Source organism: Streptomyces sp. NPDC047108 (assembly GCF_040643575.1).
Taxonomy (GTDB): Bacteria; Actinomycetota; Actinomycetes; order Streptomycetales; family Streptomycetaceae; genus Streptomyces.
On record NZ_JBEYUP010000003.1, the window covers coordinates 115,344 to 170,609 of the forward strand.

The window sequence follows — 55,266 nt, forward strand, 5'->3', positions numbered from 1 at the left end:
TCAGGGTGATGGGTATCGAGTCGCACGAGCCTCTCGGCTTCGGGGCCGCCCTGCGCCGCTGGCTGCTCTACAGCGTCCTCGGGCTGCTCGGGGTCGGGATCCTCAACGTGCTGTGGTGCCTGTTCGACCGGCCGTGGCGCCAGTGCTGGCACGACAAGGCGGCCGGCAGCTTCGTGGCGAGCACGGGCGGAAGCGCCGCGGCCGGCTGAGCGACGGTCGCCCGAACGGCTCCTGCCGGGCTGCGCTCGCGGTCCGGCAGAGGTCGACTGGTGCGCATGAGCACCGATCAGCCGCCACCGGGATCCGGCGAACCGCCGGAGGAGGACCCGTTCCGCAAGCGCCCGCAGGACGGCCCCGGATCCGGTGCCGGAGGGGGATCGCCCTACGACAAGGCGCCGCCGCCCCCGCCCGGCGAGGGCGCCCCGCCGCCTCCGGGCCAGGGTCCGGGACAGGGACAGTGGAGCGCGCCGCCGCCGCCTCCCGGCGCGGGCGGACCGTACGGTCAGCAGCCGTACGGCGGTTCACCGTACGGCGCCGATCCGCTCGCCGGGATGCCGCCGCTGGCGAACCGAGGCAAGCGTCTGGTGGCCCGCATCATCGACGCCCTGATCATCTTCGTCCCGGTCGGGCTCATCATGTACTTCAGCGTGGGCGGGTACGACCCCACGGACGCCGACGACTCGGGCCGGCAGGCCGCGGTCCAGGGCGTGTGCCTGCTGGCCTACCTCATCTACGAGGGGCTGATGCTGTCCACCTACGGGCAGACCGTCGGCAAGAAGCTGATGAACATCCGGGTCGCCATGCTGCAGGACGGCTCGATCCCCCGGGGTTCACCGGGCTGGGTCCGCGCCTGCGTCTACACCGTGCCGCAGATCGTGCCGTGCTGCGGCTTGATCTTCTGGCTGGTCAACGTGTTGTGGTGCACCTGGGACCGGCCGTACCACCAGTGCGTGCACGACAAGGCCGCCAAGACCGTCGTCGTGGAAGTGCAGTAGCGGACGGGAGGTCAGCGGTGCAGCGAGTGCTCCTCGACGCGGGCGCCCGAGCCGGAACGGGTGCGCGCCCGGGGAACCGAGGAGCCGAGCCGCTCACTTCGCTGCCCGGCGGGCTCGCGGCGGGAACGCGTGGTGCCGGTGCGTGGAGCGGGCACGGTCAGCGCGACGAGGAGTCCGAGGGCCAGTCCCGTACAGGCGATCACCGTCACTCCGAACCCCGAACGGGTCTGGGAGAGCAGGAGCATGGCCAGGGTCGAGAAGACGACGGTGGCCGAACCGTAGGCGAGCTGTGCGGCGGTCGGACGCGGCATGGCGGGTTCCGTCCTCGGGGCTGATGCAGGGGTATGAGTGCTGTCTGCCCGAGGCTAACCGGCGGTAAGCGTGACCTTACCCACGCCACCGGAGCACAAGGGGCGCACGGAGTCATTCCGCATTCCAACTGCCGAGACGGACGCGCCTGTTGGGCGGGGGAACTGCTGTGACGAGCCCGCGCGTCCCAGGCCCTCCGGATAGCGGAAGGCATAAGCCAGATAACGTACTCGCGTGGCGTGTTCAAGTCAAGATCTGTTTTTTCTGGCGAGAGCACGGTGCAATGCCCCCTGACCACGCAGCAATCGGGGAGGGCAACAACAAGTGAAGAAAGCCACAAGCGGACGGCGGGCCATAAGATCCGCCGCCATGGTGACAGCGGTCGCCGCTCTCGGTGCGGCCGCGCTGACGGCCGGGGCCGCGCAGGCCGAGGACCGGCCCGCCGACGTCGAGCGCCGTGACCCGGCCGCCGCGCAGGAGAACGTCGAGCACGATCTGAAGGGCCCGTTCAGCGAGCGCCAGGAGGCGCAGCGCGAAGAGGCGCTCCAGCGGGTGCTCGCGGGGGATGCGAAGGCGACCAAGCGCGGGGCCTCGCAGGTCGTGAAGCTCGGCAAGAACAAGTACGTCGAACTCGGGCGTGAGAAGACCGACAAGATCTTCACGATCCTCGTGGAGTTCGGCGACAAGGTCGACGACACGACGATGTTCGACCCCGACGGCTCCGGCCCCAAGCCGCCCGTCAAGAAGTACGGCGGCAAGCCCGGCCCGGCGCACAACGAGATAGCCGAGCCGGACCGTGCGGACGACAACAGCACGGCCTGGCGCAAGGACTTCAACCGCAAGCACTTCGAGGACATGTACTTCTCGGAGGCGAAGAAGAAGCAGTCGCTGAAGAAGTACTACGAGAAGCAGTCCTCGGGCCGCTACTCGGTCGACGGCGAGGTCTCCGACTGGGTCAAGGTCAAGTGGAACGAGGCCCGCTACGGCTCGAACTACTGCGGTGACACCAACTGCCCCAACGTCTGGGACGCGGTGCGTGACGGCGTCAACCAGTGGGCCGCCGACCAGAAGGCCGCCGGCCAGACGCCGGAGCAGATCAAGGCGCAGCTGAAGAAGTACGACGCCTGGGACCGCTACGACTTCGACGGCGACGGCAACTTCAACGAGTCCGACGGCTACATCGACCACTTCCAGATCGTCCACGCGGGCGAGGACGAGTCGGCGGGCGGCGGTGTCCAGGGCGAGACCGCTCTGTGGGCGCACCGCTGGTACGCGTACGGCACCGACGCCGGCAAGACGGGCCCCGCGGACAACCAGGCGGGTGGCACCCAGATCGGTGACACCGGCATCTGGGTCGGCGACTACACCATGCAGCCGGAGAACGGCGGCCTCGGTGTCTTCGCCCACGAGTACGGCCACGACCTCGGTCTTCCGGACCTCTACGACACCACCGGCAAGGGCGAGTCGTCCGTCGGCTTCTGGTCGCTGATGTCCTCGGGCTCCTGGCTCGGCACCGGCAAGAACGAGATCGGCGACCTGCCCGGCGACATGACCGCCTGGGACAAGCTGCAGCTCGGCTGGCTCAACTACGCCAAGGCGAAGGCGGGCAAGAAGTCCACCCACGCGCTGGGTGTGGCCGAGTACAACACCAAGCTCAAGCAGGCCCTGGTCGTCGACCTCCCCGCGAAGGCGAAGACCACCACCATCGCCAAGCCCGCCGAGGGCTCGAAGCAGTGGTGGAGCGACATGGGTGACGACCTCAAGAACACCCTCAGCCGTCCGGTCGACCTGACGGGCAAGTCCAAGGCCGAGCTGGCGCTCAAGGGCTGGTGGGACATCGAGGAGGGGTACGACTACCTCTACGCCGAGGTCTCCACGGACGGCGGCGCGAGCTGGACCCCGGTCGACGGCACCGCCGACGGCAAGGAGATCCCGCGCGACGGTGGCGACAAGCCCGCCCTGACCGGTGTCTCCGAGAAGTACAAGAGCCTCGTCTACCCGCTGGACGCCTACGCGGGCAAGAAGATCGACATCCGCTTCCGCTACCAGACGGACGGCGGCGCGGCCCAGAAGGGCTTCGCGGCGGACGAGATCGCGGTGACCGCGGACGGCAAGGAGCTGTTCAAGGACGGCGCCGAGGCGGACGACAACGGCTGGACGGCGAAGGGCTTCTCGCGCATCGGTGAGTCCTTCACCAAGAAGTACCCGCAGTACTACATCGCGGAGAACCGCCAGTACGTGTCGTACGACAAGACCCTCAAGACCGGTCCGTACAACTTCGGTTGGGCCACCAAGCGCCCCAACTGGGTGGAGCACTACCCGTACCAGAACGGCCTCGCCATCTGGCTGTGGGACACCTCCCAGGCGGACAACAACGTGGGCGTGCACCCGGGTGAGGGTCTGATCCTTCCGGTCGACGCGCACCCGAAGCAGGAGAAGTGGGCGGACGGCACCTTGATGCGCAACCGCATCCAGGCGTACGACTCGCCGTTCAGCCGCTACGGCACGGACGGCTTCACGCTCCACAACGACGGCAAGAAGGCCAAGATCAAGTCGAAGAAGGGCGTCTCCGTCTTCGACGACCGCAACGGCGACTACTACGACGAGTCGAACAAGACGGCGGGTGTGAAGGTTACTGACACCAACACCCGGATCAAGATCCTGAAGGAGACGCGTGACGGCTCCCTCATGATCGTCCGAGTCGGGCCTGCAGCGAAGTAAATCGTTATCTTCGCAGGCCAGAGCGTATTCGGCCGCCGCCCTCTAGCGGGCGGCGGCCGTTCGCGTTTAGATGCTCTGGCAAGCTTTCTTATTGACACGACGTCTCAACGGGGGAGATCCGAGGGCAATGGCAGGTGGAGGATTCGTCAAGCTTCCAGGCGGCAGCGTGGTCGTCGCGCTGTCGCTGCCGCGTCCCCAGAAGGCGCCCGGCGAGGGCGTACGGGACGGTGCGCGGGTCCGCGTGCTGGTGCACGCCGCGAACCGCGCACGGGCGCTGACCAGGCTCCGGAACCTCGGCCTGCGGGCGGTCTACCTGCGGGGGAACGCGGAGCCGCCGACGCCCGACGAGATCACCGCCGTGCTGCACCACCCCGACGGGCTGGTGTGGAAGGCGTCACTGGACGACGACACCGAGTCATGGCACCCGATCCGCACGCTCCTGAAGCCCCCGGCCCAGGCGCAGCCGCAGACCCGGACCACGGGTCGCCCCCAGGCGGGCCCGCTGCCGGACGACATCCCGACGGGGCCGGCCTCCACGTGGGCCTGGGAAGGCATCCTGGCCGAGTGGTCGGCGGCGCTGTAGCGGGGCGCTGAAGCCCTTCACGGGGCCCGTCGCACGGCGGGCCCGCGGCGCCCTGCGGGAGCACCCTGGACGCCCTGCGGAGGCCCGCGGTGCCCCCGCGGGGACGCGTACCGGCTCCGTGCGGGGCGCGCACCGCTGCGGCGCCGGCCGTCGGCCCACCGCCGCGCGGGCCGTCAGACCACCGGCTTGCCGCTGAGCTCCACGCCCGCCGCGCGCAGCTCCTCCAGCGTCCGCTCGGTGGTGACATCCGACACACCGGCGGTCAGGTCGAGCAGCACGTGGACGGCGAAGCCCCCCCGCACCGCGTCCAGCGCGGTGGCCCGTACGCAGTGGTCCGTCGCGATGCCGACCACGTCGATCCCGTTCACGCCGCGGGCCCGCAGCCAGTCGGCGAGCGGGGTGCCGTGCTCGTCGGTGCCCTCGAAACCGCTGTACGCCGCGTTGTACGCGCCCTTGGAGAAGACCGCCTCGACGGCCCCGGAGGCTATGGCGGGCGCGAAGTTCGGATGGAAGCCGCTGCCCTCCGTGCCCGCTATGCAGTGCGGGGGCCAGGTGTCCACATAGTCCGGTTCGCCTGAGAAGTGGTGGCCCGGTTCGATGTGGAAGTCGCGCGTCGCGACGACATGGCGGTAGCCGGCACGGGACTCCGCGACCATGTCGGTGATCGCGGCGGCGACGTCCGCGCCTCCCGCGACGGCGAGGCTGCCGCCCTCGCAGAAGTCGTTCTGCACATCGACGACGATGAGTGCCCGTTGCATGACGCATGCCTTCCGGCTGGTGAGCGGCGGGGTGCGGGGGACCCCGCCTCCCGAGGGTAGGGACTGGCGACACCGCACGGGAAAGGGTCGCCTCCCACGCCCCAAGCCTGCGGACCGCCTCTTTCTTCCCGCTCCGGGCGGGATTCGAACCGGCACGGACCGGCCGTGCCGAGCCGACATTCTTCCCGCACGGGCCCACGGATCCCAGGCGGCACGTCCGCCACGGCGGATCCCCGCCCGCGGCGGGAACGTCCCGCTGCCGCGAGGCCGTTGCGCCGGGCAGGAGCGGTTTCGCCGAGACCCGGCCGGTGTGCCGCGGCGGAGCGTGATCGCAGCCGCCGCTACACGTACTCCGTGAGCAGCACCGGCTCCCCGCGGGAGAGTTGCCTCGCCGACAGCGGCAGGTTCTCCCGCGCCGCGACGTGGCGCTCGCGCGCCGCGTCCAGCGGTTCCCGGCCCACGACCGCGCCGCCGCGGACGAGTTCCACCAGCAGCAGATCGCCGGCCAGGTCCGGCGGGACCTCGCCCGTGCCGACGACCTCCGCCTCGGCCACGCCGTCCTCGTCCTTGCGCCGCGCGGCCCACTTCCGGCCGCCGATCGACGTCTTGCCCCCCAGTGACTTCTTCGCGACCGGCGCCAGGGGCGCGTCCGGGGCGTCCGACTCCGCCCGCGCGACCAGCTTGTAGACCATGGAGCACGTCGGATGGCCGCTGCCGGTGACCAGTTGGGTGCCCACGCCGTACGCGTCCACCGGAGCCGCGGCGAGCGAGGCGATCGCGTACTCGTCGAGGTCGCTCGTCACCACGATCCGGGTGTTCTTCGCGCCCAGGTCGTCGAGCTGCTGCCGCACCCGGTGGGCCACGAGCAGCAGGTCGCCGGAGTCGATCCGTACGGCGCCCAGCTCGGGGCCGGCGATCTCCACCGCCATCCGTACGGCCTCGGCCACGTCGTAGGTGTCCACCAGGAGCGTCGTGCCCCGGCCGAGCGAGTCGACCTGTGCGGTGAACGCGTCCCGCTCGCTGTCGTGCAGCAGCGTGAAGGCGTGGGCGCTGGTCCCGACCGTCGGGATGCCGTAGCGGAAGCCCGCCGCGAGATCGGAGGTGGAGGAGAAGCCGCCGATGTACGCCGCGCGCGAGGCGGCCACCGCGGCCAGTTCGTGCGTGCGCCGCGCGCCCATCTCGATCAGCGGCCGTTTCCCCGCCGCGACGGACATGCGGGAGGCCGCCGCGGCGACCGCCGCGTCGTGATTGAGGATCGAGAGGATCACCGTCTCCAGCAGGACGGCCTCGGCGAAGCTGCCCTCGACACGCAGGAGGGGGGAGCCGGGGAAGTACACCTCGCCCTCGGGGTAGCCCCAGATGTCTCCGCGGAAGCGGTAGTCGGCGAGATAGGCGAGGGTGGGCTCGTCGACGACCCGGTGATCGCGGAGGAAGTCCAGGTGGCCGTCGTCGAAGCGGAAGTTCTCCACGGCGTCCAGGACACGTCCCGTACCGGTCACGACGCCGTAGCGGCGGCCCGTGGGCAGGCGCCGGGTGAAGACTTCGAAGACCGACCGCCGTGCCGCCGTGCCCGACCGGAGCGCGGCTTGCAGCATGGTCAGTTCGTAGTGGTCGGTGAAGAGGGCGGTCGACGGCACATCCACCGGCAGGCGCAGGTCCGCTGTGTTCATGGCAGGATCGTACCCCCATTACTCGTCACTTTGACGATTTCCCCTTCCGGGGGGTCCGAACCCCCTCCGGGCCCGGCTTTCCGGGCCCCGCGCCGGGCCGGCGGTTTAGGCGATGGCCCACCCCGGGTGGCAGCATGGAACGCGTGAGTGTCGCCCCCGTCGAGATCGAGCGCCCCGAGTCGAGCGAAGCACCTTCCGTCGTGCCGGAGCCCGACGTCCCCTGGGTCACGCTGGTCCACAACGACCCGGTCAACCTCATGAGCTACGTGACGTACGTCTTCCAGGCGTACTTCGGCTACCCCAAGGACAAGGCCCACAAGTTGATGCTCGACGTTCACCACAAGGGCCGCGCCGTCGTTTCGCAGGGCACCCGCGAGGAGATGGAGCGCGACGTTCAGGCGATGCACGGATACGGGCTGTGGGCGACCCTGCAGCAGGATCGCTGATGGCGGGACAATTCGAGGCCATCCCCGGTGGCGGTGCCGCCGTGGCCCTGGACGAGGTCGAGATCGCCATCCTGCGCAGCCTGGCCGTGCAGTTGATGGAACTGGTCGGCGCCGGTGACGAGCCCGCCGAGGGCGCGGACCCGCTGGCCGCGATCCTCTCCGAGGGCCCGAGCAAACCGCCCGCCGACCCCGCGCTGGCCCGGCTCTTCCCGGACGCGTACGGCGGCCCGGAGACCGAGCCGGACGAGCGGACGCGGGCGTACGCGTCCGAGTTCCGCCGCTACACCGAGAACGATCTGCGGGCACGCAAGCGCGAGGACGCGCTCGGGGTGGTGCGTTCCCTGGACGCCCTCACACCCGGCGGGGACGGCGGCGCGGTGCTCAAGCTGAGCCCGGAGGCCTCCCGGCGCTGGCTGGGCGCGCTCAACGACCTCCGGCTGACGATCGGAACCCGTCTCGAGGTCGCGGACGACGACGACAACAACGAGCTGTACCGGCTGCCGGACTCCGATCCGCGCAAGCCGATGGTGATGGCGTACCTCTGGCTCGGCGGCCTTCAGGAGTCCCTGGTCGAGACGTTGATGGCGTGAGCGGCGCCGAGCCGGCCGACGCGACGGTCGGCGAAAGGGTCGGTGAGACGGCGGGCGAAACGGTCGGCGCGACGGCCGGCGAGCTTGCCGTCGAGGGGCCTTTTCGCTGGTGACACAGGCCCGTTCGCCCGCGTAGGGCCTTCCGCCGGAGTCCTGTGCGCGGTGTGACGGCGTTCACTTCCCGGGCGTTCGCGCGGTGTTCGGCGCACCCCGCCGTCCCCTGGGATGTCGCGCTCATGCAAACTGATAGAAGAACGTCCACTTTGTGTTCGCTCAACGGACACTCAGATCCGGATAACGATCCAGCAACCGCCCCGGTCTTCTTGAGGGGCGGTTGTGTCGTATGTCCGCTTCTTCTTGTGATTCGCGCCACCCGAACCTCACCGAACCATCGTTCGGCCCGTGATAAACCTGCACGACGCCTGCCGGGACGCCATCCCTGTCCTTGCAGGGGTGCTGAGCCGGCTGATCGCCGGTATGCAACTCCATCCATTTCCGGGGGGTCGGGACCCGATCCGAGCCGAGAGGCCGGTCGGGCGTGGAGAAAGGCGCAGCATCATGACCTCAGTGCAGGTCGCGCGAGATGACAACAACGCTGACGGCAGCGGGGCCGCGGGCCACACCCCTGAAGAGGGCTACCAGCGGGGACTTGGCAGTCGCCAGGTCCAGATGATCGCCATCGGCGGCGCCATCGGCGTCGGTCTCTTCATGGGTGCAGGGGCGAACATCGCCAAGGCCGGCCCGAGCATCATCCTGATGTACGCCCTCGCGGGCGTCGTCATCTTCTTCATCATGAGAGCGCTCGGAGAGCTGCTCCTCTACAGGCCGGTCTCCGGCAGTTTCGCGGAATACGCCCGCGAGTTTCTCGGCCCGTTCTTCGGTTATGCGACCGGCTGGACGTATTGGCTGATGTGGGTCGTGACCGGCATGGCCGAACTCACGGCCGCCGCGATCTATATCCATTTCTGGTTCCCCGAGATCCCGCAATGGGTCAGCGCACTGGTCTTCCTGGTCGTCCTGTTCGGCGTGAACCTCATCTCCGTGAAGATCTTCGGTGAGGTCGAGTTCTGGTTCTCGATGATCAAGGTCACCGCCATCATCGGCATGATCGTGATCGGTCTCGGCGTGCTCACCCTCGGCTTCTCCGACGCCGGTGACACCGCCGCCGCCAGCAACCTCTGGGCCCACGACGGCATCTTCCCGAACGGCGTCGGCTCCAGCCTGATGACGCTGCAGGGCGTCATGTTCGCCTACCTTGCCGTCGAGCTCGTCGGCGTCACCGCGGGCGAGTCCGAGAACCCCGAGAAGACGCTCCCCAAGGCGATCAACACCCTGCCCTGGCGCATCATCGTCTTCTACGTCGGTGCCCTCGTCGTCCTGCTCTCGGTGATCAAGTGGACCGAGTTCTCCGCCGACCAGAGCCCGTTCGTGCACGGCTTCGAGAAGATGGGCATCCCGCTCGCGGCGGGCATCATCAACTTCGTCGTCCTCACCGCGGCCCTGTCGTCCTGCAACTCCGGCATGTACTCCACCGGCCGGATGCTGCGCGACCTCGCGTCCAACAGCGAGGCCCCGAAGGTCTTCGGCAAGCTCAACGCCCGTAAGACCCCGGCCGTCGGCATCACCGTCTCCGTCGCCCTGATGGGCATCGGCGTGGTCCTCAACTACCTCGTCCCCGAGAAGGCGTTCGGCTACGTCACGTCCGTGGCGACCGCTGCCGGCATCTGGACCTGGATGATGATCCTCGTCAGCCACATCCTGTACCGGCGGGCCGTCAAGGCGGGCCGGCTGCCCAGCTCCTCCTTCCCGGCGCCGGGCGGATCGCTCTTCAGCTACGTGGCGCTCGCCTCGCTGATCTTCGTGACCGGCCTCATCGCGTACGACTCGGAGGCCCGTGTCTCCCTGTACGTGGGTGCCGGCTGGGCGTTCTGCCTCGCCATCGGCTGGCTCGTGGTCAAGGCCCGCAACCCGCACGTGGCGACCCCGGTCCAGCAGCGGAAGCCCGAGCACGTCTCGAAGTAACCGCGCCGAACCGCGCGTCCCGCGAGGCGGCCTCCGGACCCCGGTCCGGAGGCCGCCTCGCGCCGTTCCGCGTCACGCGGTCACCCTCGACCGAGGCGCTTCGCGCCGCCCCTCCTGCCCGCCCGTCGCCCGCCACCACCCTCAACCGAGGCGCTTCGCGCCGCCCCTCTTATCCTTTGGCCATGCTCACCATCACCCAGGACCTCCACGACCGGATCGTGGCGCACGCCCGTGCCGACCACCCCGACGAGGCGTGCGGCGTCATCGCGGGCCCGGCCGGTTCCGGCCGTCCGGAGCGGTTCATCCCGATGCTCAACGCGGCTCGCTCTCCCACGTTCTACGAGTTCGACTCCACCGACCTGCTCAAGCTGTACCGGGAGATGGACGACCGGGACGAGGAGCCGGTGGTGATCTACCACTCGCACACGGCCACGGAGGCGTACCCGTCCCGTACGGACATCTCCTACGCCAACGAGCCGGGCGCGCACTACGTCCTCGTCTCGACCGCGGAGTGCGGCCCCGAGGAGGGACCGGTGCAGTTCCGCTCCTTCCGGATCACCGCCGGCGAGGTCACGGAGGAAGAGGTCACGGTCGTACCGGCGTACTGACCTGGCCTTCCGGTTCCGCCCGTCGACGGCGCGGCGGCCCGGAGCTGGAAACCCTGCGTCGGCCACCGGTCGACCCTGTGTCCAAGAAGACGTCCGTATCGTGGGACCGGGTCCCGGAGAGCGGACGGGGAATCGTTACGATGAGCCCATGGTTGTGGATGACGTGAGCGAGAAGACGCCGGGCACCCTGCTCGTGGCGCGGCTGCACGTCGACCTGTGCCGCCTCGCCAGCGCCATGTGTCCGCGTACCGCCGTCTGACGCACGACCGCCCGCCGCAGGCCCCCGTACGGGTCGCCGGGCCCGCACCGCTCCGCAAGCCCGCACCACCCGCACCTTTCTCCCGCCGCCGGCGCAGGACGACGCCGCGCGCCCGCCCTTCGCCTGACACCGACAGGAGCCGACACCATGGCCATCGAGGTCCGCATCCCGACCATCCTCCGCACCTACACCGACGGCCAGAAGGCGGTCGAGGGCAGCGGCGCCACCATCGATGAGCTCTTCGCCGACCTCGAGTCCCGCCACGCCGGCATCCGCGAGCGCCTGGTCGACGGCGGCGAGCTGCGCCGCTTCGTCAACGTCTACCTCAACGACGAGGACGTGCGCTTCCTCGAGGGGATCGGCACCGAGCTGAGCGACGGCGACAGCGTCACCATCCTCCCGGCCGTCGCGGGCGGCTCCGCCGCGTACACCGGCCCCGGACGGCACTGATGCGGTACGACTCCCATCTGGCGGCGGTCGGCAACACCCCGCTCGTCCGCCTGCCGAAGCTGTCCCCGTCCGACGAGGTACGGATCTGGGCCAAGCTGGAGGACCGCAACCCGACGGGCTCGGTCAAGGACCGTCCCGCGCTGCACATGATCGAGCAGGCGGAGAAGGACGGCCGGCTGACCGCGGGCTGCACCATCCTCGAACCGACGTCAGGCAACACGGGCATCTCGCTGGCGATGGCGGCCAAGCTCAAGGGCTACCGCATCGTCTGCGTCATGCCCGAGAACACCTCGGAGGAGCGGCGGCAGCTGCTCGCCATGTGGGGTGCCGAGATCATCCCCTCCCCGGCGGCAGGCGGCTCCAACACGGCCGTACGCGTCGCCAAGGAGCTGGCGGCCGAGCACCCGGACTGGGTGATGCTCTACCAGTACGGCAATCCGGACAACGCGGGCGCGCACTACGCGACCACCGGCCCGGAGATCCTCACGGACCTCCCGTCGGTCACCCACTTCGTCGCCGGCCTCGGCACCACCGGCACCCTGATGGGCGTCGGCCGCTATCTGCGCGAGCACAAGCCGGACGTCAGCATCGTCGCCGCCGAGCCGCGCTACGACGACCTGGTCTACGGGCTGCGGAACCTCGATGAGGGGTTCGTGCCCGAGCTGTACGACGCGTCGGTGCTCACCACCCGCTTCTCGGTCGGCTCCGAGGACGCGGTGCGCAGGACCCGTGAACTCCTCCAGCAGGAGGGCATCTTCGCCGGCGTCTCCACCGGTGCGGCCCTCCACGCCGCCATCGGCGTGGGCCGCAAGGCCGTCAAGGCCGGGGAGAGCGCGGACATCGTGGTCGTCGTCGCGGACGGCGGGTGGAAGTATCTGTCGACGGGCATCTACACGGCCGAATCCACCGAAGCAGCGGTGGAGGCCCTGCAGGGCCAGCTCTGGGCCTGACCCGTCCCGGGCCTGACCGTCTCGAGCGTGACCCCTCGAGCCTGACCGTCTCGGGCCGGACTCCTTGACGAGCCCGGCCTCTTGTTGGGCCTGACCCCCCTGGGGGGCGGGGGCCGGCCCGATTCCGTCGACCCCTCCGTACTGTTCCCGCCGCCGTCCGCGGCGACCGGCCCCGTCGCGGGGCCGAGTGGCGACCGCCCCTGTGGGGGCAGGGCGGTTGCCACGTCCCGGCGTCGGTGACCGCCCGGGCGGGCGGTCACCTCCGCAGGTCGTTCACCTCAGTGAGCGCTCGCGCGGTCGGCTAGCGAGCGGTCACCAGCTCGGACTTCTTCAGGCCCTTGAAGCCGCCTGCCCACAACTGGTCGACCTGGGCCGACTCGTTGGCGTCCGGGCGGTCGTTGGTGCAGGAGGGGCCGGGGCCGCCACCGGACATGAGCTCCGAGCACGGTCCCTCGTAGTGGTCGGGCAGACCGAGCACGTGCCCGGTCTCGTGGGAGGCCACGCGGTTGGAGTCGTACTCCTGGTTCTGGGCGTAGTCCATGAAGATGTAGCCGTGACCGTGGCCGTCGGTGCTGGCGTATGAGCCGCGGGGGTCGTTGCCCTCGCGGTAGTCGAAGTCGGCGTTGCTTCCCTCCTGCAACTGGATGTTGCTGACGGAGGAGTTCCAGACCGCGGTGCTGTTCGCGATCTCCGACGCGAAGGTCGGGGCCCCGCTCGCGTCGTAGGTCACGGTGACGGCCGCGGCGCCGGTGGCCTTCTGCTTTGCCTTCGCCGACTTGATCACGGCCTCGAAGAAGGCCCGGGTGTTGGCCTGGTCCTCCGCGGAGCCCTGGTACGCCGCGATCGACGCGGCGTGGCGCTCGGCGGAACGGGCGTCCGCCGTGGAGTCGGCGGCCGATGCCGGCACCACGGCCATCGAGGCGAGCAGCCCGAGCCCGAGAGCCGTCGTCCCGAATATCTTGGAGCGATTCATGGGGGGAGTCTCCAATCGAGTTCCGGACAGCCGCGTGGGGTCGCCTGGGTGAGCGACACGGGGCCGTACGGAGAACTTCTGGGTACTCAGAGTCTCGGGGCGATTCCGGCCGTGCGGGATGATGCCAACTCCCGATAGCGTCAGCCAATCCCCCTGCATTTCCAGTCGAATTGGCCATCCACCGAGACATACCGCCAGATCGCAGAATCATGGGGGCAATACCGGATTTCGCATCCTTTGTAGGTCTGGCCGGGAGAGCTGAAACGCCGTTATTCTCCGCTCGTGGAGCTCGATGTGAGGCACCTCCGAGCGCTGTGCGCGATAGCCGACGCCGGCAGCGTGCGCAAAGCCGCGGTGCAGTTGGGCATGACACAGCCCTCACTGACGACACAGCTCCGCCGCATCGAGAAGGCCGTCGGCGGCACGCTGTTCACCCGCGAGCGGACCGGCAGCCGGCCGACGCCGCTGGGCCGCTCCCTGCTGTCTCGCGCCCGCCCGATCGTCGCCGAGATGAGCGCCCTGATGAGCGCCGCCCAGGACGCCGCGGTCGGCGCCGGGGCCTCGCGCCTGCGCATCGGAAGTACCGCCAGCCGCGCGGTCGTCGGCTGGCTCCGCCGTGTACGCGACCGGCTCCCGGAGACCGACACCACCATTCACATAGAGGTGTCGTCCAACGCCCTGCTGGAGATGCTCGCCACGAACCAGCTCGACGTCGCGTTCGTGCACGAGCCGGAGTTCTTCCCGCTCCGCGTGCCCGCCGGCCTCGACCAGCGCGTCGTGGTGGAACGCGAACCGCAGTTCGTCGCCGTGTCCACGGACCACCCGCGGGCCGGCCGCTCCCTGCTGCGGCTGGCCGACCTCGTCACGGACAGCTGGATCGTCGATCCGGCCGCCGACGACGAATACGCCGCGCTGCGCCGCGCCTTCGCCACCCTGGGGTGCGAGCCGCGCACCGTCGCCGTGCGGGACATCACCACGGCCGCGGACCTGGTGGCGGCGGGCGAGACCGTGAGCCCGTGCCAGCCCACCTCGCGCTGCCGGACGGGCATGACGATCCTGCCGCTGGCCGACGACCCGCTGGCCGTACGCCTGTTGCTGATCGCCCGGCCCGGTGCCGCCGCCGTCACGGACATCGCCATGCTCCACCGCGAGCTGGAGCAGGCCTACGTCGAGGCGGCCTGGGCGAGTCCCGCGTACCGGCAGTGGCTCATGCGGCACAACAGCCCGCTCCTGCACGGCGCCGGTGACCCCGCACCCCCGCGCCCGCCGCTGGCGGCCTTCCAACTCCCGCCCCAGTCCCGCGTGGCGCGCAACTCCTGACCCCGGGCACGCAGGTCCTCCCGTACGTCTCGCGGTGCCTGACGTGCGGGTCCCGCGCAGGTGTCCGGGTCAGCGCGAGAGGTGCCGTACGCGCGCCCACACCCTCCGGTCCACCGCTCCCACATGGCGCCGGAACCCGCCGATCCGCACCTCCCGCAGCTCCTCCGTCTCCAGATAGCTGCGGCGTCCCGCCGTGTCCCCGACCGCACCGTCGGGCAGGGCGATCACCCCGGCACGGCCCTCCCGGTCCCGGCTGGTGATCTTCACGACCAGTGCGTTCTCCCCGCGCAGGGCCAGCACCAGACACGGCCGGTCCTTGGAGCCCGGCCCGTCCTCGTACGGCACGTCCGCCCACCAGATCTCGCCGGGCCGCGGCCGCTTCCCTGCCCGCTTCGCGGAAGGCTCACGCCGGCCAGGCCGCGCCGGTGGCCTGCGATCCCCGCGCCCGCGCGTCCGGCCGCCGCCCGCCCCCGGCGGCCTGCCCGCGCGCGTCCTGCCGCGCCGCGGCCCCCGGTCGCTGCGCCCCCATCCGTCCACCAGCGACGCGATCAGCGCGACCACCACGACCACCGCGCCGAGCGCCCACCACCACGTCGTGTTCACGCGCAGCACCGTACCTTCGAAACAGAGAGCGTCAGCGCCCCCCGTACCGGTGAAGCCACGGGTGAGTTCCCCCACAACACCACTCCGTGGAGGGGCGACCACCCGTTTCGCGCCTTACGCTCGACGAACCGCAAGCGCTCACCCCCTGCCCACAGCACATTCCCCGGACCATCCCCCCGGGTCTCTCGAGACGGGGACCCAGCCTCGGAGGTTTCTGCTTGATGAAGCTCACCGTCGTCGGCTGCTCGGGATCGTTCCCGTCCGCGGACTCGGCCTGCTCGAGCTACCTCGTCGAAGCCGACGGCTTCCGGCTGCTTCTCGACATGGGCAACGGAGCCCTGGGCGAGCTGCAGCGCCACTGCGGTCTCTACGACCTGGACGCCGTGATCCTCAGCCATCTGCACGCGGATCACTGCATCGACATGTGCGGCTACTTCGTCGCCCGCTACTACCGCCACGACGGCGGCCGCGCCGAGGCCCTCCCGGTCTACGGCCCCGAGGGCACCGAGCAGCGGCTGACCACCGCGTACGACGACGTGCCCTCCGAGAAGTCCATGAGCGAGGTCTTCGACTTCCGCACCCTGGAGCCTGGAGCGTTCCGGCTCGGGCCCTTCACCGTGCGCACGGACCGCGTGTGCCACCCCGTCGAGGCGTTCGGCTTCCGGGTGGAGCACGCCGGCCGCGTCCTGACGTACTCCGGGGACACCGGGCCCTGCACGGCCCTCGACTCCCTCGCCGAGGGCGCCGACCTCTACCTGTGCGAGGCGTCCTTCACCCACGGCAAGGAGGACGTGCCCGAACTGCACCTCAACGGGCGGCAGGCGGGCGAGTCCGCGCAGGCGTCGGGCGTCGGGCGGATGGTGCTCACCCACATTCCGCCGTGGACCGACCCCGAGATCAATCTGCGGGACGCCCGCGAGGTCTTCGACGGGCCGGTGGAGCTGGCCCGCGCCGGCGCGGTCTACGAGATCTAGCACCACCTCCGCCGCAGCCCCACGCCGTGGCCCCGCCTCGGCCGTACCCCCGCGCCGTACCCCTGGACCCGTACGCCGGCCGTCCCGGTGACGCCCTCTGCCCAGGGGGCCCTCACCGGCCGTGCGGGCCGTGCGGGTCCTGCCGGTCGCTCTCTCCGCCCTGCTCGCGCTCCTCGCCCCGGTCGCGCTCCTCGCGGTGCTCGTGCCGGTGGGTGGCCCGGTGCTGCAGCTCGTGCCACAGGTCCGGCAGGTCGTGCCGGCCGGACAGGAACTCCTGGAACTTGATCTTCGCTGTGATCACCGGGTGCCTCCAGCGCTGATCCCGCCGCGCCGCCCGCGCCAGCCGCTTCGGCTTGTCGCGGTAGCGCCACCGGGCCCACGGCGCGTCCGGGCGGCTCAGCCGGATCGCGCCGATGACCAGCAGCGGCAGGAAGAACAGACCGAGCAGCCCCGTCCACACCTTCCCCTTGAGCAGGGTGATCACGGCGAGAGCGAGCGCCAGCAGGACGACACCGGCGAGCAGCAGCGCATTGCCGGGCGTCGGATCGGACTGATAGCCCGACCAGTCGATCACCGCGACCGGACTGAAACCGAGCAGCACCAGACCGCACAGGGCGACGGCCACGAACACGGCGTCCACGGACGTCCGCCCGGCCTCCGTCCAGTAGACGTCCCGCAGATGCAGGATCAGCGCGAACTCGTCCAGCACCAGCGCCGCGCCCACCCCGAAGACACCGGCCAGCACGGACTTCACCGTCTCCGACGGGTCGGAGACCACGATCAGCGACACCCCGCTGACCAGCATGAAGACCACACCGAACACCACATGGTGGATGTGCAGCCCACCCGGCCGCACATTCCCCGGCCACCAGCGCACCTGCGCCCGGATCATGCGGACGCTGAAGCGGATGAAGCCGAACCCGGCGATGAACGAACAGAGGAAGACGAAGAGCGGGAGCAGTCCCGCACCCACGATCTCCCGGTGGAACCAGCCGCCCTGCGCCAAGGTGACCACACCGAAACGCTAGCCGACCCAGCGCTCGGAATCCTCGGCGAGCGCCCCGCGGGCGGCCTCCTTACAGTGGCCGCATGAGCGCCATCGGCGAGACGAGCCGGAAAGCCGCTCCGGCCCCGGGACCCGGGCCCGACGACGAACCCCACCGGCCCCGGGACCGTTTCCTCCACCGGGTTCCCGGCGGATTCGGCGCCTTCTTCGGCGGCCTCGCCCTCTACTGCGCCGTCACCGCCGTCATCCCGCCCCTGCGCGTCCTCCTGGCACCCGTGACCCGGTTCCTGGAGTTCCTCACCGTCCCCGTCAGCGCCAACCTCGCCTACGCCGCGTTCCTCTTCCTCCTCGCCGCCGCCATCGCCTCCCGCAAGAAGATCGCCCGCCGCCTGGTCATGGCGTACCTCGGGCTGGTGATCCTCGCCGACGTCGTCGCGGCGGCCACCGGGGAATGGGACGCCGTCCCGTCCTTCCTCGTGTGCGCCGCCGCCCTGGGGCTGCTGATCGTGGCACGCCGCGAGTTCTACGCCGACACCCGCCGCGGCGCCCTCTGGCGCGCCCTGCTCGTCCTCGTCGTCGGCCTGGCCGCCGCAGTCCTCCTCGGCTGGGCCCTGGTCGAGGCGTTCCCCGGCAGCCTGCCCCGCGGCCAGGCCCTGCCCTGGGCGGCCAACCGCGTCCTCGGCGGACTCGTCCCCGCCTCCGAGTTCGACGGCCGCCCCGCCCGCTGGCACTACGTCCTCCAGGGACTGTTCGGCGCCCTCGCCCTGCTCGCCGCCGCCGCGACCCTCTTCCGCTCGCAGCGCCTGGAAGCCGCGCTGCACGGCGACGAGGAACCCCGGATCCGCGCCCTCCTCGGCGCCTACGGCGACCAGGACTCTCTCGGCTACTTCGCCACCCGCCGCGACAAGGCCGTCGTCTTCTCGCCCAGCGGGAAAGCCGCCGTCACCTACCGCGTCGAAGCGGGGGTCTGCCTCGCCAGCGGCGACCCCGTCGGCGACCCCGGCGCCTGGGACCCCGCCGTCGAGGCGTGGACGCGGCTCGCCCGCCGCTACGCCTGGACCCCGGCCGTCATGGGCGCGAGCGAGGACGGCGCCAGGGCCTACGGGCGGGCCGGGCTGAGCGCCCTTCAGCTCGGCGACGAGGCCGTGCTCGACGTCGCCCGGTTCGACCTCGACGGCCGCGACATGCGCGTCACCCGGCAGGCCGTCACCCGCGTACGGCGCCTTGGCGTCACCACCCGCATCCGCCGCCACTCCGCCCTGACCGGGACGGAGATGCGGGAGGTCGTGGAGCGCGCCGACGCCTGGCGCGACACCGAGACCGAACGCGGCTTCTCCATGGCGCTCGGCCGCCTCGGCGACCCCGCCGACGGCGACTGCCTGCTCGTCGAGGCGTTCGACGCGGACGGAACGATGGTGGCGCTGCTGTCCTTCGTGCCCTGGGGGCGGCAGGGCGTCTCCCTGGACGTGATGCGCCGCGACCGCCGGGCGCCCAACGGCGTCACCGAGTTCATGGTCGCCGAACTGTGCGACCGGGCCGGACGGCTCGGCGTACGCCGCGTCTCCCTCAACTTCGCCGTCTTCCGCGCCGCGTTCGAGGAAGGCGCCCGGATCGGCGCGGGCCCCGTCCTGCGCGCCTGGCGCCGGCTGCTGCTGTTCTTCTCCAAGTGGTGGCAGCTCGAAGCCCTCTACCGCTCCAACGTGAAGTACCAGCCCGCCTGGTACCCGCGGTTCCTCTGCTACGCCGACGCAGGCTCCCTCGCCCGCATCAGCCTCGCCTCCGGCATCGCCGAGGGCTTCGTGTCCGTCCCCAGCCTGCACGCCCTGTGGGGCAAGGGCCGGCCGCGCGGCATCACCGCCCCGGCCAGCACCGCGGGACTGCCCTCGCTCGGCGAACTCGGCCTCGCCGGGCCGCAGGAGGACCACGCGGGCGAGAAGGACGACCCGCTGGCCGGGCTGCCCGAACAGGTCCGCGTACGGCGGCGGAAGCTGGACCGGCTGCGCGCCGACGGCGTGGACCCCTACCCCGTGGACGCGGCACCCCGTACCCACACCCTCGCGCAGATCCGCGCCGCGCACCGAGGCCTGGCACCCGGAGCCCGTACCGGCGAACGGGCCACCGTCGCCGGGCGGTTGCTGCTCGTCCGCGACTTCGGCGGCGTCGTCTTCGCCGTGCTCCGCGACTGGTCGGGCGACCTCCAGCTGGTCCTCAGCCGCGACCGTACGGACCCGGACGTGCTGCAGCGGTTCACCGCCGACACCGACCTCGGCGACCACCTCACCGCCACCGGCGAGATCGCCGCCAGCGACCGCGGCGAACTCTCGCTGTTCGTCACCTCCTGGCAGCTCACCGCCAAGTGCCTCCACCCGCTGCCCGAGAAGCGCCGCGGCCTGGCCGACCCCGAGGCCCGCGTCCGGCAGCGCTACGTCGACCTGGTGGTGCGACCGGAGGCCCGCGAGGTCGTCAGGGCGCGCAGCGCGGCGGTCCAGGCGCTGCGGCAGGGACTGCTCGACCGCGGATACCTGGAGGTCGAGACCCCGATGCTCCAGCAGATCCACGGAGGCGCCAACGCCCGCCCGTTCACCACCCACATCAACGCCTACGACCTGGACCTGTACCTGCGGATCGCCCCCGAGCTGTATCTGAAACGGCTGTGCGTCGGCGGAATGGAGAAGGTCTTCGAGATGGGCCGCAACTTCCGCAACGAGGGCGTCTCCTTCAAGCACAACCCGGAGTTCACGTCCCTGGAGGCGTACCAGGCGTACGCCGACTACGGCGTGATGCTCGACCTCACCCGCGAACTGATCCAGGGCGCCGCCGAGGCCGCGTTCGGGGCGCAGGTGGTGCGCACGACGGACGCCGACGGCAAGGTGACCGAGCACGACATCTCCGGCCCGTGGCCCGTGAAGTCGGTCTACGGCGCGGTGTCCGAGGCGCTGGGGGAGGAGATCGACGCCGACACCGGTATGGAGGACCTGCTGGCGCTGTGCGACCGGGTGGGCGTCCCGCACATCCCCGAGGACACCCGCGGTGACGTGGTCGAGGAGATGTACGGGAAGCTGGTGGAGGAACGCACCGGACTCCCCACCTTCTACAAGGACTTCCCCACGGAGGTCTCCCCGCTGACCCGGCAGCACCGCAGGGACCCGCGGCTCGCCGAGCGCTGGGACCTCGTGGCCTTCGGCACCGAACTGGGCACCGCCTACTCCGAGTTGACCGACCCCGTGGAGCAGAGGCGCCGCCTCACCGCGCAGTCCCTGCTGGCGGCGGGCGGCGACCCCGAGGCGATGGAGCTGGACGAGGACTTCCTGACGGCGCTGGAGTACGCCATGCCGCCGACGGGCGGGCTGGGCCTCGGCGTGGACCGCCTGGTGATGCTCCTCACCGGGCTGACGATCCGCGAGACGCTGCCCTTCCCGCTCGTACGGCAGCGCTGACTCCGGTGCCGGGCCGCCCTCTGCTGCCGGTCCGGGCGGCTCCCGGCGTTCCAGGCGGCTCCCGGCAGCTTCGGCGGCCCCGGCGGCTCAGGTCCTGGCCGGACTCTCGGTCTCCTCCTCCGGCTCCCGGCCGGGAGTGGCCAGGTCGAACCGGGTGATCGCCCACCGGAAGAGCGTGTAGTAGACCGCGGCGAAGACCAGACCGATCGGGATGATCTTCCACGGGTCGGTGGCCAGGCTCCAGTTGAGCGCGTAGTCGATGGCACCGGCCGAGAAGGTGAAGCCGGCATGGACACCGAGGGCCCAGGTCACGGCCATCGACAGAGCCGTCAGCAGTGCGTGGATCCCGAACAGCACCGGCGCGATGAACAGGAACGAGAACTCGATCGGCTCGGTGACGCCCGTGACGAACGAGGTGAGCGCGAGCGAGATCATCATGCCGAGGACGGCCTTGCGGCGCTCGGGGCGGGCGCTGTGCGCGATGGCGAGCGCGGCGGCCGGCAGGCCGAACATCATGATCGGGAAGAAGCCGGACATGTACTGGCCGGCGGCCGGGTCGCCCGCCAGGAAGCGGTTGAGGTCGCCGTGGACGACCTGGCCCGCGGCGTTGGTGAAGTCACCGAGCTGGAACCAGGAGACGGTGTTCACGAACTGGTGCATGCCGATCGGGATCAGGGCACGGTTGATCAGCCCGAACACACCCGAGCCCGCTGCGCCCAGACCCGTCATCCACTCGCCGAACGCGGTGATCGCGTCGCCGATCGGCTGCCAGCCCAGGACGACCAGGACACCCATCGCCGTACCGACGAAGGCCATGATGATCGGGACGAGGCGGCGGCCGTTGAAGAAGCCCAGCCAGTCCACCAGCTTGGTGCGGTGGAACCGCTGCCACAGGACCGCGGTCAGCAGGCCCATGACGATCCCGCCGAGGACGCCCGGGTTCTGGTACGTCGCCGCGGTGACCTCGGAGCCCTTCTGCCAGGCGCCGCTGAGGAAGCTGGTCTGCACGAACGTGGCGCCGTCGGGGCCGGGCACCGGGAACTGGTGGATCACCGAGTAGTAGACGAGGAAACCGGCCACCGCGGCCAGCGCCGTCGAGCCGTCCGCCTTCTTCGCGAACCCGATCGCGACACCGATGCAGAACAACAGCGGCAGGGCGAGCGAGGAGTCCAGCAGCGCGCTGCCCGCGCCCGCGAAGACCTTGGCCACGTTGTCCCAGCCCAGGCCCTCGGCGCCGAAGACGTCCGGCTGGCCGAGGCGGAGCAGGATGCCGGCGGCCGGAAGGACGGCGATGGGGAGCTGCAGGCTGCGGCCGACCTTCTGCAGACCCTGGAAAAGGCCGGAGCCCCGCTTCCTGGCGGGCGCCGCGGCGTTCGCGGTCGTCGTACTCATGGGGTTCCTTCGGGGACGCATGGGGCCTGCGGCCGGCCCGGGGACGGTGGCATGTCCTGAGTGGTCCGTACGGTGTCGTACCGCGGTCCGTACGGTGGTCGTACCGTGGCCGGTCGTGTCCGGGCCGGTCGTACCGTGGTCCGTACCATGTGGTCTAAACCACTCAGTGGTGTAGACCATGTTCTAGCACGGGGGAGGCGCGATGAGGAACCCGCGCTTCCCGGCGATTTCATGATCTCCGGCGACCGCCTCGCCGGCCGCGGCTACCGGGTCATGTCCCGCTCCGCCTCGGTCTCGGCCTCCTCCGGCTCCCGCCCCGGCGTCGGCAGGTCGAGCACGGTGATCAGCACGCGGAAGACCACGTAATAGACCACCGCGAAACACAGACCGATCGGAATGATCAGCCACGGCTTGGTATCCAAGTGCCAGTTGACGACGTAATCGATCAGGCCCGCCGAGAAGCTGAAACCCGCGTGCACCCCCAGCGCCCAGGTGATGGCCATCGATGCACCCGTCAGCAGCGCGTGAATGCCGTACAGCAGCGGAGCCGCGAACAGGAACGCGAACTCGATCGGCTCGGTCACGCCCGTCACGAACGACGTCAGCCCGACCGAGAACATCAGCCCCGCCACCGCCTTCCGCCGCTCGGGGCGGGCGCAGTGGGTGATGGCGAGCGCGGCGGCCGGCAGGCCGAACATCATGATCGGGAAGAAGCCCGACATGAACAGCCCGGCGTCCGGGTCCCCGGCGAAGAACCGCGCCAGATCACCCTGGACCACCTTCCCGTCCGGCGCGGTGAACTGACCCGCCTGGAACCAGAAGAAGGTGTTCAGGAACTGATGCATCCCGATCGGGATCAGAAGCCGATTGGCCACACCGAAGATGCCCGCACCCCAGGCCCCCAGATCGATGAGCTGTTTGCCGAAGGTCGTCAGCGCGCTCCCGATCGGATCCCAGAGCAGCCCGCAGACGACACCGAGGACCGCGCACACGAAAGCCATGATGATCGGGACGAGGCGGCGGCCGTTGAAGAAGCCCAGCCAGTCCACCAGCTTCGTCCGGTGGTAGCGCTGCCAGATCACCGCCGTCAGGAGGCCGATGGCGATGCCGCCGAGCACCCCCGGGTTCTGCGGAACGCCCTCCGGGTGCTCGCTGTCGACCGAGCCCGGCACCGGATAGGCCGTCAGCACCCCGTGGTAGACCAGGAACCCGGCCACCGCCGCCAGCGCCGTCGACCCGTCCGCCTTCCGCGCGAAACCGATCGCCACCCCGATCGCGAACAGCAGCGGCAGGCCCAGCTCCACGTCCAGGATCGCGGTGCCGCCGCGGGTGAGGACCTCGGCGGTCTTCGTCCAGAAATCCCCGTGCAGATAGGCGGAGAAGAGGTTGCCGAGGCTGACCAGCAGGCCCGCCGCCGGCAGTACCGCGATGGGCAGTTGCAGCGAGCGCCCCATCTTCTGCAGCCCCTGGAAGAGGCTCGACGTCCAGGGCCTGCCCGGCGGCTGCGTTCCTGCGGTGGCGGTGTCGGTGCTCATCGGACCTCCCGGAGACCGCGGGTTTGGCCGGGACGGCAAACTGGTGTAGACCAGTTCCACGGCGCGGCGGCACCGCATGCGCGGGCACGGATCAGTGGTCGTCATCATGCGTCAGATGGCGGACTATTGCCCGCGAATGTGGTCCGAACGTGCATTACGGTGAAAACGGTTGGGCGGCGGAACCGAAGCCCCGAACACGCAGGAGTGCGCTATGGCCACCAAGGCTGAGAAGATCGTCGCCGGGCTCGGCGGAATCGAGAACATCGTCGAGGTCGAAGGCTGCATCACCCGCCTCCGCGCCGAGGTCGAGGACCCCGCCCTCGTCGACGACGTCGCCCTCAAGGCCGCCGGCGCCCACGGCGTCGTGAAGATGGGCGCAGCGATCCAGGTCGTCATCGGCACCGACGCCGACCCCGTCGCCGCCGACATCGAAGACATGATGTGAGAGGCGACGGCGGGTCGGCCGTGACCGCTGGTCGGCCGTAACCGGTTGAGCGGCGAGCGGTGGGCCGTGGGCGGTGACGGGTCGAGAGGTGACCCTCCGTCAGCCGCACAGGGCCCCGAATCCACACCGGAAACGGGGCCCTCGGCACAGCAGATAGGGTCACCCCCATGTCTCGCATCGACGGTCGGACCCCCGACCAGCTTCGCCCTGTCACCATCGAGCGCGGATGGAGCAAGCACGCCGAAGGATCGGTCCTCATCACCTTCGGCGACACCAAGGTCTTCTGCACCGCCAGCGTCACCGAAGGCGTACCGCGCTGGCGCAAGGGCAGCGGCGAAGGCTGGGTCACCGCCGAATACGCGATGCTGCCCCGCTCCACCAACACCCGCGGCGACCGCGAATCCGTACGCGGCAAGATCGGCGGCCGCACCCACGAGATCTCCCGGCTCATCGGCCGCTCCCTGCGCGCCGTCATCGACTACAAGGCGCTCGGCGAGAACACCGTCGTCCTCGACTGCGACGTCCTCCAGGCCGACGGAGGCACCCGCACCGCCGCCATCACCGGCGCCTACGTCGCCCTCGCCGACGCCATCACCTGGGCCCAGTCCAAGAAGCTCGTCAAGCACGGCCGCAAGCCCCTCACCGGCACCGTCTCCGCCGTCAGCGTCGGCATCGTCGACGGCACCCCCCTCCTCGACCTCCGCTACGAGGAAGACGTACGCGCCGAGACCGACATGAACGTCGTCTGCACCGGCGACGGCCGCTTCGTCGAGGTCCAGGGCACCGCCGAAGGCGCACCCTTCGACCGCACGGAACTCGACTCGCTGCTCGACCTCGCCGTCGCGGGCTGCGCCCAGCTCGACTCGGCCCAGCGCGAGGCCCTGGCCCGCCCGCTGTAGAGCGCCGCGACGGCGCGGCTCGCGGCGACCCGCGCTGCCTCGGCCGGCAGGACCCCCGCAACCGTCCGGTCGGCGACCCCCGCACCCGCCCGGCCGCGACCCCGGACCCGTCCGGTCGGCGACCCGCGCCGCATAGGCCGGCGCGCGAGCACTGCAGGCGAAAGCCGCTGACCAGGCATCCTTCCGCCCCATGCAACCGTTACGGCATCTTCCGGCGTACTTATGTGTACGGGCGACGGGCACCCCGCCCGTACGCTACGCACACCGGCCCACCCGCCGGCAGAACAGGGGAGGACCCGACCCAATGGCCCACCGCCGCCGCATGACCGTCATCGCAGCCCTGGCCGCCATCGCCGTCGTCGTACCGGTGACCACCGCGTGCAGCGCCGTCGAGAAGGCTCTGGACTGCGCTCAGACGGCCGACGCGATCCTCACCAGCGTCGAGGATCTCCAGCAGGCGGCATCCTCCGCCGCGGACAGCCCGGCCGACGCCGAGCGGGCCCTGGACCGCATCGACAAGAACCTCGACGACATCAGCGACAAGACCGACAACGCCGATGTCAGCAAGGCCGTTGACGACCTGAACACCGCCGTGAAGGACGTCCGCCAGTCGATCGAACAGGGCAAGACCCCCGACGTTACTCCGGTCACCGACGCCTCCAGCGAGCTGACCAAGGTCTGCTCCCCCGGCTAGGAACGGACCGGTCCCGGGTCCGGCGCGCGCCGGACCCGGGCCAGGACGCACGGGCCCCGGTCGGCCCCGCGCGCGAGGGGCGGATAATCGGCACATGCAGCGTCTGATCCTCGCCACTCGTAACGCCAACAAGGTGACCGAACTCCACGCCATCCTCTCGGGTGCGGGAGTGTCGGTGGAACTCGTCGGAGCCGATGCGTACCCCGACATCCCCGACGTCCCCGAGACCGGCGTCACCTTCGCCGAGAACGCCCTCCTCAAGGCGCACGCCCTGGCCCGCGCCACCGGACTCCCGGCCGTCGCCGACGACTCGGGCCTCTGCGTGGACGTCCTCGGCGGCGCACCCGGCATCTTCTCCGCCCGCTGGGCGGGAAGGCACGGTGACGACAAGGCCAACCTCGATCTGCTCCTGGCCCAGCTCTCCGACATCGCCGACCAGCACCGCCAGGCATCCTTCGCCTGCGCCGCGGCCATGGCGCTCCCCGACGGCACCGAGCGCGTCGTCGAAGGCCGCCTGCACGGAACGCTCCGCCACACCCCGACGGGCACGGGCGGCTTCGGCTACGACCCCATCCTCCAGCCGGAGGGCGAGACCCGTACGTGCGCGGAGATGACACCCGAGGAGAAGAACGCGATCAGCCACCGAGGCAAGGCCTTCCGCGCTTTGGCCCCGATGATCCGCGAGCTGATGGGGTGAGCCACGGCGAAGAGCGCGGCACCAGCCGAGGTGCCGCGCTCATGATGTGGGCCCGGTGGGACTCGAACCCACGACACACCGGACCTAAACCGGCGCCCTCTTGGCCAGCTGGGGTACGGACCCGCTGCGGCCACTCTACTGCCCTGACCTCTCCCTCTGTGTGGGGGAGAGCAAGGAGCGGCGCCCGGAGAACGTCCTGGTCTGGCTGTGGCACGAGGGGCAGAGATACCTGAGGTTATCGATCCGGTTGTCGAGTCGATCACCGTTGAGGTGGTCTATCTCCAGGACGAGCCGCTGGCCCATCCACACCTCTCCCAAGCCGCAACAGCCGCAGACCCGGGCAACCCCGCTCTCGTTCAGGGCGCGCCGAAGCAGTGCCGTCTTCGTTCGGCGGGAGCCCGGTTCGCTGCACCGCAGAATCTCGGCGGCGGACTTGCGTGCGGGAGACGGGCGGCCTCGCCGGTGTCCTTGGCCGACGAAGTGGGCGGTGGACATGCCGTAGGCGGCGATGCTCCGCTGCACCCGGGCTCGGGCGGACCCTGAGTTGGGCTGACCCAGGGCTCGGAGTACCCCGGCCACACTCTTCGACTCGGCCACGGCCACCGTCAGTTCGCCTCGCGGGACGAGCGCCTTCCCGCCGTTACGGTGCCGCTTGGTGAAATGCGACGTGTCGATCCCGAATCTGTCGAGCTTCTTCGCCACATAGCTGTACGCGCCGTCGTAGATCGGCACGTCCAAGTACTCGAGCACCTCTCGGATGCTGTGACTGCGTACGGCAGCCTCCGCGAGCGCCTCTCTGGAGTAGGACGTCCGTTCATGGTGCGGAAGTGCCTCGGGGACGAAGTGCGATGTGTCGATTCCGTAGTGCTCGAGACGCCTGCGGACGTAGGCGCAGGCACTGCTGCTGGGGGGTGTGCCGAGTCGGCGCAGCAGGTCGACCAGGCTGGTGGAGGCGGCAGCGGTTCGGACAAGGGCATCGCGAGGGTAAGCGCGGCGAGTCATGCGCCGGCCCGTCGCTTCCGTCCGCGGTATGTGTCCGTCACTGAGTGGCAGTTGGGGCACAGCAGCCGGAGGTTGCGCGGGCGGTTGTCCCACCATGTGCCGTTGAGGTGGTCGACCTCCAGGCGCAGCGCTCCGCCGTTCCACTGAGGGCCGATTCCGCACATCGCGCAGACTTCCGGGACTCCCGTTCTGATGAGTTCCCGGCGTAACCGCTCGCCAGGAGTTCTTCCGTCCGCAGGGGAACCGAGGCTGAGCCGGGCCCCGCGTGATGCGCGTCGGCGGGAGCGGTGGCGCTGCGTCCCGCTCGTGAAATGCGAGGTGTCGATGCCCAGCGCGGCGATGCGGCGGCCGATATGCGCTTGGTTGCCGCCCACCGGACTGATCCCGAGTCGGCGGACCACTTCGGCCACGCTCGACGCTTCCGCGACGAGCTCGCGCAGTCGGGCTTCGGTATGCCGTACGCGACCTGACGCCATGTGCGAGGTGTCGATCCCCGCTGCTGTCATTTTCTGGCGGATGTAGCGCCTGCTGCCGGGCGTCGGGCTTCCGCCGCAGTGAAGAACGGCTTCGTCGTAGGTCGTGGATGCTCGTGCTGCTTCGACCAGCAGGTCGTGCGTGTACCTGACCGCCATGATCCCCCTCCGCCACATGCGACTGCGTGTTCGCCCTATCGAACTGAGTAACGAAACAGCCGTGCGGTGGTCACTCCCGGGAAGCGGAACGGCCCGCACCGTATTGCGGGTGCGGGCCGCTCAAGGGCCGTTCAAGGGCCGGTCCGGATCGGGCCGGAAGAAGGCGGGAGGCCGTCAGATCTCCAGGTCCTTGATCAGCTTTGCGACATGGCCCGTGGCCTTCACGTTGTAGAGCGCCCGCTCGACCTTGCCCTGCTCGTCGACGATCACCGTGGAGCGGATCACGCCCGTCACGGTCTTCCCGTAGAGCTTCTTCTCGCCGAAGGCGCCGTACGCCGCCAGCGTCTCCTTCGAAGGGTCGCCGACCAGCGTGACCTTGAGGCCCTCCTTCTCCCGGAACTTGGCCAGCTTCTCCGGCTTGTCCGGGGAGACGCCGATCACGTCGTAGCCCGCGCCGGCCAGCAGCTCCAGGTTGTCGGTGAAGTCGCAGGCCTGCTTCGTGCAGCCTGGCGTGAGCGCTGCGGGGTAGAAGTAGACGATGACCTTGCGACCGGCGTGGGCGGCGAGGGAGATCTCGTTGCCGTCGGCGTCGGGCAGGGTGAAGGCGGGGGCGGTGTCGCCGGGCTGCAGTCGCTCGCTCATGGCTGAAGTTCTCCTCATCGTTCGTGCTGCTACCCGAGAGATTAGCCGCGGTGACGGGGGTGCCATGGGGCACGGCCCCCCACGAGCTGACAGACTGTCCATCACGGACAACCCAAGACGACGGAGGCAGCGCGGTGTCGGAAGCCAGGACCCCGGCGCAGATCGAGGCGGACATCGCCGGCAGGCGGCAGGTGCTCGCGGCGACGCTGGACGAGATCGCGGTGCGGGTGCACCCGAAGACGATCGTGGGCGACGCGAAGGCGAGGGCGGCCTCGGCGGTCGACCGCACCGCGGGCCGGGCCTATGTGGCCGTGAACCGCACGGTTTCGGACGTCCGCGCGAAGCTGGTCTCCGACGACGGTTCGCCACGGCTGGAGCGGATCGTTCCGGTGGCGCTCGCCGCCGTGGCCGTGGTCGGCCTGCTGGCCGCGTCCACGCGCCGCCGCCGCGGATAGGACCCCTGGGCGCACTTCGCCCGTCACGGGGCAGGTACGGTCATGACGTGAGCACGAACGCGACCCACGACAAGCTGCCCATCCGGATGCTGCACGACCGTGTGCTGGTCCGCACCGACATCCCCGAGGGGGAGCGCCGCTCCAGCGGTGGCATCGTCATCCCGGCGACGGCGGCGGTCGGCCGCCGGCTGGCCTGGGCCGAGGTGGTCGCGGTCGGGCAGAACGTACGCACGGTGGAGCCGGGGGACCGGGTGCTGTTCGACCCGGAGGACCGTGCCGAGGTCGAGGTCCGCGGGGTGGCGTACGTGCTGATGCGCGAGCGCGATCTGCACGCCGTGGCCGCCGAGCGGCTCGAGGGGTCCGACGACTCGACCGGGCTCTACCTCTGACCCCGCGTCCCTGATGCCGCCTCTCCGAGGTGGCGTTCCGACGCCGTGCCGGGTGTGGTCGTTCGCGAGCGACTTCGTGGCCCCGGCCCAGGAGAAACCTTCCGCCAGGCGGCCGGCCGGTGCCGGCCGCCTGCACACGGCAACCACCCCCTAGAAGCCGTCCGACTCCGGGAAGAACTCGTCCTCGTCCGGCGGTGTGACCGGTGATGTCGTCGGGGCGTGCGACGGCGACCTCGACGGGGCCGTGCTCGGCGGACGGGAGCTGCCGCCCGTCGCCGGTGCCGACGACGTCGGCGAGCCGGACGGGCTCCCCGACGGCGACCCGCTGGACGCCGACGGCGACCCGGACGACGCCGACTCCGCCGGTTCGCTCGGCTCGGCCTCCGCGCCGGGCTGGAGGTCGAGGCGGAAGGACTTCGCCGCCGTGTTCTGCAGCGCGACGGCCGTGTAGCGGCCCCAGATCTCCGCCGGGTACCCGCCGCCGTTGATGCGGTCGAGCCCGGTCGCCCCGTACAGCGGCTTCTGCTTCCCGCTCTTGGGGTCCTGACCCATCACCGCGATCACGGTGGCGAGGTCCGGGGTGTAGCCGGCGAACCAGGCGGCCTTGTCCTCCTCCGCCGTGCCGGTCTTGCCCGCGGCGGGGCGTCCGGCGGACTGGGCGGCGGTGCCGGTGCCGTTCGCCACGACGCTGCGCAGCATCATCGTCGTGGTGTCGGCTGCCTGGCGGGAGATCGCCGGCCGGTCCTCCCGTTCGGGCAGGGAGACGTGCTGACCGCCCTTGGTGATCTTGTCGACGAGGGTGTACATGCCGTGCTTGCCGTGGTTGGCCAGCGTCGCGTACGCCTTCGCCATGTCCAGGACGCTGGCGTTGACGACGCCGAGGGCGACGGACTGGCGCGCCTCGGCGAGGCCGGGGGCGTCCTTGGGGACGCCGAGGGCGATCGCGGTCTGTTTGACCTTCTCCGGGCCGACGTCCTCGCCCATCTGTGCGTACACGGAGTTGACGGACTTGTCGGTGGCCTCGGCGACGGTGATCTCGCCGTAGTCGGTGCCGTCCTCGTTGCCCGGCCGGTAGCCGGTGGGGCCGCTGCGGCCCTGCACCTCGCGGCGGTTGCTGCCGTCGTAGAGGGTGCTCGGGGTGATGCGGCGGCCGTCCTGGGTGGTGGACCGGTTGTCGACGGCCGCGCTGAAGACGAACGGCTTGAAGGTGGAGCCGACCTGGTAGTCGCGCCGGGTGGCGTTGTTGACGTACTGCTTGGTGTAGTCGACGCCGCCGTACATGGCGACGACCCGGCCGGTCTGCGGGTCGATGGAGGCGCCGCCCGCGCGCACGTAGCGGTCGACGGGGTTGGAGGTGCTGAGCCGGCTCATGAGCTGGGTCTTCACGGCCTCGGCCATGGCCTTCTGCTTGCGCTTGTCGAGGCTGGTGGTGATGCGGTAGCCGCCGGCCTGCAGGGTGTCCTCGCCGATGGCGCCGCTGCCGCTGAGGTAGGTGTTGATGGCCTCGACGAGATAGCCGCGCTGGCCCGACATCCCGGGCGGTGCCTTGGTCCTGCCGGGCTTGGGGAAGGTCATCGCGGCGCGTTCGCGCTCACCGAGCCAGCCTTCCTTGACCATGCCGTCGAGCACGTAGTTCCAGCGGGCGTCGGCGCGGGCCTTGTTCTCGGGGTGGGCCGAGACGTCGTACGCGCTGGGGGCGTTGACGAGTGCGGCGAGGTAGGCGCCCTCGGGGGTGGTGAGGTCGGCGCAGTCCTTGCCGTAGTACGCCTGGGCGGCGGCCTGGATGCCGTAGGCGTTGCGCCCGAAGTAACTGGTGTTCAGATAGCCGGTGAGGATCTGGTCCTTCGTCTTCTCGCGGTCGAGCTTGATGGCGATGAAGAATTCCTTCACCTTGCGGGTGAGGGTCTGTTCCTGCGCGAGGTAGTAGTTCTTGACGTACTGCTGGGTGATGGTCGATCCGGACTGGCGGCCCTTGCCGGTGACGGTGTTCCAGGCGGCGCGGATCATGGCCTTGGGGTCGACGGCCGACTCGGAGTAGAAGTCGCGGTCCTCGGCGGAGAGGACGGCGTGCTGGACGGGCTTGGGCACCTCGGTGAGGGGCACGTTCTCGCGGTTGACCTCGCCGTCACGGGCGAGGGGTGACCCGTCCGCGTAGAGGTAGACGTTGCTCTGCTTGACGGCGGTCGCGTTGGCGGGCGGGATCTCGACCAGCAGGTATCCGGCGGCGAAGGCGCCGGTGAGGAGGAGCAGGAACAGCAGGATGCCGCCGAGCGTCATGCGCCAGGTGGGCAGGAAGCGGCGCACCCCGGTCCGTTTCGGCCGGGGCTTCCGGGCCTGTTTCCGGGCCTGGAGGAACGCTCCGGGCGGCCGGGGTGGCTGCGCCGGGACACCACCGGTCGGTACCCGGCCGGGAAGAGGTGCCGTGCCGCGGTCGGTCTGCCGCTGCGGATGGCTGCTCATCTGCGGGGACTCCGTTTCGCGTGGTAGGCCCGTCCCGTAGGGAACTGTCGCATTCTCGGCTCCGTACGGATCGGTCGGCGCGCTCTCAGGACCGCTCTGTCACGGGCCGGTTGGCTCCGTCAAACCACCCCATCGCGTGAATAACCGATGGCAGGGCGTCCGCCGGGCTGACTAAGCTCGACCCCTTTGGCGGGGGAGGACCGAGCGGCGGGGGGCGTGGGCCATGCGGTTGTACGGGGCTGTGGCCGTGAGCGGTTTCCGCCGCTATGCGACGTACCGGGTGGCGACCGCGGCGGGCGTGTTCACCAACACCGTCTTCGGTTTCATCATGGCCTACACCTATGTCGCGCTGTGGGACGAGCGGCCGCGGCTGGGCGGTTACGAGCTGCCGGAGGCGCTGACGTATGTCTGGCTGGGCCAGGCGCTTCTGATGACCTGTGCGCTGATGGGCGGCGGCTTCGAGGACGAGCTGATGGAGCGCATCCGCACCGGTGACATCGCGAGCGATCTGACGCGCCCCGCCGATCTGCAGCTGTGGTGGCTCTCGGCGGACCTGGGGCGGGCGGGGTTCCATCTGCTGGGGCGGGGGATCGTGCCGATGGCGGTGGGTGCGCTGGCCTTCGATCTGGTGGTGCCGTCGGTGTCCGCGTTCGCCGCGTTCCTGCTGTCGGTGGCGCTGGGTGTGGTGGTGAGTTTCGGGGTGCGCTATCTGGTGGCGCTGTCGGCGTTCTGGCTGATGGACGGCGCGGGGGTGGCGCAGGTCGCCTGGCTGGCCGGGATCTTCTTCTCGGGGATGCTGCTGCCGCTGACGCTCTTCCCGGGCGCGCTGGGCGAGTTGGCCCGTGCTCTGCCGTGGTCCTCGCTCCTGCAGGTCCCGGCGGATGTCTATCTCGGCCGTTACGCGGGGTGGGACCTGCTGGGGGCGTACGGCTTCCAGGCCGGGTGGGCGGTGGCGCTGCTCGCGGCGGGCCGGGCGCTGCAGTCGGTCGCCACGCGGAAGGTGGTGGTCCAGGGTGGCTGAGGCACGCGGGACGGTGGCGTCGGGCCGTTCGCTGACGGACGGCCGTTCTCCTGGGGATGGCCGTTCTCCTGGGGAGGGCCGGGTGCGGGCGGCGGGGTGGGTCCTGGCGACGGGGGTGCGGGCGTACGGGCTGATCGCGGCGATGTGGATCCGCTCCACGATGACGTACCGCGCGTCCTTCGTGATGACGGCGCTGGGCAACTTCGCGGCGACGGCGCTGGACTTCGTGGCGATCCTGCTGATGTTCTCGCACGTCACGACGTTGGACGGCTTCGCGCTGCCGGAGGTGGCGCTGCTGTACGGCACGGCCGCGACGGCGTTCGGTCTGGCGGATCTGGTCATGGGCAGCATGGACCGGCTGGGGCGGCGGGTGCGCGACGGGACGCTGGACACCCTGCTCGTGCGGCCCGCTCCGGTCCTGGCCCAGGTGGCGGCGGACCGGTTCGCGCTGCGGCGGCTGGGGCGGGTGTCGCAGGGGCTGCTGGTGCTGGTCTGGTCGCTGACGCAGGTTCAGGTGGCGTGGACGCCGGTGAAGGCGGCGATGGTGCCGCTGATGGTGGTCAGCGGGGCGGCGATCTTCGCGTCGGTGTTCGTGGCGGGGGCGGCGTTCCAGTTCTGGGCGCAGGACGCCTCGGAGGTGCAGAACTCCTTCACGTACGGCGGCACGACGCTGCTGCAGTACCCGCCGACGGTCTTCGCGAAGGACATGGTGCGCGGGGTGACGTTCGTGGTGCCGCTGGCCTTCGTCAACTGGCTGCCGGGGCTGTACGTGCTGGGCCGGCCGGATCCGCTGGGTCTGCCGGACTGGACGGCGTTCGCCCCGCCGCTGGTCGCGGTGGTGTGCTGCGCGGCGGCGGGCGCGGCGTGGCGGGTGGGTCTGCGGTCGTACCGGAGTACGGGGAACTGAAGGCGGAAGGGGCGGACATGGCCGGGACGACGGGTGCGAAGGACAGGGCGGACGCCGGGGACTCCGGGGGCACCGCGGACGACGGGTTCATCGACGTCGACGGTGTGGAGAAGGTGTTCGAGGTGCGGCGGAGGGCGGGGTTCCTCCGGCGCGAGAAGCGGCAGGTGCGTGCCGTGGACGGGCTGTCGTTCCGGATCGCCCGCGGCGAGATGGTGGGTTACATCGGCCCGAACGGCGCGGGGAAGTCGACCACCATCAAGATGCTGACGGGGATTCTGGTGCCGAGCGGCGGCCGGCTGCGGGTGGCGGGGATCGACCCGTCGCGGGAGCGGACGCGGCTGGCCCGCCGCATCGGGGTGGTCTTCGGCCAGCGCACGTCGCTGTGGTGGGATCTGCCGCTGGGCGACTCGTACGCGCTGGTGCGGCGCCTGTACCGGATTCCCGCCGCCCGCTACCGGGAGAATCTGGAGCGCTGCGTCGAACTCCTGGACCTGGGCGCGCTGCTGGACGTGCCGGTGCGGCAGCTCTCGCTGGGCCAGCGGATGCGCGGGGACATCGCGGCGGCCCTGCTGCACGACCCCGAGGTGCTCTATCTGGACGAGCCGACGATCGGTCTCGACGTGGTCAGCAAGGGCAAGGTCCGTTCGTTCCTGCGGGATCTGGGTGCCGAGCGCGGTACGACGGTGCTCCTCACGACACACGATCTGACCGACATCGAGCAGTTGTGCCGGCGCGTGATGGTCATCGACCACGGGCGGCTGATGTACGACGGCGGGCTGGACGGGCTGCACGCGGTGGGGGAGAGCGAGCGGACGCTCGTCGTGGACCTGGAGCGGGAGCTGCCGCCGATCTCCGGGGTGCCGGGTGCGCGGACGGTCAGGGTCGACGGGCCGCGGCAGTGGCTGGCCTTCCCGGCGGCGCAGAGCGCGGCTCCCCTGGTGGCGGCCATCGCGGACGGCTATCCGCTGGTGGATCTGTCGGTGCGGGAGCCGGCGATCGAGGAGGTCGTGGCCAAGCTGTACGCGGATCGTTCGGCCCTGTGACGAACGGCACGGCCCGCATAGGCTGTTCCTCATGAGCGAGAGCCCTGACCTGCCCGAGCTGCGGGCCTCCGACGCCGACCGTGACCGGGTCGCCGAGATCCTGCGCGATGCCCTGGCCGAGGGCCGGCTGGACATGGAGGAGTTCGACGAGCGGCTGGGGGCGGCGTACCAGGCGCGTACCTACGCCGATCTGGAGCCGCTGACCCGCGATCTGCCGGTCTCCGGGGTGGCGGCGGGGGCGGCGGGGCGTGAGCCCGTGGCGGTCTCCGGTGACTGGTCGGAGCGGATCGGGGGCCCGGCGAGTTCCACGAAGGGCATCGCCGTGATGAGCGGCTTCCAGCGCAAGGGGCGGTGGACGGTCCCGCGCCGGTTCACCGCGTTCACGTTCTGGGGCGGGGGACAGCTGGATCTGCGCGAGGCGCGCTTCGAGGACCGGGAGGTCGAGATCCGGTGCTTCGCGATCATGGGTGGGGTCCAGATCGTCGTACCGCCCGGGGTCGAGGTGGATGTGCGCGGCTTCGGCATCCTGGGCGGCTTCGACCAGAGCGCGTCGGACGACCCCGGTGAGCGGGGCGCGCCGCGGGTCGTGGTCAGCGGCTTCGCCTTGTGGGGCGGGGTGGGCGTGGAGCGGAAGCTCGCCAGGGCGGAGCGGCGCCGGCTGAAGGCCGAGCGGCAGGAGTGGGCGCGGCTGGAGCGGGAGCGCGGGGAGCGGGAGCGCGGGCCGCGCAAGGAGCTGGAGTAGCCCGTACGGGCCCGGCTCGCGGCCCGGACGACGGCAATGGCTGTCCCGGGCGCGACGGGCCCGGGCGAACGGTGTGAGACGCGCGGACGGGCCGGGGACCCGCAGGTCCCGGCCCGTCCGTATCGCTTCGGCCTCCGATGCCGGCGCCGGCGCTCCGGCGTCAGAGCTGCGCCGGTGCCGACCCCTTCAGGTGGGACAGGTCGAGAGCGCCGGCCATCGCCCGGTAGCCCTCGTCGCTCGGGTGCAGATGGTCGCCCGAGTCGTAGCGGGGGAGGAGCCGCAGGGGCTGGGCCGGGTCGCGCAGGGCCCGGTCGAAGTCCACGACCTCGTCGAAGACCTGCCCGGACCGGATCTCGGTGTTGACCTGCTCCCGTACGGCGTTCAGGCGCGGCGAGAAGCCCCGGTGCCCGTAGAACGGGGCGAGGGTGCCGCCGACGACTCGCAGCCCGCGCGCGTGGGCCTGCTGCACGAGTCGGCGCAGACCGTCGGTGATCTTCCGCGCGTCGGTCTGCTGCGGCGGGCGGAGGATGTCGTTGACGCCCAGTTCGACGACCACGGCCCGGACACCGGTGGCCTTCAGGACGTCACGTTCGGCGCGGTTGAGGGCGCTGGGGTTCTCGGACGAGAAGGTGTTGCCGTCGCTGAGGACCCGGTTCCCGCTGATGCCGTGGTTGAGCACGCTGTAGCGGGGCGCTCCGGGCTCGGTGCGCAGCCGCTCGGCCAGGAAGTCGGGGAAGCGGCGGTTGGCGCCGGCGGTGGAGGTGATGCCGTCGGTGATGGAGTCGCCGAGGACGACGACCGCACCGCGCGCCTCGCTGGTCAGTACGTCCACGGCGGTGAGGTAGCGCCACGACGGGGTCTGCTCGGTGAACGCCGTGCCCGCCACGTCCTCGGCGCGGTCGCCGCGTGCGAGGTACGAGGTCTGGCGGGCGTGCGGGTGGTAGGTGACCGGCCCGGAGGGGTTCGCCGAGTACGTGGTGACGAGCAGGTCGGCCGCGGCCGGGATGTTCAGCCGGGTCGGGTCGCTGGTGACGGACTGCCCGATGGGGATGGTCACCCACGGGTTGCCGGAGAAGGTCAGCCGGCGCAGGGTGCCCGCAGCGGCGGTGGGGTTGCTGGGGGCGGCGGCCAGGGCGATGGTGGCGTGGCTGATCGTCAGCGGCCGCTTGCCGTAGAGGTTGGAGAGCTGGATACGGGCGCCGGAGCCTCCGACGGTGGTGCGCACCACGTTCCGGATGGACATCCCCGCGTATCCGTTGGGGGTGTTGGGTTCCGCTGCCGCGGGGGAGGTGGCCCACGTGCCGACCCAGGCACCCGCGGAGGCGGGTGCGGCCGAGCCGCGGGGCTTGCGGGATGCGGCGTTGTTGAAGGACTCGCTGCTCCCGCCCACCCCGATGAATATCGCGGTGGAAATGAGGACCACAACTGCCGCTAGCGCGGCCAGCAGGGCATAACCATGGCGTTTGGTCATGCTCGGCGTTTCTCCTCGAACAGGGGAGCCCTCGGCTCCGGCTTGAGTTAGGTGTGACGGGCGGTCGGCGGCGACTGCGGTGGCGCTCGTTCCGACGGACCCATCATGATCCCACGATGGTGTGATCGCCCGGCGGGGGGCCCTGTCGGGGGTGCCCGCTCTGACAGACGCCGGGAACTACCGGAGCGTTCCATCAGTCGGTCAGGTAATGCGTCACATGATGACAAGGCACAGGTAGGACTCGGGAACGGGTGGAGCGGATGGACCGGACGAGGGCGGACAAAGGCGATGGAGCCGGTGGGGTGAAGGATGCCCGGCCGGGGGCCGCGTCATCCGCCGTCCCGCGGGGAGCGTTCGCCTACAGCGCGGCGGACGAGGAACGGCGGCGCGGGGTACGCCGGATGAAGACGTTCGCGACCGGCCTTCTGCTTCTGGTCGCGGTGGTCTACGCGTTCGCCAAGTGGCGGCAGACCGCGGGTGCGGACGGCGCGTGGGCGGGGTATGTGGCCGCGGCGGCGGAGGCCGGGATGGTCGGTGCGCTCGCCGACTGGTTCGCCGTCACCGCGCTGTTCCGCAGGCCGATGGGCCTGCCCATCCCGCACACCGCCATCATCCCGACGAAGAAGGACACCCTCGGCCGTACGCTCGGCGACTTCGTGGGCGAGAACTTCCTCTCCTCCGGCGTCGTACGGCAGCGGCTGCGCGCCGTGGGCATCAGCAGCAGGCTGGGCGGCTGGCTGGCCGAGCCGGCCAACGCCGACCGGGTGACAGCCGAGTTGTCGACCGCGCTGCGCGGTGCGCTCCGCGTGCTGCGCGACTCCGACGTCCAGGCGGTGGTCGCCGAGGCCATCACGCGCCGTGCCGACGCGCAGGAGGTCGCGCCGGGTCTGGGCGCGCTGCTGGAGAAGGTCGTCGACGACGGCGGGCACCGCAGGGTGGTGGACCTGCTGTGCGTACGGGCCCACGACTGGCTGGTCATGCACGGCGATTCGGTGATGGAGGCCGTCACGGGCGGGGCGCCCGGCTGGACGCCGCGCTTCGTGGACAAGCGTGTCGGCGAGCGCGTCTACAAGGAGTTGCTGCGTTTCACCGGCGAGATGCGCGACATGCCGGAGCATCCGGCGCGCGGCGCGGTCGACCGTTTCCTGCGGGACTTCGCGGCCGACCTCCAGTCGGACGAGGACACGCGGGCGCGTGTGGAGCGGCTGAAGACGGAGGTGCTGGGGCGCGGCGAGGTGCAGGAGGTCATCGCCTCGGCGTGGGGTTCGGTGCGCCAGATGGTCGTGGCGGCGTCGGAGGACGAGTACAGCCAACTGCGGCTGCGGACCCGTACGGGACTGCTGTCGCTGGGCGCGCGGCTGGCGTCGGACGCGCGGATGCAGGAGAAGGTGGACCGCTGGCTGGAGGACGCGGCGGTTCATGTGGTGACGACGTACCAGGACGAGATCACGGCGCTGATCACGGAGACGGTGGCAGGCTGGGACGCCGAGCAGACGTCCTTGAAGATCGAGGCGCACATCGGCCGGGACCTGCAGTTCATCCGGATCAACGGCACGGTGGTCGGTGCGCTGGCGGGGCTGGTCATCTACGCGGTGTCGCGGGCGCTGGGCGCCTGACTTCTCTTCCGGACCGGGTCGGGCCTCGCGGCGCCTTGCACGCGTACCTCTGGGAGGCGGTCCCGGCACCGTATGCCGCGGCGAGGCGTGCTGCCGGACCGTCAGGCGGGGGTGCGGGGGCGGGGGAGCGGCCGCGGGTGGTGGCCCTGTGGCGTGCGGCGGCCGGGCACGGGTGGCCCCGTTGCCCGTCCCCTGTGCAGCGTAATTCTCCGCACTGCGGCGAATGGTGGACACCGCGCCCCTGACCTGGGGAAGTGACGGTCCGTCGGCCCGGACGGGCGGCCCCGCGCGGGTGATCACTGACGGACCGTCAGCGCGCGGGCTCGTCCGTGAGCACATTCCCTGGACCCGTAGGACGCGGGCGCCCAGACCCAGGCGGGGCAACCGCCCCGCACTCGCGTCCACGGGAAAGGAGTTCCTGTGCGCCTCAACCGCACCGCCGGTGTCGCCCTTGCCGCCGGCGCCCTCGTCTCCCTGGCCGCCCCGGTCGCCGTCGCCGCGCAGCCGGTTGAAGACCACCCCCGCGGTGGCGGCGAGCGTGCGCGTCTCGTCGCGCACCCGGACTCCGTCCGCCCGGGCGGGACCGTCAGCCTGACCCTCTTCTGCCCCCGGGGCACCGAGCGCGCCGAAGGCAGCTCGCGCGCCGGCACGGTGTTCTTCAAGCAGTCCGACCACAGCGTCTTCCGCGGCACGCTGAAGGTGCACCGCAACGTCGAGCCCGGTACGTACACCGTCCGCGGCACCTGCATCCTCGGCCGGGGCGACGGCGGCCCCCGTGACGACGCGGGCGCCGAAACGGGCACCGGCGCCGGCCGCGAGGACTCCGGCAGCGGCACCGGCACCGGCCGCGAGGACTCCGGCAGCGGCATGGGCAACGGCCGTGAGGACTCGGGCGCCGACATGGGCGGTACGGGTCGTGAGGACTCCGGCAGCGGCATGGGCAACGGCCGTGAGGACTCCGGTGCCGACATGGGCGGTGCCGGTCGCGAGGACTCCGGTGCCGACATGGGCACCGGACGCAACGACGCCGGTGCCGAGGCCGAGAGCGACTCCGGCAACTGGGGCGGCGGTGACTGGATGCGGGCCAACCGCAGCAGCGACCGTGCCGCCGCGCGCCCCGACCGCGTCACGGCCACCGCGACCGTGACCGTCACCCGCCACCCCCGCGGTGGTACCCACGGTGGTGAGGGTGGTTCCCAGGGCCTGGGCACCACGGAGCTCGCCGCGGGCGGAGCGATCGCCGCGGCCGCGATCGGCGCCGGGATCGTCGTCGTACGCCGCCGTGCGAAGGCCGGCCGGTCCTGACCCGGCTCGCCTGAAGTGATCGGAGCCGGTCGCCGGACGGTTCGTCCGGCCGGCGACCGGAGTCGGTGGTGATGTCCCCTGGTTTCCCCGAGAGCCAGGGGACATCTCCGTGCGTACGGTGCTCCGCCCGCGCCCGACACCACACTCCTCGGTTCATGGACGCCGCGCCGAAGGCCCGGTGGGATCCGAACCCCCCTGACCTGAACGTCCGTACGCCCGCCTGCGCCGACCGTGCGCTATGACCGATTAGGGAGCTTGATATCGGTATGCCCTAGGTCTAAGGTCCGTTGCCGACAACGGTACGGAGGGCGCCGCGCGCCCGCCCGCGCCGGCTCCGGACTCGAGGTGGAGGGCGCATGGACCGACGAGCCCGCCCGGTGACGGGAAGCCGCTCCCCGGGCCCCTGGCCACCGGCGCGACGCGGCCGCGCCCCCGCCGCCCGCCGGCGCCGCGCCCTCGCGGCCGTACTGCCCCTGCTGGCGCTGGGACTCGGCGCGTGCGGAGGCGGCGGCGAATCCGGCGGTGTCACCGAGCTGAACTGGTACAACTTCCCCGACGACTCGGGCGCTCTGCAGAAGGCAGCCGACGACTGCGGCCGGGCCTCCGGAGGCCGGTACTCCATCACGTACCACAAGCTCCCCCGGGCCGCGGACGGCCAGAGGCAGCAGCTCGTCCGCCGGCTCTCCGCGCAGGACTCCTCGCTCGACATCCTCGGCCTCGACGTGACCTGGCCCGCCGAGTTCGCAGAGGCGGGCTGGATCCGGCCGTGGACCGGGCAGAACCGGCAACAGGCGGTCCAGGGCACGCTGCGGGCCTCGCTGGAGACGGCGACCTGGGAGGGGAAGCTCTACGCGGTCCCGTACAACGCCAACACCCAACTCCTGTGGTACCGCGACGACTTGGTCCCCAAGCCGCCCACGACCTGGGCCGAGATGATCGACATGGCCTCCGCCCTCGCGAAGGAGGGCAAGCCGCACTACGTCGAGATCCAGGGCGCCCAGTACGAGGGGCTCACCGTCTGGTTCAACTCCCTCGTGGAGTCCGCCGGTGGCTCGATCATGACGCCCGACGGGAAGCAGCCCTCGCTCGGCCCGCCCGCCGTACGCGCCGCCGGCGTCATGCGCGACCTCGCCCGCTCACCCGCCGCCGACCCCTCCCTCACCAACCAGATGGAGGACCAGAACCGGCTGGCGATGGAGTCCGGCACCGCGGCCTTCGAGATCAACTACCCCTTCGTCTATCCCTCGATGAAGGCCAACAACCCGAAGCTCTTCCCGCACTTCAAGTGGGCGCCTTACCCGCGCGTCGACGCCGGCCGGCCCTCCCGCCCCACCATCGGCGGCATCGACCTCGCCATCAGCAAGTACTCCCGCCACTCCGACCTCGCCTTCGAGGCGGCGCTCTGCCTGCGCAACCGCCAGAACCAGCTCAACGCCGCGCTCCAGGGCGGCCTGCCGCCCACCCTGCGCGACCTCTACACCGACAAGGCGCTCGCCAAGGACTACCCCTTCGCGCGCGAGGTGCTGAACGCCCTGGAGACGGCGAGCGTCCGCCCCAAGACCCCGGCGTACCAGAACGTCTCGATCGTGATCTCCCACACCCTCTCGCCCCCCTCCGCCATCCAGCCGGTGAGCGCGGTCGACGAGATCCGCGACCAGATCAACGACGCGCTGCAGTCCAAGGGGCTGATCCCGTGACCACACAACCGAGCACCCGGCCCGAACCCGCCGACGGCGCGCCCGCGAAGGACGCCACGGCCGCGCTGTCCGCCGGAGCGCGCCAGGAGCGGCGCCTGGGCTGGCTGCTGTGCTCCCCCGCCGTCGTCGTCATGATCGCCGTGACGGCCTATCCGATCGCCTACGCCGTCTATCTCTCCTTCCAGCGCTACGACTTGCGCTTCCCCGCGATGGCCGAGTTCGTGGGTCTGAGCAACTACGGGGCGGTGCTCTCCTCCGGATTCTGGTGGCAGGCGTTCTGGGTGACCGTCCTCGTCACCGCCGTCTCCGTCGCCATCGAACTCGTCCTCGGCATGGGGCTGGCGATCGTCATGCACCGCACGATCTTCAGCCGCGGCACGGTCCGTACGGCCATCCTCGTCCCGTACGGCATCGTCACGGTCGTCGGCGCCTTCTCCTGGCAGTTCGCGTGGACACCCGACACCGGCTACCTCGCCGCGCTGCTCCCCGAGGGCAGCGCGCCGCTCACCGACCAGTGGCAGGCCATCGGGCTGATCATCCTCGCCGAGGTGTGGAAGACGACCCCGTTCATGGCGCTGCTGCTCCTCGCCGGGCTCGCGCTCGTCCCCGAGGAGACGCTGCGGGCCGCGATGGTCGACGGCGCGGGCGTCTGGCAGCGGCTGTTCCTCGTCACCATCCCGCTGATGAAGGCCGCGATCCTGGTGGCGCTGCTGTTCCGGACCCTGGACGCCTTCCGGATCTTCGACAACATCTACGTGCTGACGGCCGGCGCCCACGACACCGCGTCCCTGTCGATCCTCGGCTACGACAACCTCTTCACCGCGCTCAACCTCGGCATCGGGTCCGCGGTCTCGGTGCTGATCTTCATCTGCGTCTCCATCATCGCGTTCGTCTTCATCAAGCTCTTCGGCACGGCCGCACCCGGCACGGAGGTGAACCGCTGATGGCGGAGGCAGGCAAGCGGCACGCGGTCGCCTGGACCGTGGTGAACCTGGTCGTCGTCCTCTACGCGCTGTTCCCCGTGTGGTGGATCGTCGCCCTGTCGTTCAAGGCGCCCAGCACCCTCACGGACGGCAACTTCATTCCGTCGGAGTGGACCTGGGAGAACTACCGGGGCATCTTCGACACCTCCGAGTTCACCCGCGCCCTCATCAACTCGATCGGCATCGCCCTCATCGCCACCGCCATCGCCGTGGCGCTCGGCACCATGGCCGCCTACGCGGTGGCCCGGCTGCGTTTCCCCGGCAAGCGGCTGCTGATCGGGATGTCGCTGCTGATCGCGATGTTCCCGCCGATCTCGCTGGTCTCACCGCTGTTCAACATCGAGCGGATCCTCGGCCTGTTCGACACCTGGCCCGGGCTGATCATCCCGTACATGACCTTCTCGCTGCCGCTGGCGATCTACACCCTCTCGGCCTTCTTCCGCGAGATCCCCTGGGACCTGGAGAAGGCGGCGAAAGTCGACGGCGCCACGCCCGCGCAGGCCTTCCGGCTGGTCATCGCCCCGCTCGCCGCGCCCGGCGTCTTCACCACCGCCATCCTCGTCTTCATCTTCTGCTGGAACGACTTCCTCTTCGCGATCTCCCTGACCTCCACCGAGGCGGCGCGCACCGTGCCCGCGTCCCTGGCGTTCTTCACGGGGAGTTCGCAGTTCCAGCAGCCCACCGGATCGATCGCCGCGGCCGCCGTGGTGATCACCGTACCGATCATCGTCTTCGTGCTGCTGTTCCAGCGGCGCATCGTCGCCGGACTGACCTCCGGGGCGGTCAAGGGCTGAAGGGCTGAACCGATGGCCGAGATCATTCTCGAAGGAATCACCAAGCGGTACCCGGACGGTGCCCTGGCGGTCCGCGACGTCAACCTCCGCATCGAGGACGGGGAGTTCGTGATCCTCGTCGGCCCCTCCGGATGCGGCAAGTCCACCACCCTCAACATGATCGCGGGCCTGGAGGACATCACCGAGGGCACCCTGCGGATCGGCGACCAGATCGTCAACGACAAGGCGCCCAAGGACCGCGACATCGCCATGGTCTTCCAGAGCTACGCCCTCTACCCGCACATGAGCGTGCGGGACAACATGGGCTTCGCGCTGCGCCTGGCCAAGACCGACAAGGCCACCATCCGCGAGAAGGTCGAAGAGGCCGCCCGCATCCTCGATCTGACGGAGCATCTGGACCGCAAGCCCGCCAACCTCTCCGGCGGCCAGCGGCAGCGCGTGGCCATGGGGCGGGCGATCGTCCGCAGCCCCAAGGCGTTCCTCATGGACGAGCCGCTGTCCAACCTCGACGCCAAACTCCGCGTCCAGATGCGGACCCAGATCTCCATGCTCCAGCAGCGCCTCCGTACGACCACCGTGTACGTGACGCACGACCAGACCGAGGCCATGACGCTCGGCGACCGCGTCGTGGTGCTGCGCAGCGGCGTCGTCCAGCAGGTCGGCACCCCGCAGCACCTCTACGACGAGCCGCAGAACCTCTTCGTGGCGGGCTTCATCGGCTCGCCCGCGATGAACTTCCTCTACGGCACGCTGGAGGAGAGCGCCCTGCGCACCTCCCTCGGCGACCTCCCTCTGGACGAGAGGACCCGCCAGGCCCTGGAGCGGCAGAACGCCCCCCGCGACCTCATCGTCGGCTTCCGGCCGGAGGAGTTCGAGGACGTTGCGCTGGCGGACACCAGCCGCGGCGGCCCCTTCCACACGTTCTCGACCACGGTGGGCGTCGTGGAGTCCGTGGGCTCCGACGCGTACGTGTACTTCGAGGAGCAGGGCCACCGGGCGATGACCGACGAACTGGAGGAACTCGCCACGGACTCCGGCCTCAAGGACTCCGGCACCCGCGGCCACCAGATCGTCACCCGGCTCAACGCGGCGACGCGGGCGCGGGAGGGCGAGCGCATCGAGCTGTGCGTGAACGTGGCGAAGGCGCACATCTTCGACCCGGCGACCGGGGTCAACCTGACGCATCCGGAGCGCCGGGACGGGAGCTGACGTCCGCGGAGCCGCGGTTCGTTTCGCCGGTGGGCGGTCAACGGCGCCGGGAACGGCCGCGCCCGTCAGCCCTTGGCGAGGACCGGCGGTCCCCGAACTGCCGCCCGCCCGGCGGGGATCAGCGAACCGGCGGGGATCAGCGCCCGCCCGGCGGGGATCAGCGCGAGCCCGGCAGGGATCAGCGCGAGCCCGGCAGGGATCAGCGCGAGCCCGGCACACCGGGGGCGCGCACACCCAGGGCGTGCGCGATCGCCTCCCCGGCGAGGACGTGCTCCGCCTCCTCGGCGACCCTCCGCACGATCTCGCCCGCCGGCAGGATCTCGTGGACGAGCCCCGCCGACTGCCCCGTGAACGGCAGGTACTCGTCGCCCCGCCCGCCCCGTATCGCCTCCATCAGACGCGGTACGGCATCGGCCGGGTCGACCTCGTCGGGGTGTTCGCGCAGGGTGTCCACGAGCGCGGTGCGCAGCGAACGCGGCACGCCGTAGCTGCCCGGCTCGGTGTACGGGGGCAGGATCCGTTCGCTGTTGGTCGCCTTGACGGCGTCGCGGGCGTCCGCCGCGACGATGCGGTCCTTCCACGCGTCCGACGCGCTCATCTCCGCCGAGGCGAGGAAGCGCGTCCCCATGGCCGCCCCCTGGGCGCCGAGCGTCAGCGCCGCCGCGAGCCCCCGCCCGTCGGCGATCCCGCCGGCGGCGATCACCGGCGTATCACCCGCCATGTCGACGACCTGCGGCACCAGCACCATCGTGCTCACGTCCCCGCCGTGGCCGCCGGCCTCACCGCCCTGCGCCACCAGCACGTCGGCCCCGGCGTCGATGGCCTGCGCGGCCTGCTCGGAATCCATCACCTGCTGGATCCAGAGGATGCCCGCCTCGTGGGCCCGCTCGATGAGGTCGGCCGGGACGGACAGGTGGAAGGAGATGGCCGCGGGACGGGCCTCGACGGTCGCCTGGAAGGCGTCCTCGTCGAGCGGTCGCGCCGTGTGGTTGATCGCGAACGGACGGTCGGTGAAGCGGCGCAGCTCCGACCACTGCTCCTGGAGGGCGGGCACGGTCCTGACGGCCGTACCGAGACTGCCGAGGGCGCCCGCCTCGCACACGGCGGCCGCCAGGCCCACCTCCTCCCACGGGCCGAAGGGCGCGCAGATGAGAGGCGCGTCGATGCCGAGCAGGTCACAGACGGGGGTGTGCAGCATGTGCACCTCCGGCGGCGGCACAGAGGGCGTCGCGCGTCCGCCCCGTGCCCGTCGCCTCGCGGGTACGGAGTGCGGGGCCACGGCTCGCTGGACCCTGAGTGCACGGCGGTGGCCGCGGGTCCTGGGCCGGGCCGGGTGGACCGCGGCTCGGGGACCACTCCCATCATCACCCCGGCGCGCGGACGTGGCATTCCGGTGCGGCGGCGGAGGTCAGGCGAGGGCGGCGTTGACCAGCTCGCTGACCCGGCCCACGGCGTCGAAGTCCTGCGTGAGCCGGTTCTTGGTCAGGGCGAACGCGATACCCGTCGCGGTGTCGCCGTACGCGTAACTGCCCCCGGCCCCGCCCATGCCGAACGCCGTCACCGCCTCAGGACCCGCGCAGCCGGGCCGGCCGAGCGCGTAGCCGAGCCCCCAGGCGGAGGGATTGCCGAACACCGCGTCGACGCCGCTCGCCGCCTCCGAGGTCACCTCCCGCAGCCGCTCCGGGGTGATCAGCCGTACCCCGTCGACCTCGCCGAGCAGCGCCGCGTACATGCGGGCGATGGCGCGGGCGCTGGTCTTGGCACCGGCGGGGATGTCGGCGGCGAGGACGTCCGTACGGTTGCCCAGGGCGGCGGTCGGGAAGAGCGACAGCGGACCGGCCCTGAACATCGGCAGGTCCTCAGGCATCGCGGCCGTCAACTCCGCGCCGCCTTCCGCGTCTTCGAGGGGCGCGAGGCGGGCGTGCTCGGCGACGGGCACGCCGAACCAGAGCTCGTCGGCCACTCCGAGCGGGGCCGTCACCTCCTCGCGGAGCACCTGGGAGACGGGCTTGCCGGTGACCCGGCGGACGATCTCGCCGACGAGGTAGCCGAAGGTGTACGCGTGGTAGCCGACCCGGGTCCCCGGCTCCCACCACAGCTCGGCGCCGGCGAGCGCGGCGCACATGCGGTCCCAGTCGCACAGGTCCTCGGGCGTGGTGTCCTGCGGGATCCCCGGCACTCCGGCCGCGTGCGTCAGGACGTGCCGTACGGTCACCCCGCCCTTGCCGTGGGCACCGAACTCCGGCCACAGCTCGGCGACGGGTGTGTCGTACGAGAGGAGCCCGCGCTCGGCGAGCACGTGCGCCACGGTCGCCGTCGCGCCTTTGCCGATGGAGTAGTTGTGGAACGGGGTGCCGGAGGTGACGGCCCGGCCGGTGGCGGGATCGGCGACTCCGGCGACGGCGTCGACGACGAGCTCGCCGTGGCGGAACACGGCGACCTGGACGCCGCGTTCGGCGCCGGAGTCGACGAGCTGATCGATGGCGTGCCGCACCTGCTTCTGGACGTCGGTCTCGCGGACGTCGTTCTTGCGGACGTCCCTCCTCCGGTCGCTGGGGGCGGTGGCGTGCGGGGTGCCGGTGTGCGGGGGCTCGTCGCGGTGTGGGTCGTCGGCCATGGTCGTTCCGTTCCTCCGGCGTACGGGTCGGCGGCCGCGGGACGCGGCGGCTGTCGCTGATGGAGACGGCGCGGGGAGAGAGAACTCATCGGTGGAGGGCGCCGCCGTGGGGTACTGGGGCTGGGACCTGGCCAGGGGCGGGATCGGGCGGGGCTGGGGGTTTGGCCGGGCCGGGGATCAGGCCGGGCCGGGGATCAGGGCCAGCTTTCCGTGAGCCGGTTGAGGGGCACCTTGCCGTCGAGCACGTCCTCGGGGACGGCGATGACGGGAAGGTGCCGTACGGTGCCGGCGCCCAGGAGCTGCGTCTGTACGAGGACGGCGGCCTGATCCCAGTAGATGTGCTCGCCGGCCACGGCCGTGTCCTGGAAGCCGACCACGGCGACGACGGGCACACGCACGGCCCGGCCTGTGGGCGCGACACCCGGCAGGATCCAGGGAACTTCGATGTCGTGCGTGAACGACACGATCATCTCGTCCACGATGCCCTGGTCTCCCACGGTGCGGGACAGGGAACGCACGGTGAAGTCCTCGGGGTTACGCCCGATGAACCAGCGTGCGTAGAAGTCCCTGACGGCGTCGTACCCGATCCCGCCCATGGCGGTGGGCACGTGGAGCACGGCGGGATCGCCGGACATCGTGCCCATGGTGGCCTCGACGTCCTGCGCGACGAACTCGCCGGCCATATGGGCTTCCCAGATCCGCTCCATCGCGGCGTGCTCGGCCATCGGAACGCTCCTCGCGTCACGGCCCCGACCCTCGCGTATGCGGCCCCACCAGGATAGATCCGGGCGAGGGACGCCGCCCGCCGACGACGGCGCTCCCTCCCGAAGCCACCCATGACCGAGGTTGCTCCAACCCCTGGTGTTCCGTGCGGGGTTCGGGTCAGAGGTCGGACGACCTCGACCCCTTGTCGTTCCGAGCCGCGTCCACAACGTTCGCGATGCGATCGGCAACGGCCAAGGGGTCCTCGTGCTCCCAGAACCGGAGAACGGTCCACCCCTCGGAAGTGAGACTTTCCGTGGTCTCGTGATCGCGAGCGATGTTGCGCTCGAGCTTCCTTCTCCACCAATCGGCGTTCGCCTTCGGGTGAGTTGCATGTTGCGGGCACCCGTGCCAGAAACAGCCGTCGAGAAAGACTGCGATCTTTGTGCCGGGAAACGCGATGTCGATCGTCCGCCGCGGGTGCCCGGGCACCTTTCGATGGAGCCGATACCGGCGCCCGGAGGCGTGCAGGAGCCGCCGAACCGCCAGCTCGGGGGTCGTGTCCTTGCGGGCTTGGCGGCTCATCCGGGCAGATACGGACGGTGAGGAGGGAATCACGGGCACGAGGCCATTGTCCTCGGTGAGATCCGGGACCACGGGTGCCAGATGGTGCGCTCGGGCCAGGAGGCTTCCGACTACGCCCCGTGGCACGCCCTGTACGCGTGTCCCGAGCCGCACCAGCACGGGGCGTTGCGGGCCGGAGGCCACGGCGTGGCGCGGCCCCGGGCCGCCAGGTTGGTGGCGTACTCCGGGAGGAGGGTGGCCGCGTCCGGGGTCGTCTGTTCCGCGGCCGCGAAGGCCTCGTACGAGGGGACCGTGCCCGTGACGATGCCGAACGGCTGGTTCGACATCGTCGAGGAGAGGTCGCGCAGCGCGGACTCTATGCCGGCCAGGTGCTCCGCGTGCGAGGGGTACTCGGACGCCAACGACGGGTAGGCCGCCAGGAGTTCGGTGAGTTCCGCCTCCGGCCAGTGGAGTATGGCGACCGGGTAGGGGCGGGAGAGGGCCGCGCGGCGTTCGCCGAGTTCCGCGCGGAGGCGGTCGATCTCGGCCCGCAGTTCGGCGGGGTCGTCCGAGCCCAGCGCCCACAGGCGCTTGGGGTCGTGGAGTTCGTCCAGCGGGATGTCCCCGGAGTGCCGGCTGTCGGCGAGGGCGTCCCACGCGTCGTGGGGGTTGCCCAGCAGACGGCGTACGCGGTGGCGGCCGGTGAGCAGCAGACCCGCTTCGTACGGGACGTCCTCGCCGTCGATCAGCAGGGTCGCCCCCGCCGTGAAGCAGTCGTGGGCGGCCTGGAGCTCGTCGTGGGCCTCCAGGGTCTCGGCGATGATCTCCCACGGCGCCGGGTCCCGCGGCGCCGCCGTGCGGATGCCGTCGATCAGGACGCGCGCTTCCGCCTCGTGGCCGTGTTCCCAGAGGTTCGCGGCGTTGAGCGCCTTGATCAGGAGCGGGTTCCGGGGGTTGTCGGCGAGCAGCCGGTCGTAGAGGGCACTGGCCCGGGGGCGTTCGTCGGCGAGTTCCCAGTGGGCGGCGGCCTGGAGCAGCAACTGCTCGCCGTCCTGCGGGAACTTCAGCGCGATGCGCTCCAGGCGCTCGGCTTCGGACGCGTGGTGGGCGGGGGTGGTCTCGGGCGGCATGCTGCACACCGTACTGCGTACGGGAGCGCACGTCCCCGGTGGTGTCCACGCTCCGTACGGCTGTGCTCACGCGGCCCCGTGCGGCCGCTGATCGTCCCGCCCGGCGCCTGGGCGCTGCGCGGATCTACGACGCCTGGGCGGCCGATGTCCTCCAGGCCAGGTGGGCCGCGTGGACCTTGTGCCACAACGCGTCGCGGTCGGCCGGGCCGAGATCGTCCAGGGACAGCCCGAAGCGGCTGCCGAGAACGGCGAACCACGCCTCGGCCGTGGTCAGTTCACTCCGGTGCCGGCCGTTCGCGTCGGTACGGCTCAGGACGCAGCCGTGCAGGGTGTCCACTCCCGCGGCGTCCCGCCGGAAGACCAGGGCCGTGCCGGCGAACGGCGAGTCCGGAGAGGTGGAGAGGTACTGATGCCGCTCGGTGAAGTCGGCCGGGCCTGCGGGCCCCGTACGGAAGTCCATGCCCGTGAAGGAGCCCCGGGGGTCGTGGTCGAACCGCCACCCCTCCGGTTCGGCGGCCGAACGGCGCAGGCCGAATGTCATCGGCCCCTGGCGGTAGGTCCCTTCCCGCAGCGGCATCGGCTCGTGCAGGGCGTCCGCCAGACCGACGTCCGCGAACCAGGTGCCGCCCTCGCAGCGGACCGTCAGTGCCAGGTGGTTGCCGTTCGCGCCCGCGGGCGTACTCGGGTCCGGCTGGAGCCCGGCGACGTGCCAGGTCACCTCGTACCCGAGCGTGGTCAGCAGCGCGGCGAAGGCGCCGTTGAGGTGGTAGCAGTAGCCGCCACGGCCGCGCAGGATCCGGTCGGCCGACTCGACGGGATCGACGGTCGTCGGACGGCCGAGCTGGATCTCCAGCGTCTCGTAGGGCACGTGCTCGACGTGTGCCCGGTGCAGGGCGGACAGCCCGGCCACCGACGGCGCCGGATGTCCGGGCAGCCCGAGCCGGTGCAGGTACTGCCTGGTCTGCGTGGCGCTCAACACGAGGTGAATCCTATGCACCCGATACATCCGGCGACGGCCGCCCTCCGGCAGCGGCCCGACGCCCGGAGCGCTTGAAGCTTGAAGAGGGAAGGCTTATTGTGCGCCCGCCGCGAGGGCGGGAGGTGGTGTGCCGGTGCGTGAGCGGACACGGTCGAGCGGGCGTGCTCCGGCGCGCACACAGGCCGGAGCGCCGGACGCCGTACGAGGGCGAGCGGCCCGACGGGCCTTATGGCAGCGGGAGTTGAGCCCCCGGCTCCTCCTCGCCCGCGCCCTCTGGGGTTCCGCCGAGGTGGCCGTCACCCTCGGGCTCCTCGTCCTGCTCCTCGTCGTCCACCAGCTCTGGTGGACCAACCGCGAGGCACGCGCCGGTGCCGAACGGCAGGTGCAGGCGCTGGAGGAGGAGTGGGGCGGCGCACCGGGGAACCGGGAGGCGGGCCTTTCCCCGGAGGACCAAGAGCCCCGGTCTCCGGATCAGGACGGACCGGAGCCGGGGCCGGATCGGTCAGGCGGCCGGTCCGCGCCGCCCAGGTGGGACCAGGCCTACGCGGTCCTCCGCATACCGCGCATCGGCGTCACCGCCCCCGTCGCGCAGGGCATCAGCAAGTCCGGTGTGCTCAACCGCGGTTACGTCGGCCACTACCCAGGGACCGCTCAGCCCGGCGGAGCCGGGAACTTCGCGCTCGCGGGGCACCGCAACACGCACGGCGAGCCGTTCCGGTACATCAACCGCCTCCGCCCGGGGGACGTCGTACGCGTCGATACGCGCGAGGCCCGCTTCACCTATCGCGTCGAGAAGACCCTCCCGCAGACCACCGCCGCCGACGGCAGCGTGATCGGCGCGGTGCCGCGCAGCTCGGTGCGCCCGCAGTACGGGTTCGACGAGCGCGGGTACTACATCACCCTCACCACCTGCACCCCCGAGTACACGTCCAAATACCGTCTCGTCGTCTGGGGACGGCTGCAGAGCGCCGAGCCACGCACCTCGTGATGCAGGTGCCGGGTCCGCGGCGTGCACCTCGTGGCGGCCGGGGGGAGGTGAGTAGGGTCGGGCGGCGTGCTCACTCACCGCCCTCATCTGCTGTGGCTGCTCGTCCCGTACGTGCTGTTCCTCGGCGCCGTGCCCTTCGTGAACCGCGCCGAGCCGGCCGTCCTCGGCCTCCCCTTCCTCTTCGTCTGGCTGCTGGGCGCGACGCTCGTGACACCCGTCGCCGTCTGGCTCGCCTGGCGCGGCGACCGGCGAGCGGGGCGCGCGGGTCGCACGAGCCGTACAGGCAGGGGCAGTGCGGGCCGGACGGCAGAGAGCCCGGCGGCGAACGGTGCCGGGCGCCCAGGCGGCGGTGAGGCGCGATGAGCGACGCGGCCGTCGCCACCTCGATCCTCGGCGTCTTCATGGTCCTCACGGTCGCCCTCGGCCTGCTCGCGGTACGCGGACGCGGCGCGGGCGGCGGGCTCGCGGAGTGGTCCGTGGGCGGGCGCAGCCTGGGCGCCGTCTTCATCTGGGTGCTGATGGCGGGGGAGGGCTACACCAGCTTCAGCTACCTCGGCGCCGCGGGCTGGGGCTACACCTACGGCGCGCCCGTCCTCTACGTGATCGCCTACATGTCCTGCGGCTACGCGGCCGGTTACGTCGTCGGGCCGATGCTCTGGGCGTACGCCAGGAGGCACGGGCTCGTCGGCATCACCGACATCGTGGCGCACCGTTTCGGCAGCCGGTGGCTCGGCGCCGCGGTCGCCGTCCTCGCCACCGTCTTCCTGCTGCCGTACATCCAGCTCCAGATCACGGGCATGGGCGTCGTCGTCTCGACGATCTCCTACGGCGCCGTCAGCCTCAACTGGGCCTATTTCCTGGCGTTCCTCGTCACCACGGGCTTCGTCGTCGTCAGCGGGCTGCGCGGCAGCGCCTGGGTGTCGGTGCTCAAGGACGTGCTCGTCATCGGCACGCTCGGGTTCCTCGCCGTCTACGTCCCCCTCCACTACTTCGGTGGCTACGGGGAGCTGTTCGCGAGGCTGGCCGAGGAGCGGGGCGCCTGGCTGACCTTTCCCGGGCACGACTCCCCGGGGCTGGGGGAGGGCTGGTTCGTCACCACCTCCCTGCTCAACGCCCTGACCGTCGTCATCTTCCCGACCACCGTCGCGGGCTACCTGGGTGCCAGGAGCGCCGACGCCCTGCGGCGCAACGCGATCTGGCTTCCCTGCTACAACGTCCTCCTCTTCGTGCCGATGCTGCTCGGCATGGCGGCGCTGTTCGTCGTGCCGGAACTGGCGGGAGCCGACTCGAACCTCGCCCTGTTCAAGCTGGTCGTGGACTCGCTGCCCGCCTGGGCGGTCGGGGTGATCGGGGTCGCGGCCGCGCTGTCGTCGATCGTGCCGATGGCGGTCTTCATGCTGGTCATCGGGACGATGTGGGGGCGCAGCGTGTTCCCTCTCCTCCGGCGGCGGGGAGCGGGGGCGGCGGACAGGCCGGGCCCGGAGCCGGCGGTCGCGGAACGAGTGGTCGGGGAGAGGGCGGGCCGGGAGAAGACGGCGGCGCAGGTCGTCGTGGTCGCGGCCGGGACGCTCGCGCTGGTCCTGACCTACGTCGCGCCCAACACGCTCGTACGGCTCTCGCTGATCTCGTACGAGGGGATGGCGCAGCTCGTGCCGATGGTGCTTCTCGGGCTGCTGTGGCGGCGGTTGACGCTCGCCGGGGCGGTCGCCGGTGTGGCATTCGGCGTCGCGGTGGTGTGCGCGCTGGTGTTCAGCGGGAACGACCCGGTCGGCGGGGTGAACGCCGGCATCGTCGCGCTCGCGGTGAATCTCGTGGTGGCGGTCGGGGTGACGTACGCGGGGCCGAGACCGGTCGATCAGCGGCCTGACGAGGAGGTTCTCGCGGAGGAGGCGCTTCCGGACAGCACGCCCCTGCCGGTTGTCGGTGGCGGGAGTTAGGATCGCGAGCAGATGAATTCCGGGGGGTTCCGAGGTTCGGGGCGCTTCGGAATGCGGGGACCAGGGGAGCCGGTGAGACCGGGGAGGGGGAGACGTCCGATGTCCGGTGCCGTGCGCGGGTGGCGCGCCCAGGCCGTCATGACCTTCTTCCTGCTGCTCGGGGTGCTCCTCGCCGAGAGCGGCTTCGCGACCGCACTGTCCGCGGCGGCGGCGACCGCCGCCGTGATGCTGCTCTGCCGCGCGGTGCTCTCCGCCGCGGTCGCCCCTGCCGTCCCACCGGGGCGCATACGCACGGCGATACGGGACCGGGAGCGTCGTACGGCCTTCCTGCCGCAGCGAGATCCCGATGCGGCGGGGCGTCCGCGGCCCCGAGCGCCCGGCCGTCGCCTTCCGACGGCCGCGTAGGGTTCCCGGCCTTCCTCATCTCTGAACTCTGTTCTCCGAACTCCCTCAACTGCCTGTGTGGGGCGGCGTGATGGCGCTGCCTGCGGATGCGTGATCCCTGTCGATCCCGCGCACCTCGGGTGGGGGACGCCTCGTGTGTCCCGGTGTGTGGCTTTCCGGTGCGCTGAGCGGCCGGGGGAGAAGCAGGTACGGGGTAGCAGGAGCGGGGTAGCAGGAGCGGGACCTGCGTGGCTCGTCATGCCGATGTCCGACATTCCGGCACGACGAGACCCCGGAGGGCTCGACCATGTCTCTTACCGCTTCCCTGGGTGCGCTGCTCGCGCACCTCGCCGATCAACTCCATCCGCTCGTCGGCGGTACGGCCACCGCCGCGGCGATTGTTCTGCTGACCCTGTGCGTACGGCTCGCGCTGCACCCGTTCGCGCGGGCGGCCGTCCGGGGCGAGAAGGCGCGGGCTGCCCTGGCGCCGCGCATCGCCGAACTGCAGCGCAAGCACAGCCGTGATCCGGAGCGGCTGCGGCGTGCCATGGCCGATCTGTTCGCGGAGACGGGATCCTCGCCGCTCGCGGGGTATCTGCCGCTGCTGGCACAACTGCCGGTGTTCTTCGTGATGTACCGGCTCTTCGCGCACGGCAGCGGTGACGTCCTGGACCACGCGCTGTTCGGGGCCCCGCTCGCCGGGCGGTGGGCGGACGCGCTCGTGGACGGAGGCCCGTTCGGTGGGCAGGGGCTGGTGTATCTGGGGCTGTTCGCGGTGATCGCCGGGGTCGCCACCTGGACGTGTCTGCGGGCGCGCAAGAGTACGGCGGCCGCCGCGGCGACGGCGGGTGCGGCAGCGGGTGGGCCGACGGCACGGACGGGCGCCGGCAGGGCCCCGGCGGGCAGGGGCGCGGCGGGCACAGGAAGGACCGCGGCGGGCAGGACCTCGGCCGGAAGGGCCGGGGCCGGTGCGGCGAGGGGCGCGGCGGGGGCCTCCGGTACGGCGAGGGGCGCGGCGGGTGACGCCGGCACGGCCGTGCCCGCCGCCCTGGGCAAGGTGCTGCCGCTGCTGTCCTTCGGGACGCTCGTCGCCGCCGCGTTCGTGCCGCTCGCGGCCGGGTTGTACCTGGCCACGACCACGGCCTGGTCGGCCGCGGAGAGGGCCTGGCTGCACCGCGGGGCCGGCGACCGGTCCGGGGCTGGCGCGGCCGCTGGGCCGGCGACCGTGGCGTGACCTGACGGCTCACCGGTCCACTCCGTG

53 protein-coding genes, 1 tRNA gene and 1 pseudogene (1 of these 55 cut by a window edge) are annotated in these 55,266 nt (G+C 71.2%); 35 read left to right on the plus strand and 20 right to left on the minus strand.

All coding sequences use genetic code 11. The features are described from left to right. Positions 1–209: the 3' end of an RDD family protein gene (locus ABZ822_RS08805; protein ID WP_360849133.1), read on the plus strand. 1,600 nt of this gene lie to the left of the window's left edge; the window shows 209 of its 1,809 coding nt (coding positions 1,601–1,809); its start codon lies beyond the left edge, outside the window; it ends in the stop codon at positions 207–209. Between the two features lie 66 nt (positions 210–275). Continuing rightward, positions 276–995, plus strand: a complete 720-nt coding sequence (locus ABZ822_RS08810) for an RDD family protein (RefSeq protein WP_360849136.1) — start codon at positions 276–278, stop codon at positions 993–995. A gap of 11 nt (positions 996–1,006) precedes the next feature. On the opposite strand, the gene ABZ822_RS08815 is transcribed toward ABZ822_RS08810, so the two are convergent. Then, positions 1,007–1,306: a hypothetical protein gene (locus ABZ822_RS08815; protein WP_360849139.1), complete on the minus strand. Its 300-nt coding sequence runs from the start codon at positions 1,304–1,306 to the stop codon at positions 1,007–1,009. Positions 1,307–1,673: 367 nt separating this feature from the next. Between ABZ822_RS08815 and ABZ822_RS08820 the strand changes: the two genes are divergently transcribed. Together ABZ822_RS08820 and ABZ822_RS08825 are read left to right on the plus strand one after the other, a co-directional pair. After that, entirely contained in the window at positions 1,674–4,025 is a 2,352-nt protein-coding gene (locus ABZ822_RS08820) for an immune inhibitor A domain-containing protein (protein WP_360849142.1), read from the plus strand. A 127-nt stretch (positions 4,026–4,152) separates the two neighbouring features. After that, positions 4,153–4,470: pseudogene (locus tag ABZ822_RS08825) on the plus strand (hypothetical protein); the annotation flags it as partial. Positions 4,471–4,781: 311 nt separating this feature from the next. Here ABZ822_RS08825 and ABZ822_RS08830 read toward each other — a convergent pair. Then, positions 4,782–5,366 (minus strand): isochorismatase family protein, encoded by a 585-nt coding sequence (locus tag ABZ822_RS08830; protein WP_360849145.1) that lies wholly within the window; start codon positions 5,364–5,366, stop codon positions 4,782–4,784. A 341-nt stretch (positions 5,367–5,707) separates the two neighbouring features. Next, positions 5,708–7,036, minus strand: coding sequence for a nicotinate phosphoribosyltransferase (locus tag ABZ822_RS08835; protein WP_360849148.1), 1,329 nt, complete (start codon positions 7,034–7,036; stop codon positions 5,708–5,710). A 134-nt stretch (positions 7,037–7,170) separates the two neighbouring features. Here ABZ822_RS08835 and clpS point away from each other — a divergent pair, with 134 nt between their 5' ends. The 7 genes from clpS (at position 7,171) to ABZ822_RS08870 (ending at position 12,361) form a co-directional block, all read left to right on the plus strand. Next, positions 7,171–7,482 carry an ATP-dependent Clp protease adapter ClpS gene (clpS, locus tag ABZ822_RS08840; protein ID WP_360849151.1) on the plus strand — a complete coding sequence of 104 codons (312 nt, stop codon included), beginning with the start codon at positions 7,171–7,173 and terminating at the stop codon, positions 7,480–7,482. After that, entirely contained in the window at positions 7,482–8,072 is a 591-nt protein-coding gene (locus tag ABZ822_RS08845; protein ID WP_360849154.1) for a DUF2017 domain-containing protein, read from the plus strand. The genes clpS and ABZ822_RS08845 overlap by 1 nt, the downstream gene beginning before the upstream one ends. Before the next feature lie 558 nt (positions 8,073–8,630). Further along, positions 8,631–10,094, plus strand: coding sequence for an amino acid permease (locus ABZ822_RS08850; RefSeq protein ID WP_360849157.1), 1,464 nt, complete (start codon positions 8,631–8,633; stop codon positions 10,092–10,094). Between the two features lie 182 nt (positions 10,095–10,276). Further along, complete coding sequence (locus ABZ822_RS08855; RefSeq protein ID WP_360849160.1) at positions 10,277–10,702, plus strand: M67 family metallopeptidase; 426 nt, start codon at positions 10,277–10,279, stop codon at positions 10,700–10,702. A gap of 148 nt (positions 10,703–10,850) precedes the next feature. Beyond that, a complete protein-coding gene (locus tag ABZ822_RS08860) occupies positions 10,851–10,961 on the plus strand; it encodes a putative leader peptide (protein WP_360849163.1) in 111 nt (36 codons plus the stop codon). 147 nt (positions 10,962–11,108) lie between these two features. Beyond that, on the plus strand, positions 11,109–11,411 hold the full coding sequence (locus tag ABZ822_RS08865) for a MoaD/ThiS family protein (RefSeq protein ID WP_360849166.1): 303 nt from the start codon (positions 11,109–11,111) through the stop codon (positions 11,409–11,411). After that, positions 11,411–12,361 carry a cysteine synthase gene (locus ABZ822_RS08870; protein ID WP_360849169.1) on the plus strand — a complete coding sequence of 317 codons (951 nt, stop codon included), beginning with the start codon at positions 11,411–11,413 and terminating at the stop codon, positions 12,359–12,361. Before ABZ822_RS08865 ends, ABZ822_RS08870 begins: the two co-directional genes overlap by 1 nt. 301 nt (positions 12,362–12,662) lie before the next feature. On the opposite strand, the gene snpA is transcribed toward ABZ822_RS08870, so the two are convergent. Continuing rightward, complete coding sequence (gene snpA, locus ABZ822_RS08875; protein ID WP_360849172.1) at positions 12,663–13,334, minus strand: snapalysin; 672 nt, start codon at positions 13,332–13,334, stop codon at positions 12,663–12,665. A 282-nt stretch (positions 13,335–13,616) separates the two neighbouring features. On the opposite strand from snpA, the gene ABZ822_RS08880 reads away from it, so the two are divergent. Continuing rightward, a complete protein-coding gene (locus ABZ822_RS08880; protein ID WP_360849175.1) occupies positions 13,617–14,654 on the plus strand; it encodes a LysR family transcriptional regulator in 1,038 nt (345 codons plus the stop codon). Between the two features lie 69 nt (positions 14,655–14,723). Here ABZ822_RS08880 and ABZ822_RS08885 read toward each other — a convergent pair whose 3' ends face one another. Beyond that, a complete protein-coding gene (locus tag ABZ822_RS08885; RefSeq protein WP_360849178.1) occupies positions 14,724–15,257 on the minus strand; it encodes a type II toxin-antitoxin system PemK/MazF family toxin in 534 nt (177 codons plus the stop codon). 221 nt (positions 15,258–15,478) lie between these two features. Between ABZ822_RS08885 and ABZ822_RS08890 the strand changes: the two genes are divergently transcribed. Then, positions 15,479–16,231, plus strand: coding sequence for an MBL fold metallo-hydrolase (locus ABZ822_RS08890; protein WP_360849181.1), 753 nt, complete (start codon positions 15,479–15,481; stop codon positions 16,229–16,231). A gap of 112 nt (positions 16,232–16,343) precedes the next feature. Here ABZ822_RS08890 and ABZ822_RS08895 read toward each other — a convergent pair whose 3' ends face one another. Next, positions 16,344–17,246, minus strand: coding sequence for a hypothetical protein (locus ABZ822_RS08895; RefSeq protein ID WP_360849184.1), 903 nt, complete (start codon positions 17,244–17,246; stop codon positions 16,344–16,346). 74 nt (positions 17,247–17,320) lie between these two features. Between ABZ822_RS08895 and lysX the strand changes: the two genes are divergently transcribed. Then, positions 17,321–20,674, plus strand: a complete 3,354-nt coding sequence (gene lysX, locus ABZ822_RS08900; RefSeq protein ID WP_360849187.1) for a bifunctional lysylphosphatidylglycerol synthetase/lysine--tRNA ligase LysX — start codon at positions 17,321–17,323, stop codon at positions 20,672–20,674. Positions 20,675–20,761: 87 nt separating this feature from the next. Here the strand turns inward: lysX and ABZ822_RS08905 are convergent, their stop codons facing one another. Both ABZ822_RS08905 and ABZ822_RS08910 read right to left on the minus strand, forming a co-directional pair. Then, positions 20,762–22,066, minus strand: coding sequence for a PTS transporter subunit EIIC (locus ABZ822_RS08905; RefSeq protein WP_360849190.1), 1,305 nt, complete (start codon positions 22,064–22,066; stop codon positions 20,762–20,764). Between the two features lie 263 nt (positions 22,067–22,329). Next, positions 22,330–23,520, minus strand: a complete 1,191-nt coding sequence (locus tag ABZ822_RS08910) for a PTS transporter subunit EIIC (protein WP_360850424.1) — start codon at positions 23,518–23,520, stop codon at positions 22,330–22,332. Positions 23,521–23,770: 250 nt separating this feature from the next. On the opposite strand from ABZ822_RS08910, the gene ABZ822_RS08915 reads away from it, so the two are divergent. The 4 genes from ABZ822_RS08915 (at position 23,771) to rdgB (ending at position 26,336) form a co-directional block, all read left to right on the plus strand. Continuing rightward, positions 23,771–24,046, plus strand: a complete 276-nt coding sequence (locus ABZ822_RS08915) for a PTS glucose/sucrose transporter subunit IIB (protein WP_360849193.1) — start codon at positions 23,771–23,773, stop codon at positions 24,044–24,046. Between the two features lie 167 nt (positions 24,047–24,213). Next, positions 24,214–24,945 carry a ribonuclease PH gene (gene rph, locus ABZ822_RS08920; protein WP_360849196.1) on the plus strand — a complete coding sequence of 244 codons (732 nt, stop codon included), beginning with the start codon at positions 24,214–24,216 and terminating at the stop codon, positions 24,943–24,945. Between the two features lie 322 nt (positions 24,946–25,267). Continuing rightward, positions 25,268–25,639 carry a hypothetical protein gene (locus ABZ822_RS08925; protein WP_360849200.1) on the plus strand — a complete coding sequence of 124 codons (372 nt, stop codon included), beginning with the start codon at positions 25,268–25,270 and terminating at the stop codon, positions 25,637–25,639. Between the two features lie 94 nt (positions 25,640–25,733). Then, a complete protein-coding gene (gene rdgB / locus ABZ822_RS08930) occupies positions 25,734–26,336 on the plus strand; it encodes an RdgB/HAM1 family non-canonical purine NTP pyrophosphatase (protein WP_360849203.1) in 603 nt (200 codons plus the stop codon). Positions 26,337–26,383: 47 nt separating this feature from the next. Here rdgB and ABZ822_RS08935 read toward each other — a convergent pair. From ABZ822_RS08935 to bcp, 4 genes are all read right to left on the minus strand, one after another. Further along, positions 26,384–26,459 (minus strand) — tRNA-Leu (locus ABZ822_RS08935). Between the two features lie 12 nt (positions 26,460–26,471). Continuing rightward, positions 26,472–27,086 carry an HNH endonuclease signature motif containing protein gene (locus ABZ822_RS08940; protein WP_360849206.1) on the minus strand — a complete coding sequence of 205 codons (615 nt, stop codon included), beginning with the start codon at positions 27,084–27,086 and terminating at the stop codon, positions 26,472–26,474. A gap of 248 nt (positions 27,087–27,334) precedes the next feature. Next, the gene (locus ABZ822_RS08945) at positions 27,335–27,970 is read right to left on the minus strand and encodes an HNH endonuclease (protein WP_360849209.1); all 636 of its coding nucleotides are present in this window, start codon (positions 27,968–27,970) and stop codon (positions 27,335–27,337) included. A gap of 174 nt (positions 27,971–28,144) precedes the next feature. After that, positions 28,145–28,612: a thioredoxin-dependent thiol peroxidase gene (bcp, locus tag ABZ822_RS08950; RefSeq protein WP_360849212.1), complete on the minus strand. Its 468-nt coding sequence runs from the start codon at positions 28,610–28,612 to the stop codon at positions 28,145–28,147. A gap of 134 nt (positions 28,613–28,746) precedes the next feature. Between bcp and ABZ822_RS08955 the strand changes: the two genes are divergently transcribed. Together ABZ822_RS08955 and ABZ822_RS08960 are read left to right on the plus strand one after the other, a co-directional pair. After that, positions 28,747–29,067, plus strand: coding sequence for a DUF3618 domain-containing protein (locus tag ABZ822_RS08955; RefSeq protein WP_360849215.1), 321 nt, complete (start codon positions 28,747–28,749; stop codon positions 29,065–29,067). Between the two features lie 47 nt (positions 29,068–29,114). Continuing rightward, positions 29,115–29,456: a co-chaperone GroES gene (locus ABZ822_RS08960; RefSeq protein ID WP_360849218.1), complete on the plus strand. Its 342-nt coding sequence runs from the start codon at positions 29,115–29,117 to the stop codon at positions 29,454–29,456. A gap of 150 nt (positions 29,457–29,606) precedes the next feature. On the opposite strand, the gene ABZ822_RS08965 is transcribed toward ABZ822_RS08960, so the two are convergent. Beyond that, positions 29,607–31,916: a transglycosylase domain-containing protein gene (locus ABZ822_RS08965; RefSeq protein ID WP_360849221.1), complete on the minus strand. Its 2,310-nt coding sequence runs from the start codon at positions 31,914–31,916 to the stop codon at positions 29,607–29,609. A 223-nt stretch (positions 31,917–32,139) separates the two neighbouring features. Here ABZ822_RS08965 and ABZ822_RS08970 point away from each other — a divergent pair, with 223 nt between their 5' ends. The 4 genes from ABZ822_RS08970 to ABZ822_RS08985 all read left to right on the plus strand — a co-directional run bounded on the left by ABZ822_RS08970 (position 32,140) and on the right by ABZ822_RS08985 (position 35,629). Next, positions 32,140–32,937: an ABC-2 family transporter protein gene (locus tag ABZ822_RS08970; RefSeq protein ID WP_360849224.1), complete on the plus strand. Its 798-nt coding sequence runs from the start codon at positions 32,140–32,142 to the stop codon at positions 32,935–32,937. Positions 32,938–33,019: 82 nt separating this feature from the next. Further along, on the plus strand, positions 33,020–33,844 hold the full coding sequence (locus ABZ822_RS08975; protein ID WP_360849227.1) for an ABC transporter permease: 825 nt from the start codon (positions 33,020–33,022) through the stop codon (positions 33,842–33,844). Positions 33,845–33,861: 17 nt separating this feature from the next. Next, the gene (locus ABZ822_RS08980; RefSeq protein WP_360849230.1) at positions 33,862–34,887 is read left to right on the plus strand and encodes an ATP-binding cassette domain-containing protein; all 1,026 of its coding nucleotides are present in this window, start codon (positions 33,862–33,864) and stop codon (positions 34,885–34,887) included. Between the two features lie 31 nt (positions 34,888–34,918). Continuing rightward, the gene (locus ABZ822_RS08985; RefSeq protein ID WP_360849233.1) at positions 34,919–35,629 is read left to right on the plus strand and encodes a DUF1707 domain-containing protein; all 711 of its coding nucleotides are present in this window, start codon (positions 34,919–34,921) and stop codon (positions 35,627–35,629) included. A 160-nt stretch (positions 35,630–35,789) separates the two neighbouring features. Here ABZ822_RS08985 and ABZ822_RS08990 read toward each other — a convergent pair whose 3' ends face one another. Continuing rightward, on the minus strand, positions 35,790–37,100 hold the full coding sequence (locus tag ABZ822_RS08990; RefSeq protein ID WP_360849237.1) for an SGNH/GDSL hydrolase family protein: 1,311 nt from the start codon (positions 37,098–37,100) through the stop codon (positions 35,790–35,792). Positions 37,101–37,360: 260 nt separating this feature from the next. Between ABZ822_RS08990 and ABZ822_RS08995 the strand changes: the two genes are divergently transcribed. The 6 genes from ABZ822_RS08995 to ugpC all read left to right on the plus strand — a co-directional run bounded on the left by ABZ822_RS08995 (position 37,361) and on the right by ugpC (position 44,704). Continuing rightward, positions 37,361–38,716 carry a DUF445 domain-containing protein gene (locus tag ABZ822_RS08995; RefSeq protein WP_360849240.1) on the plus strand — a complete coding sequence of 452 codons (1,356 nt, stop codon included), beginning with the start codon at positions 37,361–37,363 and terminating at the stop codon, positions 38,714–38,716. Positions 38,717–39,136: 420 nt separating this feature from the next. Beyond that, positions 39,137–40,021, plus strand: a complete 885-nt coding sequence (locus ABZ822_RS09000) for a hypothetical protein (protein WP_360849244.1) — start codon at positions 39,137–39,139, stop codon at positions 40,019–40,021. Between the two features lie 356 nt (positions 40,022–40,377). Beyond that, complete coding sequence (locus ABZ822_RS09005) at positions 40,378–41,718, plus strand: ABC transporter substrate-binding protein (protein WP_360849247.1); 1,341 nt, start codon at positions 40,378–40,380, stop codon at positions 41,716–41,718. A 65-nt stretch (positions 41,719–41,783) separates the two neighbouring features. Beyond that, positions 41,784–42,662, plus strand: coding sequence for a sugar ABC transporter permease (locus tag ABZ822_RS09010; RefSeq protein WP_360850427.1), 879 nt, complete (start codon positions 41,784–41,786; stop codon positions 42,660–42,662). Then, positions 42,662–43,495, plus strand: a complete 834-nt coding sequence (locus tag ABZ822_RS09015; RefSeq protein ID WP_360849250.1) for a carbohydrate ABC transporter permease — start codon at positions 42,662–42,664, stop codon at positions 43,493–43,495. Before ABZ822_RS09010 ends, ABZ822_RS09015 begins: the two co-directional genes overlap by 1 nt. A 12-nt stretch (positions 43,496–43,507) precedes the next feature. Beyond that, on the plus strand, positions 43,508–44,704 hold the full coding sequence (gene ugpC / locus ABZ822_RS09020; protein WP_360849253.1) for a sn-glycerol-3-phosphate ABC transporter ATP-binding protein UgpC: 1,197 nt from the start codon (positions 43,508–43,510) through the stop codon (positions 44,702–44,704). 199 nt (positions 44,705–44,903) lie between these two features. On the opposite strand, the gene ABZ822_RS09025 is transcribed toward ugpC, so the two are convergent. The 6 genes from ABZ822_RS09025 to ABZ822_RS09050 form a co-directional block, all read right to left on the minus strand. Continuing rightward, a complete protein-coding gene (locus ABZ822_RS09025; RefSeq protein WP_360849256.1) occupies positions 44,904–45,902 on the minus strand; it encodes a nitronate monooxygenase in 999 nt (332 codons plus the stop codon). Positions 45,903–46,112: 210 nt separating this feature from the next. Then, positions 46,113–47,321: a serine hydrolase domain-containing protein gene (locus ABZ822_RS09030; RefSeq protein ID WP_360849259.1), complete on the minus strand. Its 1,209-nt coding sequence runs from the start codon at positions 47,319–47,321 to the stop codon at positions 46,113–46,115. A gap of 194 nt (positions 47,322–47,515) precedes the next feature. Continuing rightward, positions 47,516–48,046, minus strand: coding sequence for a nuclear transport factor 2 family protein (locus ABZ822_RS09035; protein ID WP_360849262.1), 531 nt, complete (start codon positions 48,044–48,046; stop codon positions 47,516–47,518). A gap of 157 nt (positions 48,047–48,203) precedes the next feature. Then, entirely contained in the window at positions 48,204–48,608 is a 405-nt protein-coding gene (locus ABZ822_RS09040) for a very short patch repair endonuclease (protein ID WP_360850430.1), read from the minus strand. A 110-nt stretch (positions 48,609–48,718) separates the two neighbouring features. Next, the gene (locus ABZ822_RS09045) at positions 48,719–49,717 is read right to left on the minus strand and encodes an SEC-C domain-containing protein (protein ID WP_360849265.1); all 999 of its coding nucleotides are present in this window, start codon (positions 49,715–49,717) and stop codon (positions 48,719–48,721) included. A 124-nt stretch (positions 49,718–49,841) separates the two neighbouring features. Further along, a complete protein-coding gene (locus ABZ822_RS09050) occupies positions 49,842–50,696 on the minus strand; it encodes an arylamine N-acetyltransferase (protein ID WP_360849268.1) in 855 nt (284 codons plus the stop codon). A gap of 241 nt (positions 50,697–50,937) precedes the next feature. Between ABZ822_RS09050 and ABZ822_RS09055 the strand changes: the two genes are divergently transcribed. From ABZ822_RS09055 to yidC, 5 genes are all read left to right on the plus strand, one after another. Continuing rightward, positions 50,938–51,684, plus strand: a complete 747-nt coding sequence (locus ABZ822_RS09055) for a class E sortase (protein WP_360849271.1) — start codon at positions 50,938–50,940, stop codon at positions 51,682–51,684. Positions 51,685–51,750: 66 nt separating this feature from the next. After that, positions 51,751–52,047 (plus strand): DUF3311 domain-containing protein, encoded by a 297-nt coding sequence (locus ABZ822_RS09060; RefSeq protein WP_360849274.1) that lies wholly within the window; start codon positions 51,751–51,753, stop codon positions 52,045–52,047. Next, positions 52,044–53,621, plus strand: a complete 1,578-nt coding sequence (locus ABZ822_RS09065) for a sodium:solute symporter family protein (protein WP_360849276.1) — start codon at positions 52,044–52,046, stop codon at positions 53,619–53,621. The genes ABZ822_RS09060 and ABZ822_RS09065 overlap by 4 nt, the downstream gene beginning before the upstream one ends. Positions 53,622–53,720: 99 nt before the next feature. Further along, positions 53,721–54,026: a DUF6412 domain-containing protein gene (locus tag ABZ822_RS09070; protein ID WP_360849278.1), complete on the plus strand. Its 306-nt coding sequence runs from the start codon at positions 53,721–53,723 to the stop codon at positions 54,024–54,026. A 286-nt stretch (positions 54,027–54,312) separates the two neighbouring features. After that, complete coding sequence (gene yidC, locus ABZ822_RS09075) at positions 54,313–55,239, plus strand: membrane protein insertase YidC (protein WP_360849281.1); 927 nt, start codon at positions 54,313–54,315, stop codon at positions 55,237–55,239. Positions 55,240–55,266 lie beyond the last annotated feature (27 nt).

What these genes read in the sequence shown, in the direction of transcription:
- ABZ822_RS08810 (WP_360849136.1), top strand. Translation starts at nt 276, where the DNA reads ATGAGCACCGATCAGCCGCCACCGGGATCCGGCGAACCGCCGGAGGAG.
- ABZ822_RS08815 (WP_360849139.1), bottom strand. Translation starts at nt 1,306, where the DNA reads ATGCCGCGTCCGACCGCCGCACAGCTCGCCTACGGTTCGGCCACCGTC.
- ABZ822_RS08820 (WP_360849142.1), top strand. Translation starts at nt 1,674, where the DNA reads ATGGTGACAGCGGTCGCCGCTCTCGGTGCGGCCGCGCTGACGGCCGGG.
- ABZ822_RS08830 (WP_360849145.1), bottom strand. Translation starts at nt 5,366, where the DNA reads ATGCAACGGGCACTCATCGTCGTCGATGTGCAGAACGACTTCTGCGAG.
- ABZ822_RS08835 (WP_360849148.1), bottom strand. Translation starts at nt 7,036, where the DNA reads ATGAACACAGCGGACCTGCGCCTGCCGGTGGATGTGCCGTCGACCGCC.
- clpS (WP_360849151.1), top strand. Translation starts at nt 7,171, where the DNA reads ATGGAACGCGTGAGTGTCGCCCCCGTCGAGATCGAGCGCCCCGAGTCG.
- ABZ822_RS08845 (WP_360849154.1), top strand. Translation starts at nt 7,482, where the DNA reads ATGGCGGGACAATTCGAGGCCATCCCCGGTGGCGGTGCCGCCGTGGCC.
- ABZ822_RS08850 (WP_360849157.1), top strand. Translation starts at nt 8,631, where the DNA reads ATGACCTCAGTGCAGGTCGCGCGAGATGACAACAACGCTGACGGCAGC.
- ABZ822_RS08855 (WP_360849160.1), top strand. Translation starts at nt 10,277, where the DNA reads ATGCTCACCATCACCCAGGACCTCCACGACCGGATCGTGGCGCACGCC.
- ABZ822_RS08860 (WP_360849163.1), top strand. Translation starts at nt 10,851, where the DNA reads ATGGTTGTGGATGACGTGAGCGAGAAGACGCCGGGCACCCTGCTCGTG.
- ABZ822_RS08865 (WP_360849166.1), top strand. Translation starts at nt 11,109, where the DNA reads ATGGCCATCGAGGTCCGCATCCCGACCATCCTCCGCACCTACACCGAC.
- ABZ822_RS08870 (WP_360849169.1), top strand. Translation starts at nt 11,411, where the DNA reads ATGCGGTACGACTCCCATCTGGCGGCGGTCGGCAACACCCCGCTCGTC.
- snpA (WP_360849172.1), bottom strand. Translation starts at nt 13,334, where the DNA reads ATGAATCGCTCCAAGATATTCGGGACGACGGCTCTCGGGCTCGGGCTG.
- ABZ822_RS08890 (WP_360849181.1), top strand. Translation starts at nt 15,479, where the DNA reads ATGAAGCTCACCGTCGTCGGCTGCTCGGGATCGTTCCCGTCCGCGGAC.
- lysX (WP_360849187.1), top strand. Translation starts at nt 17,321, where the DNA reads ATGAGCGCCATCGGCGAGACGAGCCGGAAAGCCGCTCCGGCCCCGGGA.
- ABZ822_RS08905 (WP_360849190.1), bottom strand. Translation starts at nt 22,066, where the DNA reads ATGAGTACGACGACCGCGAACGCCGCGGCGCCCGCCAGGAAGCGGGGC.
- ABZ822_RS08910 (WP_360850424.1), bottom strand. Translation starts at nt 23,520, where the DNA reads ATGGGGCGCTCGCTGCAACTGCCCATCGCGGTACTGCCGGCGGCGGGC.
- rph (WP_360849196.1), top strand. Translation starts at nt 24,214, where the DNA reads ATGTCTCGCATCGACGGTCGGACCCCCGACCAGCTTCGCCCTGTCACC.
- ABZ822_RS08925 (WP_360849200.1), top strand. Translation starts at nt 25,268, where the DNA reads ATGACCGTCATCGCAGCCCTGGCCGCCATCGCCGTCGTCGTACCGGTG.
- rdgB (WP_360849203.1), top strand. Translation starts at nt 25,734, where the DNA reads ATGCAGCGTCTGATCCTCGCCACTCGTAACGCCAACAAGGTGACCGAA.
- ABZ822_RS08945 (WP_360849209.1), bottom strand. Translation starts at nt 27,970, where the DNA reads ATGGCGGTCAGGTACACGCACGACCTGCTGGTCGAAGCAGCACGAGCA.
- bcp (WP_360849212.1), bottom strand. Translation starts at nt 28,612, where the DNA reads ATGAGCGAGCGACTGCAGCCCGGCGACACCGCCCCCGCCTTCACCCTG.
- ABZ822_RS08965 (WP_360849221.1), bottom strand. Translation starts at nt 31,916, where the DNA reads ATGAGCAGCCATCCGCAGCGGCAGACCGACCGCGGCACGGCACCTCTT.
- ABZ822_RS08970 (WP_360849224.1), top strand. Translation starts at nt 32,140, where the DNA reads ATGCGGTTGTACGGGGCTGTGGCCGTGAGCGGTTTCCGCCGCTATGCG.
- ABZ822_RS08980 (WP_360849230.1), top strand. Translation starts at nt 33,862, where the DNA reads ATGGCCGGGACGACGGGTGCGAAGGACAGGGCGGACGCCGGGGACTCC.
- ABZ822_RS08985 (WP_360849233.1), top strand. Translation starts at nt 34,919, where the DNA reads ATGAGCGAGAGCCCTGACCTGCCCGAGCTGCGGGCCTCCGACGCCGAC.
- ABZ822_RS08990 (WP_360849237.1), bottom strand. Translation starts at nt 37,100, where the DNA reads ATGACCAAACGCCATGGTTATGCCCTGCTGGCCGCGCTAGCGGCAGTT.
- ABZ822_RS08995 (WP_360849240.1), top strand. Translation starts at nt 37,361, where the DNA reads ATGGACCGGACGAGGGCGGACAAAGGCGATGGAGCCGGTGGGGTGAAG.
- ABZ822_RS09005 (WP_360849247.1), top strand. Translation starts at nt 40,378, where the DNA reads ATGGACCGACGAGCCCGCCCGGTGACGGGAAGCCGCTCCCCGGGCCCC.
- ABZ822_RS09015 (WP_360849250.1), top strand. Translation starts at nt 42,662, where the DNA reads ATGGCGGAGGCAGGCAAGCGGCACGCGGTCGCCTGGACCGTGGTGAAC.
- ugpC (WP_360849253.1), top strand. Translation starts at nt 43,508, where the DNA reads ATGGCCGAGATCATTCTCGAAGGAATCACCAAGCGGTACCCGGACGGT.
- ABZ822_RS09025 (WP_360849256.1), bottom strand. Translation starts at nt 45,902, where the DNA reads ATGCTGCACACCCCCGTCTGTGACCTGCTCGGCATCGACGCGCCTCTC.
- ABZ822_RS09030 (WP_360849259.1), bottom strand. Translation starts at nt 47,321, where the DNA reads ATGGCCGACGACCCACACCGCGACGAGCCCCCGCACACCGGCACCCCG.
- ABZ822_RS09035 (WP_360849262.1), bottom strand. Translation starts at nt 48,046, where the DNA reads ATGGCCGAGCACGCCGCGATGGAGCGGATCTGGGAAGCCCATATGGCC.
- ABZ822_RS09040 (WP_360850430.1), bottom strand. Translation starts at nt 48,608, where the DNA reads ATGAGCCGCCAAGCCCGCAAGGACACGACCCCCGAGCTGGCGGTTCGG.
- ABZ822_RS09045 (WP_360849265.1), bottom strand. Translation starts at nt 49,717, where the DNA reads ATGCCGCCCGAGACCACCCCCGCCCACCACGCGTCCGAAGCCGAGCGC.
- ABZ822_RS09065 (WP_360849276.1), top strand. Translation starts at nt 52,044, where the DNA reads ATGAGCGACGCGGCCGTCGCCACCTCGATCCTCGGCGTCTTCATGGTC.
- ABZ822_RS09070 (WP_360849278.1), top strand. Translation starts at nt 53,721, where the DNA reads ATGTCCGGTGCCGTGCGCGGGTGGCGCGCCCAGGCCGTCATGACCTTC.
- yidC (WP_360849281.1), top strand. Translation starts at nt 54,313, where the DNA reads ATGTCTCTTACCGCTTCCCTGGGTGCGCTGCTCGCGCACCTCGCCGAT.